Origin of the sequence: Blautia caccae (genome assembly GCF_040095955.1) — a bacterium.
GTDB classification, from domain to species: Bacteria; Bacillota; Clostridia; order Lachnospirales; family Lachnospiraceae; genus Blautia; species Blautia celeris.
The window spans coordinates 57,389-115,059 of the sequence record NZ_JBBMFP010000002.1; the positions used below are offsets into that span (position 1 = coordinate 57,389).

The following is a 57,671-nucleotide window of genomic DNA, read 5'->3' on the forward strand; positions in this document are numbered from 1 at the left end:
GCTCGGCACCTCCTGTGAGGCTGTGCTGGTAGGGCAGAGAACAGGAAAAAAGGTGCAGGAATCACATTTTGATTTCAGTGAAGAGACAGCCAGCAGTGTGGCTGAACTGGAGAATCATTCCATCGGCGCTTCTGAGAGTCTCCTCAGGATGACGGACCAGGATTATGAGACGCTTCTTAAAATTGTGGAGGCGGAAGCCGGCGGAGAGGATATCAAAGGCCGTATTTTGGTGGCAAATGTGATCTTCAACCGGGTGAAAAGCCCTGATTTTCCCAACAGTATTCACGATGTGGTGTGGGAGAATTCGGACGGAAGTCCCCAGTTTTCTCCTACGGTTGACGGCAGAATCGATACGGTCACCGTTTCAGAGGGGACCAGAGAAGCGGTCAACCGGGCGATAGACGGGGAGGATTACTCCCAGGGTGCACTGTTCTTCATGGAAGAGGCTTATGCGGAACAGCACAATATTAAATGGTTTAAAGAGGATTTAAAATTTTTATTCCAATATGGGGTACATGACTTTTTCACGTATCCGTAAAGAAGAAAGGACTTAAAAAAGATGGAGATTTTGTACAAGAGCACAAGAGGAACAGGGGAATGCGTAAAGGCATCCGAGGCAATTTTAAAAGGACTCTCAAAGGACGGCGGACTGTTCGTACCCACAAGTATTCCCAGGCTGGATATTCCCATGGAAAAATTGGCGGAGATGACTTATCAGGAGATTGCTTATGAGGTTATGAGCCGTTTTCTGACCGATTTTACAGAGGAAGAGTTAAAGGCATGTATTGCCAGAGCCTATGATTCCAAATTCGATACAGAGGAGATCGCCCCTCTGGTAAAGGCAGGCGGCGCATATTATCTGGAGCTGTTTCACGGAGCGACCATAGCGTTCAAGGATATGGCACTTTCCATCCTGCCCCATCTTTTGACCACCTCCGCAAAGAAAAATCATGTAAAAAATGAGATCGTTATCCTCACTGCCACATCAGGCGATACAGGCAAAGCAGCTATGGCCGGTTTCGCAGATGTGCCCGGTACAAGGATCATTGTCTTTTATCCCAAGAATGGTGTCAGCCCCATCCAGGAAAAACAGATGGTGACACAGAAGGGAAATAATACATATGTGGTGGGAATCACAGGCAATTTTGATGATGCCCAGACCGCAGTGAAAAAAATGTTCAATGACAAGGCCATGGAGGAGGAGCTTGACAAGGCAGGCTTCCAGTTCTCTTCTGCCAACTCCATCAATATCGGCCGTCTGGTGCCTCAGGTGGTGTATTATGTTTACGCTTACGTGAACCTTTTCAAGAACGGTGAGATAAAAGATGGTGAAAAAATTAACGTAACAGTGCCCACCGGAAACTTCGGAAACATTCTGGCAGCCTATTATGCCAAGAATATGGGCCTGCCAATCGATAAATTGATCTGTGCCTCCAATGAGAACAAAGTTCTCTTTGACTTTTTCTCTACCGGAAGCTATGACAGGAACCGTGACTTCATTCTGACCTCCTCTCCATCCATGGATATCCTTATATCCAGCAACCTGGAAAGGCTTATTTACCGCATTGCAGGGGAAAATGCGGACAAAAACCGGGAGATGATGGAGCAGCTTACCAAGGGCGGAACCTATCAGATCACAGAGGAAATGCGCGGCCAGCTTGCTGATTTCTATGGCAATTTTGCTACAGAGGAGGAGACTGCCCAGGCTATAAAGGCTCTTTATGAGGATACAGGCTACGTGATTGACACCCATACAGCGGTTGCTGCCTGTGTTTACGGAAAATACACAGATGAGACCGGGGACAGCACCAAGACGGTCATCGCCTCCACAGCCAGTCCGTTTAAATTCACAAGAAGCGTCATGAACGCCATTGACAGCAAATATGATGCCATGGGTGATTTCGAGCTGGTGGATGAATTGTCCAAAATTGCAAATGTGAAGGTTCCCAATGCCATTGAGGAAATCCGTACAGCCCCTGTTCTGCACGATACCGTGGTGGACGTTCCTGATATGCCTGCCGCAGTAAAAAATGTGCTCGGAATTTAAAAAATAAAAATTCTATAAAATGTAAAAAAATCGTCAAGAAAATACATTGTTAAAGTATTGACTTTTAAAAACTAACATGAGATAATAAATTGACTTTGAGATAAGATTAAGGAGGAAACCATATGTCAACAAAAGCATATTACCCAATCAACGAGATTGGAGCAGGCAAAACTGGCTTCAGCAAAACTCGTTCCATTATTGAAGCAGCATTCTATGGCAACAATGTTGTTAAGGTTAACACATTAAAAGAGGCATATGAATTAGCGAAGAACTCACCTGGAACAGTCGTTACAGATATGCCTGTTTATAGAGGCGAAGAGTTTGGTCTTGAGAGAGATGCTAAAGTTTTATTATTCAACGATGGTGCTATCACAGGACGTTATGCAGCAGCACGCCGTATTGCCGGAGAACCAGGTGTTGACTGCGCGGCTCTTGACAAAGTGGCTATGGATGCTATTTATGAAGCCCGCTGGAAAACCATGTACCATGCAGAGGTATATGTAGGTCTGGACCCAGAATTCATGGTAAAAGCTCACCTGCTGATTCCGGAAGGCGAAGAGAACATCATGTACTCCTGGATGCTGAACTTCCAGTATATGTCTGATGACTATGTAAAAATGTATAAAAATTCCCAGCCTGTAGGCGGCGGAAAAGAAGCAGATATTTTTATCTTCTCAGATCCTCAGTGGGCACCTGCAAGCCGTCCGGGCGTTGACTTCAGCTGCTTAAGCGATCCGCAGACTCTGTGCTACTTCAACACAGACCAGAACTGTGCTTGTATCCTTGGTATGAGATACTTCGGTGAGCACAAAAAAGGTACTCTGACCATGGCTTGGGCAATTGCCAACAGAAATGGTTATGCAGCATGCCACGGCGGACAGAAAGAGTACACACTGGCTGACGGCTCCAAATACGTTGCTTCTGTATACGGTCTGTCAGGATCAGGTAAATCTACCATCACACATGCAAAACACAATGGCAAATACGAGATCAAGGTTCTGCATGATGATGCATTCATCATCAACACAGATACTTGTGCTTCCGTAGCGTTAGAGCCTACATACTTCGATAAAACTCAGGATTATCCTGCAGGATGCGATGACAACAAGTTTCTTCTGACATCCATGAATAACTCTGCTACATTAGACGAGGATGGAAACATCCAGCTTGTAACAGAAGATATCAGAAATGGTAACGGACGTGCGATCAAATCCAAACTGTGGGCACCGAACCGCGTTGACAAGATCGACGAGCCGGTTAACGCAATCTTCTGGATCATGAAAGACCCGACCATTCCGCCGGTAGTGAAATTAAAAGGTGCTTCTTTAGCATCTGTAATGGGCGCTACTCTGGCTACAAAACGTTCTTCAGCAGAGCGTCTTGCACCGGGCGTTGATCCGAATAAGCTGGTTGTTGTTCCTTACGCTAACCCGTTCAGAACATATCCGTTAGCTGATGACTACGAGAAATTCAAAAAACTGGTTGAAGAGAAAAATGTAGACTGCTACATCATCAACACAGGCGATTTCATGGGCAAGAAAGTACAGCCGAAAGATACTTTAGGTATCCTGGAAGCAATCGTAGAGAAGAAAGCAGACTTCAAACCTTGGGGACCGTTCTCCGATATCGAAATCTTCGATTGGGAAGGATTCGTTCCGGATATGAATGATGCAAGCTACGTTGATCAGCTCAGAGCTCGTATGAATGACCGTGTCAATGAAATCAAAGCTTTTGAGACAAAGAAAGATGGATATGACAAACTTCCTGCTGACGCTTTAGAGGCAATCCAGAAAGTTGTTGAAGAGCTGAAATAATTCAGTCTTGTAATAGAAATCTTGCGGACCGTCAGTGATGGCGGTCCGTTTTCCTGTTTCATACCCGGAGATATTCAAAGGTCCTCGGGCAGCGGAGAAAATATATGATGGATTTGGAATATGCAAAAGAAAGTTTCCGGCAATATCTCAATCATTACGACAGAAGCGACGATAAGATCATGCTGAAGGAGGTCCATACCTTCTGTGTCCTGGATGCAGCGGACTATATCTGCAGGGAAGAGAAGATTTCCAAGGAAGACCACGAACTGGCTCTTCTCATAGCTCTGCTTCACGATATCGGACGGTTTGAACAGTTGAAGACCTTCCACAGCTATGACGACAATTTGTTTGACCATGCCGAGTTCGGCGTAAAGGTCCTCTTTGAGGACGGCATGATCAGGCAGTTTATCCGCGATGACAGGTATGACCCTATCATCAGGACAGCGATTGCCTGTCATTCCCTCTATGAAATACCAAAGGAAGTAGAGGGAAGGGAACTCCTGCACTGCAGGATCATCAGGGATGCGGATAAACTGGATAATTTCAGGGTAAAGGATACGGAGAAGGCTGAGGCCATCTTTGGCATTTCTGCAGAACAGGTAGGGCTTGAACCTGTCTCAGAAAACATCTTGAACGCCATAAGAGAACACCGCTGTATCCGGCGGGGGGAGAGAACCACGCATATGGATATGTGGATATCCTATCTGGCTTTTATCTTTGACTTAAACTTCCCTTCCAGTTTCCTTTACATTAAGAATCAGGACTACATGAACCGGAATATAGACCGCATTCCTTATGGGAATCCCAAGACAAAGGCGGATATGGAAGAAGTGCGTTCTATCTGTAATATTTATATTGAAGAAAAAATTTATTAAGTGTGTGCATTTTTGTTGAAAAAGTTCATATACTAGAGTATAATAAAGATACGAAGTAATCCTGGGGTGTGCGATGCTCCTACAGTTTTTGAACCTACATTTCTTTAAACGGGATTCCTATATTTCTGTTCAGATGTCAGGCCGTCATTGCGCAGCGGAAGGCAGAAGAACAGTTGCGGTTGCCCACCTGGCTTAGGCTAGGAGTCAGAAAGTAGGAAACGGCATCCTGGGATTATTAATATAACAGCAGGTTTGCTGATATATATGAATAGTGGACATTTGCAGCAGGAACGCCGCATTTGATGCGAGAGTCTGAAGAATCAGACTCTTTTTGTTTATAACAATAGGAACATGGACCCTCAGGGGAATGCGCAGTTGGCGCAGCAGGCAGATGACCGCACGCTTCGGCGCAGGAGTCCGGCAGGCAGGACTCATTGATATTAAATCATGAAAAACAGGAGATGAAGACATGGGAGTGACAAAAAAGAGCTTTGGAAAAAGTCCTGAAGGAAAAGATGTATTTCTCTATGAACTGAAAAATGAAAATGGTGTGGCAGCTTCTGTTACAGATTTCGGTGCCATACTGGTCAGCGTGATGGTTCCGGATAAAAATAAAAAGCTGACCGATGTGGTTCTTGGCTATGATACCGTGGAAGGGTATTATGAGAATAAACCTCATTTCGGTTCCCCCATCGGCAGGAACGGAAACCGTATCGGCGGAGCAAAATTCACCATTAACGGAAAAGAATATGTGCTGGCTCAGAATGACAACAAAAATAATTTACATAGCGGCCCGGATTTCTACCGTACCCGCGTATGGGATGTGGAAGAAGTAAAGGAGCAGGAGAACAGCATAACCTTCCGTATCTTCAGCCCGGACGGTGACCAGGGATTCCCCGGAAACTTTACCGGATATGTAACCTATAAGCTCACTGATGACAATGAGCTGGTTATGCATTATACGGGAAGTGCAGACGCGGATACTGTGGTGAACATGACAAACCATTCCTACTTTAACCTGGCAGGACATAATGCCGGAGCGGAGAGCATGCTGAATCATGTGGTTCAGATCCATGCACCGGAATTCACCCCGGTATCTGATTCCGAAGCTATTCCCACAGGGGAGATCCTGAAGGTGGAGGGCACACCCATGGACTTTACTTCTCCAAAGAAGATCGGACAGGATGTGGAGGCTGACTATGAACAGCTCATCTTCGGAGGCGGCTATGACCATAACTATGCACTTTGCAGGGAGAAGGGCGAGGTGAAAGAAGCAGCCGCTGCTCACAGTGATGAGACAGGCATTACCATGAAGGTGTTCACAGATCTTCCCGGCATGCAGTTCTACATCGGTAATTTCATCAACAACGAGAACGGAAAGGGAGGCAGTGTCTATACAAAGCGTGCCGGCTTCTGTATGGAGACGCAGTATTATCCCAATGCCTGCAATGAGGCTAATTTCCAGTCCTCTGTTCTGAAAGCCGGAGAGAAATACGATACTACCACAATTTATCAGTTTGTAACTGAAGCGTAGGCATAAAAAAGAAGACGGGCTGCCGCAGGCAGGCACGCCGGCGCCGGATTTCGGTGCGGACGGCCTTGGGGCAGCCCGTTTTCTGTCCCGTAAGAAGGCGGGGAAAATAAAAGAGACAACAGGAGGCAAAACATGGAGTCCAGATTATTGAGAAACAAATATTTCTTGTATGTAACAGAGTTTTTTTCCGGCATGTCTGTGATGGCTGTGGAACTGGGGGCAAGCAGGCTTATGGCGCCCTATTTCAGTTCTTCCCAGATCGTGTGGACCGTTATCATCGGAGTGATCATGATCGCAATGGCGATTGGAAATGTGTGGGGCGGACGCTCTGCGGACAAACGTCATGATCCGGACAGGCTGTATCGGAGGCTTTTGATCGCTGCCATATGGATCGCGTTGATACCGTTTGCCGGCAGATATCTGATCGCGGGGATATCTCTGCTTTTGGCAGTTTTTATAAAGTCTAATTTTCTGGTCTGGGCAGCGCTTTTACCTGTCTGGCAATCTTCGCGTTTCCCTGTGTACTGCTGGGAACCGTGACACCGTCTCTGGTGAAGTTTTCCGTGAGTAATCTGGATGACAACGGAAAGACAGTGGGAGAGCTGGGCGCTTTGAACACCATCGGCAGTATTATCGGTACTTTTCTCCCTACATTTGTCACCATTCCGGCAGTGGGGACTGCAGCCACATTCCTGATATTTTCAGCGGTTCTGGCAGCTATCGCGGTGGTGTACTTTGTGACAGTCAAAAGAAAAAGAGGACTTTGTATCGGAACCGCTGTCGTGCTTCTCGTTTTGGCAGCGCTGACACCGGGATTCAGTTTCGCTTTCTGGGAGAAGGATGTGACACTGGAGGATGAGTCCATCTATAATTATCTGCAGGTAAAAGACAGTGAAGACCAGACGATTCTGTCCACCAATGTGCTTTTCGGCGTGCAGTCCATCAAGGCGAAGAACCGGGAACTGACAGGCATGTATTATGACTATGCGCTGGCAGCCCCGGTGATGGCAGGCATTCACACAAAAAAAGATAACAACGTGATGATACTGGGGCTTGGGAGCGGTACCTTTGCCGATTACTGTGACCGGTATTTTCCGGGAACCAAAATCCAGGGGGCAGAGATTGATGAGAAGATAGCGGATATCGCAACGGACTATTTCGGGCTGCCTGACAGTGTGGAAGTGGCAGTGGAGGATGGCAGAGCCTATCTGACAGCCTCTGAGGAAGCCTATGATGTGATCATGGTGGACGCCTACCAGGATATCACCATCCCTTTTCAGATGTCCTCTGTTGAATTTTTCAGCCAGGTGGAAAGCCATCTGAAGAAGAACGGGGTGATGGTGGTCAATATGAATATGAAATCCAGCTCCGAGGATTCCATCAATGACTATCTCTGTGATACCATAGCCTCTGTGTTCAAATATGTGTACACCGTGCCTGTGGACGGCGGAACCAATATGGAGGTCTTTGCTTCCAACGAGGCGGGTCTTCCGGAAATGCTTAAGAAAAACACGGAAAAACTTCCAGATGGAGAGCTAAAGGGCATGATGGAAACCGTATCGGCTGAACTTACCGGATATGAGGGAAAAGACAGGATACTGACCGATGACAAGGCACCTGTAGAGCTTCTGGGAATGAAAGTCTTAGATGAGATCATAGGGGAAGAACTGGATTATTACAGGGAACTGTATCTGGGATAAGCCGGAAAATTGCCCAAAGGGTATGAAATCTTTTCTTCCTTCATATATTAATATATGGACTGGAAGCAGAAATTAAAATGGAAAATGCTGATCATACTGCTTGCCGTAATCGGAATCGTGATTGTATGGCAGGCAAACAGAGCGGGAGTGAGAAGACAGGAAAGTTACCGGACGCAGAGCCTGCAGGAAAATATGATAAAAGAAAATGAGCGGGCCAGCGCCGGTCTGACTCTGCCGGCATCCTCCCAGAACCATGCAGAAGCAGAAGAAAACGGACAGGAGAGTGCTGCAGAAACTGCAGACACAGATCCTCAGGCTGATGATACAGAGCAGGATGACAGTCAGCCTGCCGAAACACCAAAGAGTGAATCGGCAGCGGCGGCTGTACAGGAACCCAGGATTTCCGTACTGCTTATGACAGACGGATATAAGGGATATACACATCAGAGTGTAAGTCTGCAGTTTCATGGCAGTTATCATCTTCAGGGAAGCCAGGAAATGGATTATGCAGACGGTGAGACCTTGGAGCTGACCGCGGACAGTCCTCTTTTTAAGGATGGAAAGCTGGAGCTTCGGGCAGACGGAGAGGAAAACAGGGCAACCCTGCTGTCAGTGGAAAGACAGCAGGGTAATCCTGCCTACAGGGGCGATTTTACGGTCTATCAGGAGCAGGGAGGTCTGCGCCTTGTGAATACTCTGCCTTTGGAGGAATATCTGTACGGTGTGGTACCCAGTGAAATGCCGGCGTCCTACGACAAGGAAGCCCTGAAAGCCCAGGCAGTCTGCGCCAGAACGTACGCCTGTGTGCAGATGCAGAAAAGCGCGCTGTCGGATCTGGGGGCCCAGGTGGATGACAGTGTAGCCTATCAGGTCTATCAAAACGGCGGGGAGGCTGCCGAGGCCAATGCTGCTGTGGATGAGACAAAAGGAGAGATCCTGGAAAGCAATGGTCAGCCGATCACCGCCTATTATTTCTCCACATCCAGCGGAAAAACCAGCACGGATGAGGTGTGGGAGGTTTCCGCTCCTGCCTCCTACCTAAAAAGCGTGGACTGCAGTTATGACGCGCAGGAGCCGTGGCATCAGTGGAGCATCTCCTTTTCCCGGGAACGCCTGCTGGAAGCCGTACAGACAAAATACGCGGGGGTAAAGGAAATATATGGGGTTGATGTGGAGAAGACAGGAGACAGCGGTGTTGTCATGAGCCTGGCATTGGACACAGATCAGGGAGTCTACAATATCAGCAATGAGTACGATATACGTGCCCTGCTGTCCCCGGACGGACTGTCCATAACAAGGCAGGACGGCTCTGTGGTGAAGGGCTCCAATCTTCTTCCAAGCGCGTATTTTACACTGGAGGAACAGAGGGATGAAAATAATGTCCTCACAGGTTATGTGATAAAGGGCGGCGGTTACGGTCACGGCGTAGGCTTGAGCCAGAACGGTGCAAAAGGAATGGCAGAAGCGGGAATGGGTTACCGGGAGATACTTGCATACTTTTACCAGGATGTTGAGCTGGCTGACATCAGCAGCATTCTGTGAAACTTGTCATACGAAGGGGCACATGCTATAATGGGAAAATAATGCAGAATTTACATGCGGGTGCAGATAAAATGAAGATACTAAAAAGTGTGGTGCGCACAGTCACCGGATTTATGGAAAATATGAATAAGAACCACGTGTCAGCCTACTCTGCACAGGCTGCTTATTTTATCATACTTTCCTTTATCCCATTTATGCTCCTTCTCATGACTTCTGTGCGGTATACGCCCCTTAACAGACAGGAAGTGATCAATGCGGTAATGCAGATCTGCCCCGAGAGCTTTGAGACCTTTATCCAGGGCATAGTCAATGAAGTGTATGAGAAATCCCTGACTGTTGTCCCTCTCTCCGGTGTCATTGCCCTGTGGTCCGCAGGCAAAGGAATCCAGTCGCTTACCAATGGATTCAACTGTATTTATCAGGTAAAAGAGACCAGGAATTATATTGTGACAAGAATACGGTCTGTATTTTACACCCTTGTCTTTGTCATTGCCATTATACTGACGCTGATCCTTCAGGTCTTCGGCAACAGTCTGCAGAGGGAGCTGAGCAAGCACCTGCCGTTTCTCGACAAGCTGGTGTCCATGATCATCAGCATGCGAGTGACCATCACCCTGCTGGCCCTGTGTGTGGTGTTCCTTTTTCTGTATAAATTTGTGCCAAACAGGAAGGCTACCTTCCGAAGCCAGATGCCCGGGGCGGTGTTTACGGCAGTGAGCTGGTCTGCATTTTCCTTCGGATTTTCCCTTTATTTTGATTATTATGAGGGAACGTCGAACATGTACGGAAGCATGACCACCATCATACTGATCCTTTTGTGGATGTACTTCTGTATGAATATCATGATGATCGGCGCACAGATCAACTGCTATTTTGAGGAAAAATTCAAATGGGTGCATCAGGTGGCAACGGAAACCCTTAAAAGGGAATATCAGCAGTTAATAGGAAGGGATGACGAGGAAGAAGAGGGAGAAACAGAGGATTCTGTAAAGAAATCGGAAGAAAAAGACAGAAAAGCTGACAAACCTTCTTGACAGATTGCAGATTAATGGCTAAAATGGTTTACAGACAATACATGAAAAAGGCTGTGAAGGTGTCAGTAGATGTTTATCTTCTGTCAGAGATGAGGAGTCACCGGCTGCAAGCTCCTCTCAGTTCAGATAACCATTGAGATTCCCACCGGAGCCGCATTTCTGAAGCAGCAGTAGGAAATGCCGTCACTGTGCGTTAAACAGATATGAGTGCCCACTGTAATTTTGACAGATGGGAACAAGGGTGGTACCACGGACTTTACAGGCTTCGTCCCTTTCGGGCGGGGTCTTTTTTTATTGTCAGAAATAAAATCATAAGGAGATAACCATGAAAGAAAAATTACAGCGGATTCAGGAAGAAGCTGCAAAGCGCATCCAGGAGTCGGATTCCCTGGACAAATTAAACGATGTACGTGTTGCTTTCCTTGGAAAAAAAGGAGAGCTGACAGCAGTTTTAAAGGGTATGAAAGAGGTAGCTGCTGAGGACAGGCCAAAGGTCGGACAGTGGGTAAATGAGACACGTGCCCAGATTGAAAAGCATCTGGAAGACACAAAAGTAAAGCTGGAAGCAGCCGTTATGGAAGAAAAACTGAAAACAGAAGTGATCGATGTTACTCTTCCGGCTAAGAAAATGGAAATCGGCCACAGACATCCCAACACCATAGCGCTGGAGGAAGTGGAGCGTATCTTCATCGGCATGGGCTATGAAGTGGTGGAAGGCCCGGAAGTGGAGTATATGGACTACAACTTCACAAAACTGAACATTCCGGAGGGACATCCTGCAAGAGATGAACAGGATACCTTCTTTATTGATGATAAGATCTGCCTGCGTTCCCAGACTTCCCCGGTACAGGCGCGTACCATGGAAAAGGGAAAACTGCCCATCCGTATGATCGCACCGGGACGCGTGTTCCGTTCCGACGAGGTGGATGCAACCCATTCTCCTTCCTTCCACCAGATTGAAGGACTTGTCATTGACAAACACATTACCTTTGCAGACTTAAAAGGAACGCTGGAAGAATTTGCAAAAGAGCTGTTCGGACCGGAGACAAAGACAAAATTCCGTCCCCATCATTTCCCGTTCACAGAGCCGAGCGCAGAGGTGGATGTCTCCTGCTTCAAATGCGGAGGCAAAGGCTGCCGTTTCTGTAAAGGCTCCGGCTGGATCGAGATTCTGGGCTGCGGCATGGTACATCCTCATGTTCTTGAAATGTGCGGCATTGACCCGGAAGAATACACAGGCTTCGCCTTTGGTGTGGGACTGGAGCGTATTGCACTGCTGAAATATGAGATTGATGATATGAGACTTCTGTACGAAAACGACACCAGATTCCTGAAACAGTTCTGATCGAGGAGAAGAAAATGATCAGGAGATCCTGAGGCAGAATAATAATTATAGAGGAGAACAACAATGAATACATCTTTATCATGGATTAAAATGTATGTGCCGGATCTGGACGTTACGGCACAGGAATATACAGATGCAATGACCTTATCCGGAACCAAAGTGGAAGGCTTTGAGAAGCTGGATGCGGATTTGGATAAAATTGTCATCGGACAGATTGAGAAGATCGAACGCCATCCGGACGCGGACAAGCTAATCATCTGCCAGGTCAATGTGGGAACAGAGACGGTTCAGATCGTGACCGGTGCGCCGAATGTAAAAGAGGGTGACAAGGTTCCTGTCGTTCTGGACGGAGGCCGTGTGGCAGGCGGTCACGACGGCAAAAAGACACCGGGCGGTGTTTTGATCAAAAAGGGAAAACTGCGCGGCATTGAGTCCTGCGGCATGATGTGCTCCATTGAGGAGCTGGGTTCCACCAGGGAATTTTATCCGGAAGCTCCGGAATACGGTATTTACATTTTCCCGGAGGACGCTGTGGTCGGTGAGAGTGCTATTCACGCGCTGGGTCTGGATGACGTGGTATTTGAATATGAGATCACTTCAAACCGTGTGGACTGTTACAGTGTGATCGGTATTGCAAGGGAGGCAGCAGCAACTTTCAATAAGAAATTCATTCCTCCGGCTGTGGAAGTAAAAGGAAATCAGGAGGACGCCCATGATTACATCAAGGTGACCGTGGAAGATAAGGATCTGTGCCCGCGTTACTGCGCAAGGGTGGTAAAGAATGTTAAGATCGGCCCTTCACCAAAATGGATGCAGCGCTGCCTGGCGGCAAACGGTATCCGTCCGATCAACAATCTGGTGGATATCACCAACTATGTGATGGAAGAATACGGACAGCCCATGCACGCCTACGATATGGATACGATTGAGGGACAGGAGATCATTGTGCGCCGCGCTTCTAAGGATGAGAAGTTTGTGACACTGGACGGACAGGAACGTGTTCTGGATGATTCCGTGCTGATGATCTGCGACGGCAGAAAGCCGGTGGGAATTGCAGGTATCATGGGAGGAGAGAACTCCATGATCACAGACAGCGTAAGTACGGTATTATTTGAGGCTGCCTGCTTTGACGGTGTAAATATCCGCCTTTCCAGCAAGAAAGTGGGACTCAGGACAGATGCCTCCGGCAAATTCGAGAAGGGCCTTGATCCCAACAATGCGCAGGCAGCCATTGACAGAGCCTGCCAGTTGATTGAAGAGTTTGGCTGCGGTGAAGTTGTGGGCGGAATGGTTGATGTGTATGCAAAAGTGAAAGAGCCGGTCCGTGTTGCATTTGAGCCGGAGAAAATAAACGATCTGCTGGGTACAGAACTTTCCAGAGAGGAAATGCTCTCTTATCTTGCAAAAGTGGAGCTGGCATATGACGAGAAGACAAATGAGATCGTAGCGCCTACTTTCCGCGCGGATATTTTCCGTACCGCGGACATTGCGGAGGAAGTGGCACGTTTCTACGGATACGACAATATTCCTACCACACTTCCTAAGGGAGAAGCTACCACGGGCAAACTGCCGTTTAAGCTGCGTATTGAGCAGGTTGCGAGAGATATGGCAGAGTGCAACGGATTTTCACAGGGATACTGCTATTCCTTTGAAAGCCCCAAGGTATTTGACAAGCTGCTGATCCCGGCAGAGGATGAGCTTCGCAAAGTGATCACCATTTCCAATCCTTTAGGCGAAGATTTCAGCATTATGAGAACCACACCGCTGAACGGTATGCTCCAGTCCCTGGGAACAAACTATAAGAGAAGAAATAAAGATGTGCGTCTCTATGAGCTGGGCAATGTATATCTGCCGAAGGAACTGCCCCTTAAGGATCTGCCGGAGGAGAGAATGATGTTCACTCTCGGCATGTACGGTGCCGGTGACTTCTTTGCCATGAAAGGTGTTGTGGAGGAATTCCTGGATAAGATCGGAATGCATGAGAAAGAGGAATATGACCCGAAATCAGGCAAACCGTTCCTGCATCCCGGACGCCAGGCTGACATCATCTACAAGGGAACCGTGATCGGCTATCTGGGTGAGGTACACCCGGCTGTAGCGGACACCTACGGCATTGGCGAGAGAGCTTATGTTGCAGTGCTGGAGATTCCGGCTATTCTGGAGTTCGCAACTTTTGACAGGAAATACGAAGGAATCGCCAAATTCCCTGCAGTGAGCCGCGATATCAGTATGGTAGTGCCGAAACACGTACTGGCAGGAGAGATTGAACATGTACTTGTACAGCGCGGCGGCAAGATTCTGGAGAGTTACAAACTCTTCGATATCTATGAGGGAAGCCAGATCAAAGACGGATTCAAGTCACTGGCATACTCTGTAACCTTCCGTGCAAAAGATAAGACACTGGAGGAGGCTGAGATCACAGCAGCCATGAAGAAAATCTTAAACGGGCTTGAGGGCCTTGGAATAGAACTGCGTAAATAAGACAAAGCGCGGTTTGCAGAAATTTTAGGAGAGCAGGTAATATGAAGCTTTATATTATCCGTCACGGGGAAACCTCCTGGAATGTCCAGAGAAGGCTTCAGGGGGCCTCTGACACGGATTTGAATGAAAACGGCATTACTCTGGCAAAGCGGACAGGGGAGGCTTTAAAAGAAATTCCCTTTGACCTCTGCTTTACCAGCCCGTTAAAACGGGCTAAAATGACTGCAGAACTGATACTGGCCGGAAGGAATATCCCCATATACGACGATGAACGTCTCCGGGAAATCTCCTTCGGCGAATGGGAAGGGCGGGATTCCGCCCTTTTGCCTGCCCATATGCTGGATAATTTTTTCCACCATACAGAGGTGTATGAGCCTCCGAAGGGTGGGGAGAGTATCAGGGAAATCTGCACAAGGACAAAGGACTTTTTCCAGGAGCTTATATGCAGGGAAAAACTGCAGGATAAAACACTGCTCATTGCGTCCCACGGATGCGCCGTGCGGGCACTTTTACAGAATGTCTATCCGGATGCGGAGATCAGAAATTTTTGGCATGGCTGTGTTCCGCCAAACTGCGGCGTAAATATTGTGGAGGTCGCAGACGGAAGGGCAGAGCTTTTGGAAGAGGATGTTGTATTTGGCTGACAGGGATAAAGGAGAAAAAATGAAGACATCAGATTTTTATTATGATCTGCCGGAGGAACTAATCGCGCAGGACCCTCTTGCCGACCGTTCCGCTTCCAGGCTGCTGCATCTGGACCGGGAAACAGGAGAGATCGAGCATACGGATTTTAAACATATCACCAGGTACCTGAACCCGGGAGACTGCCTTGTCATCAATGACACGAAGGTCATTCCCGCCCGTCTGTACGGAAGCAAGGTGGGAACCGATGCAGGGATTGAGATACTGCTTCTGAAAAGAAAAGGCGACAATGTGTGGGAGACACTGGTAAAGCCCGGAAAAAAGGCAAAACCGGGCACGGTTATCCGTTTCGGTGACGGACTTCTCACAGGGGAAGTCATTGATGTGGTGGAGGAGGGAAACCGTCTGATCAAATTCAGTTATGAAGGGATTTTTGAGGAAATCCTGGATAAGCTGGGTGAGATGCCTCTTCCCCCGTATATCACCCACAAGCTGGAGGATAAAAACAGATACCAGACCGTTTACGCGAAGAAGGAAGGGAGTGCCGCAGCGCCTACCGCAGGCCTTCATTTTACGGAGGAGCTGCTTGAGGAGATACGGCAGATGGGCGTCAATATTGCCCATGTCACACTGCATGTAGGGCTTGGGACTTTCCGCCCGGTAAAAGTAGATGATGTGGAGAAGCATCATATGCATTCGGAATTCTACGTGGTGGAGGAAGACCAGGCAGAACTGATCAATGAAACCAGAAAAAACGGCGGCAGGATCATTTCCGTGGGAACTACAAGTTGCAGAACCCTGGAATCCGCCGCGGATGAGAACGGAAACCTTCAGGCAAAAAGCGGATGGACAGAGATCTTTATCTATCCGGGGTATCAGTTTAAGATCATTGACGGACTGATCACCAATTTCCATCTGCCGGAATCTACACTGCTGATGCTCGTCTCGGCTTTGGCGGGGAAAGAGAATATTATGAAGGCTTATGAGGAAGCGGTGAAGGAGAGGTATCGGTTCTTTTCGTTTGGAGATGCTATGTTTATTGGGTAAGTAAGTTTTTAGGAGAAAATAGGACCCGCAAAAGTGCAGGATTACTGTGCTTTTGCGGGTCCTTATATATTCTGCACAGCGTTGATTTCAATTTGAAATCAGGCTATAATATACTTAAAGCACTTGGAGGAGCAGTCTTTTTATGAAACCCGGCGGCTGTTATTAAAAACGACAGATGATGTCTGAAACGGGCAGCGCAGGGGGGATCATGTCGGGAAGCCTGGGTATCGGAACGGTCGGGCGGAAATCATGAGGTATCCTTTAATGAGGATAATAATTAACAACCATAAACGTCACCTGCATTTCCTGCTGATTGATATACGTGTGGCTGATGGAAGAGTCAAAGACAAAGGCCTCCCCCTCATGCAGCGTATAATCCATAATTTCTGTATGAATCACCAGTTCACCTGAAATGATATAGATATATTCCTGGGCCTTGTCCGTATGTCCGATGGAAGTGTTGGCGCAGCCTCCATCCAGTTCAACATAGAACAGCTCAAAATTTCTCACCGGTGTACTTCTGAAATAGCAGTATACCCGGTAGCCGTCTGTTTCGCCGGTCTGCATAGTGGCCTCTGAACGGCGGACAACCGTGGTTTCCTTTTCGATTCCGTCGATCAGTTTCGTATACGGCACGTTGAGTCCGCCTGCAATTTTCCATATGGTGTTAATGGTTGGATTGCTGTCCCCTTTTTCAATATCTGAAAGCATTGCTTTGCTGATGCCGGACATTTTGGACAACTGTCCCAGTGTCAGGTTGCGTTCTCTTCTGAGTTCTTTCAAATTTACAGCAATTATTTTACCTAATTCCATAAATATTCCTTTCCTGCTTGACAGATATATCGAACGGTCGTAAGATATATATAACGAAATGTTCGGTAAATCTGACGAATGTCAATTATTCTCTTATCCATTATATGAAATAAGAGCAATAAAATCAAGTTGAAAAGGAGCGGCTGTGTTATGAAAAAAAAGGCGTTTCGTGCTGCGCTGCCATACACACTTCCCATCTGTGTTGCATTTCTCTTTCTGGGAATGTCCTATGGATTTCTCATGCGGAGCAAGGGTTTTTCTTTTGTCTATCCAATGTGTATGAGCCTGTTTATCTATGCGGGGTCTATGGAGTTTGTGACAGTGGATCTGCTGCTGTCGGCGTTTCATCCGTTCTCTGCGTTTTTGCTTGCGCTTATGGTGAATGCCCGCTATCTCTTCTACGGGATACCTATGCTGAAAAGGTATAAAAACTGCGGATGGAAGAAAGTGTTTCTGATCTTCGGAATGTGTGATGAAGTGTTTTCCATCAATTGTACGGTCAACCCCCCTGAGGATGTGGACAAAGGCTGGTTTATGCTGTTTGTCACCTGGCTGGGACAGCTTTACTGGGTTTCAGGGGCAACGCTGGGAGCGCTTCTGGGATATGTGATACACTTTGACACAAAAGGGATTGAGTTTATTATGACCGCGCTTTTCTGGGTCATGTTCCTGAATCAGTGGGAGGATAAGAAGGGACATCTGCCGGCGCTTGTGGGGCTTGGCGGTTCTTTTCTCTGCCTGTTTATCTTTGGCAGCCAGAACTTTATGCTGCCGGCTATGGTACTGATCGTATTGTGTTTTACTGCTCTGAGAGGCAGTATGATTCCGGAGGTGGAGCAATGACAGTTATGCAGAGTATTATCACGATCTTAGCGGTTGCATTGGGGACGATGCTGACCAGGTTTCTGCCCTTTGTGGTATTTCCCGACAGCAAAAACCCACCGCAGTTTATTACATATCTGGGGACGGTTTTTCCCTATGCCGTTATCGGTCTTCTGGTTGCCTACAGCCTGAAAGACTTTGTGGGTACAGGCAGCCACGGGATTCCGGAAATCCTGGCCATCCTGTTTATCACCGCAGTACACAGGTGGAAGAAAAATATGCTTCTGAGTATCAGCGCGGGAACTGTATTGTACATGTTTTTCGTGCAGGCGGTGTTTTAACGCACACCCCTCTTAAAAAAGAGAGAGAACCGAAAGATGGTTTCTTTGGTTCGCTCTCTTTTTTGGGTATAGCGGCTACATAAGCTGTATGGAAGGCAGCAGGCGAAAGGCTTCAAAATCAAATCCGCATCTGCAAAGCGCGTCATCCGCAGCGGAAAATTTCCACACAGCCAGTTGTCCAATCGCATCCGCACATGAGAGAAAATCATTTGTCTTCAGCGTGTGGATGATCATTTCTGCGTATTCCACACATTTTCTTTGTGAATCACTCTCTTTTAACCCGGTCATTATGGGATATCCCCAGAGCATCAGTTCAAATAGTTTAAAATAAATTTCTCTTATCCCCGCGCATGGATGGTATTCTGCAATATATTTAACGATATGCAGAAGAGTAAGCTCACTGCGGTCAAAAGTAAGGTCATGCTCCAAAACCTGGAGAAGTGCATTTTTACTCTGCCTGGTAAGTTTTTTCAGAAACGTCTGTGATACATCCCGGCAGGTATACTTAACCAGCTCAAGGGCCTGGATGAAAAAGGCAAGGCTGCGGCGGATGGAAGGGATGCCGCAGTCTATGGGAAGCCAGCTCTCCTCCATGGAAAAAATGCGGGTGCCTTTTCCGTTGATAGACTGCGCGGCGCCTAACTGGCAGAGCAGGCGGATCGTCCGGCGGGCAGTGCTGACAGATACACCGTAAAGTTCTGCCATTTTTTCATAAGAAGGCAGAAAGTGTGTCTCGTGGTAATGACCGAGATAGATCTGGTGCAGGATATGTGACGCCAGACTGTAGCAGATTTCCGGGCGTTCCCGGTATATGTGCCAGATGAAAGGCGTCTGTTCTTCTTTTGGTACCGGGACTGTCTGTTCGGCATAAAATTGAACCAGATGTTTCCTGTTCGTTCTCTGAAAATGCAGGAAACCGCTGTGAACGGCTTGAAAATCCTTTTCTTTACCGGAGCGGATGAGGTTCTTCAGGCTTCTGCGTATTTTATTTAAATCATATAGTTCAGAAGATCTTTTTGCCTTCAGAAAAGGCAGGCCCTGGTAAAGGGAGGACTCCCATAAAAGGTTCATGACCAGGGAATTGTTCAGCTTTTGAAGGGCGAATGAATAGAATCTCATTAAATCATCCGCTGCCAGCCGATCTGCCAATTCCAGAAGGCAGGTAAAATCCTTCTCTTCCATAAGCCGAAAGCTTTCCGTGAGCAGAGAAGAGAAAATCATTTCATTTGCCGGATAAAAGTCAGCAAAACGGTCCATACGTGCGGAGAGAAACCGGACGGCAGAAGCAGGGTCTGCATGCGACGTATTTACTTTTGTGGCTTTTCCTCCGCAGGTTATGATATATCCCTCATCCCGAAGCTGTTTCAGCGCTGTCTTGACGGTTAAGGTTGAGACACGGAAATCCCGGCTGAGTGTCTCAATGGGAGGCAGAGTGTCACCCTCTGTATAATACCCGAATTGTATGCGCATGGAATAGAATTGATAGATCAAATCAGAAAAACTCTGCCCATTGTACAAGTTTCATTCCCCTCTTTTCTTTGGCTTTTTCTCTATTTTACCATCACCACAGACGAAATTCCATAAAATGTTGCGTATTTTATTCCTGTGAACTATAATAAGGTTAACGTGAACAAGGTATATATGAACATGGATGACAGGAAACAGGTGTCACATGTAAAGAGATCTTAAGGTGTGAAGGGATAAGGTATATGTCGGAAAATATGGAAAAAGACTATAAGCAGATAGAACGTCAGACAGCAGCGGATTATGAATACAGTACACTGATGCAGCTATTGGAGGTGAGTGTGAGCAAGCATCTGCTGGATGAACATTTTACGCTCATCTGGGCAAATGATTTTTATTACCAGATGATCGGATGGCCAAAGGAAGAATATGAGAAGGTATTCCACAACAGGCCGGATCTGTATTATGAAACAGACCGGGAAGAGTGGGACCGGATCACAGGAGTAGTCATGGAGACTTTAAGACGGGGAGAAAAGGGATATAAACTGGCAACCAGGATGAGGAGAAAGAGCGGGGAGCATATCTGGGTACAGTTCTCTGTCCGGTTCGCGGATGAGTATGTGGACGGATATCAGGTGGGATACACAGTGATAACCAATATTGATGACATGATCCAGATGCAGAAGGAGCAGTCCGTCACATACGATAACCTTCCCGGTTTTGTGGCGAAATACAGAATCGATCAGGAACTCAACATGATCCTTCTGGAATCTAATTCCCGCTTTGCAGAATATTTCGGCAGTGAAGCGGAACGCGGGGAAAACAGTGTATATCAGAGGAATATAAGGGACAATAAGGAAGCTATCTGGGGGCAGAGAGAAAACATTCTGGCCGGAAAGCCTCTGCATTTTACCATGTATGTAAAAAACAGGGAGGGGCAGAAGCTCTGGCTGCAGGTAAATGCTGCCTGTGTGGGCTGGCAGAAGGGCTGTCCTGTCTATCTGGTCATTTTTATAGATGTGACGGACATTACGGAGCTGAGGGAAATGCAGAAAAAACTGACGGAACAGACCGTGGCCCTTCAAAACGCTTTAGAGGAGGCTGAGAAGGCAAATATGGCAAAGTCTGACTTCCTTTCAAGAATGAGCCACGATATCCGTACGCCTATGAATGCCATTCTTGGCATGACAACCATCGCCGGATCCCATATCCATGACCCGGAGCGGATTCGGGACTGCCTTGGGAAGATCACAGTCTCCTCTAAGCTGCTGTTAAGCCTCATCAACGAAGTGCTCGATATGTCCAAAATCGAGAGCGGACGCATTGTGCTTGCGGAGGAGGAAGTCAATCTGGCTGAGCTGGTGCACGGTGTGGTGACTATGGTGCAGCCGCAGATCCACAGCAAAGACCTTATCTTCAAAACATATGTCAATAACCTTACCCATGAGATCGTGGTCAGTGATATGCAGCGTCTGCAGCAGCTCGTTCTGAATCTTCTGTCCAATGCGGTCAAATACACGCCGCCCCGTGGCAGCGTATATATGGAGATCAGAGAAACGCTTTCGGATAAGAAGAATATGGCTTTCTATGAATTTGTGGTGTCAGACACGGGAATTGGGATGAAGCCTGAATTTTTATATCGAATCTTCGAGCCCTTTGAGCGGGCGGATGATGAAAAAATCCAGTCCATCCAGGGGACCGGTCTGGGGCTGTCCATCTGTAAGAGCATCGCGGAACTCATGGGCGGTACCATCCATGTGGAAAGTACATATGGGAAAGGCAGCAGATTTGCAGTATCTGTCTGTCTGCAGATCCAGGAAGAGCAGACGGATGAGCGTGTGCTGGAAGGACTGTCCGTGCTGATCGTGGACGATGATGAGTTTATCTGCAGAAATACCTGCGAGCGTCTGGCTGAGTTCGGGCTGAAGACAGACTGGGCTTTAAAGGGCAGGGAGGCGCTTGAGAAGATAGAACAGGCAGGGAAGTCAGGAGAAGACTACTTTGCCGTGATCATAGATTATAAAATGCCTGACATGGACGGCATAGAGACTACCCGGAAAATCCGCAGGCAGGCCGGCCGGCAGCTTCCGATCATCATGATCTCTGCCTACGACCTGTCAGAACAGATGGATGAGGCGAAAGAGGCGGGGGCCAATGGCTTCATCACAAAACCCCTGTTCTGTTCCAGGCTGATCTACAAGCTCAAGCAGTTTGCGGACGGGAACTGTCAGGAGGCGGATTCCGGGCCGGTGATCCGCGGTTCCTATAAAGGGAAAAATGTGCTTCTTGCGGAGGATAATGAACTGAACCGGGAGATCGTAGCAGAGATCCTCACAGACGCAGGCGCTTTCGTGGATACCGCAGAAAACGGAAGAGCTGCTGTTGAGAAGGTGCGTCAGTCAGAGGAAGGCTTCTATGACCTGATCTTCATGGATATGCAGATGCCGGTCATGGATGGATGTACGGCGGCTGTGAAGATCCGTGGGCTTCCGCGGCAGGATGTGGGGGCAATGCCGATCATCGCCATGACTGCCAATGCCTTTGCCGATGACCGTCAGAAAACCAGGGAAGCCGGAATGAACGGGCATCTGGCAAAGCCCCTGGATATGGAACAACTGCAGTTGGTACTGGAAAAATGGCTTTCCTGAAAAAAGCGCTTTCCATTATGAAAGAACAAAGATATAATGGAACGTAGATACAGAAAACGGCCAAGGGGATATCTATATGAAGAAAAATGTACTGCTGCGGACTAATTTTCTTGTTTGTATTGTTATTGTCATAGGTTTTGTGGTGACATCAGCTATCAGTTACAAATCCAATCAGGGAATTTTCCGAAAGGATATTGAAAGTGTATCGAGACTGACATCTGAAGGTATCTACCATCAGATAGACACCATTTTTACAAAGCCTATCAATATTTCACTGACCATGGCTAATGACAGCCTGCTGAAGGATTTTCTGGAAGGGGAAGAAGAGCATTTGGGAGACCGGGATTTCATTGACACCATGCGGGATTATCTGAACACTTACAGGGATAAGTATGGATATGACTCTGTGTTCCTGGCTTCCGTGAAAACAAAAAATTACTATTATTATAACGGGCTGGACCGGGTCCTCCAGGAAGGAGATCCGGAAAATGTATGGTTCTACAGTTTCCTGGAACAGGACACCGATTATGGGATACAGATTGATAATGACCAGGTAGAGGGAGCCGGTAATGAGGTTACGGTCTTCATCAACTGCCGCATCACAGACGGGGACGGAGACGTAATGGGAGTGGTAGGCGTGGGCTTCCGCGTGGATTCGCTCCAGGCTCTGCTTCAGGGGTATGAGAATGATTTTGGTGTCAATGCCTATCTGGTGGATGAGGAGGGGAATGTTGAGATTTCCGGTACTTATACCAGGTTTCAGGGGGACAGCAATCTGTTCGAGGGATGTGCCTTTGCCAAGCTTAAGGACACCATTCTGGGCAGCCGTGAAGGAACCCAGAATCTGTGGTATTCATCAAAGAAAAGCAGCGGGTATGTTGTCAGCCGTTTTATTGAAAATCTGGGCTGGTACCTGATCATAGACCATGATACAACGAAGCTTAATGAGAGACTGTCGCTGCAGCTTTTAAGGGAAATGACGATCGTGGTAATAACCATCTTACTTGTCCTTATAACAATCACCTCCGTTATACGCAGGTATAATAAGAAAATCATAGAGCTGACTGTGAAAGCGGAGAAGGTGCACCAGGCAGTGTTTAAGGAGGCTACGGAACAGCTTTACGAGAATATCTATGAGTTTGACATTACCCATAACCAGGCAGCCAGTGAAGCTACCTCCGCATATTTTGAAAGCCTGGGGGCACCGCCGGACATACCCTTTGACAAGGCCCTGGGCATCATTGCCCAAAAGCAGATCAAGGAGGAATACCGGGAGGGATATATCCGTACCTTCCATCCGGACAACGTGCTGGAAGCCTTTGAGAACGGAAGAGACAATCTGCAGTATGACTTCATGATCACCACAGACGGAGAGACGTATTACTGGATGCGCATCACTGCCCACATTTTCCGCTGGCAGGAAGATAACTCTGTGCGGATGCTGGTGTACCGCCAGAATATTGATGAGCAGAAGCGGCATGAGCTGTACATGATGGAACAGATGCAGAAGGATTCCCTGACGGGCCTGTACAACAAAGTGGCTACGCAGGAGCATGTGCGCAGGATGCTGGAACAGGGGCCGGATCAATTGTTTGCCTTTTTTATCCTGGATATTGACTATTTCAAAGAGGTCAATGACCGACTGGGGCATGCGGCGGGAGATAAAGTGCTTGTGGAATTTTCCGGGACTCTTGCAGGACAGTTCGGGAAGGATGCTGTCGTGGGCCGCATCGGAGGAGATGAATTTATTGCGTTTTTGTCCATCACCGGTGCAGAGATGGCAAAAGAGCACGCCGGGGAACTGATACGGGCACTCAGAAACAGGACAGAGGGAGGTGTCAGCATCACTGCCAGCATCGGCGTGGTCCTGGCAGTGGGTAAGGAAACGGATTTTGAGACGCTTTACAAGAAAGCGGACTTTGCGTTATATAAGGCAAAAAGACAGGGCAGAAACAGATATGTGATAGCAGCGGCAGACGATGAGAACAAGTAAAAGGAACAGACAGGGTATGGAAACAAAAAAGAATATATTGATCGTGGAAGATGATCTGAAACTGAATAACGGCATCCGCCTGGCGCTGAAAGGACAGGAGTACCATTGCCTGCAGTGTGATTCTGTCCAGGCGGGAAGAACTGCAGTTGATAAAGAGAAGATAGATTTGATCCTGCTGGATATTAACCTGCCTGACGGTAACGGGCTGGATTGGCTGGTGGAGATCCGGCAAAAAAGCCAGGTGCCGGTCATCCTGATCTCAGCAAATAATATGGAGATGGATATTGTCACAGGCCTGAAGCTGGGCGCCAATGACTATATCACAAAACCATTCAGCCTGATGGTGCTCCGCGCAAGGATAGAAGTCCAGTTGAGGGAGACAGAGACGGAAAACCCGGAGACCTATCAGACAGAGCATTATGCCTTTGACTTCCGAAAGATGGATTTCCGTGTGGACGGCACCTCTGTGGAGCTGAGCCGAACGGAACAGAGGCTTTTAAGAAAACTGGTGGAAAATCCCGGTGTGGTACTGTCCAGGGAGACACTGACAGATGAAATATGGTCCGGTGATTCAGAGTATGTGGAGGAACACGCCCTCACGGTGGTGATCAAACGGCTGCGGGGAAAACTGCGGGAAGCAGAGCATGAAAACGCTTATATCAGGACAGTCTATGGTATCGGCTATGTGTGGGAGCGGCAGGAAAAGGGTAAAAGAGCATGAATACAACTATGATCACAGGAATCTGTGTGTGCATCATCCTCTGTCTTCTGGCAGCGCTTGCTCTCGTCCTTGCAGCGTGCAGGGCACGGGAGAAAAAACTGCTGAAACGTCTGCAGGAAATGTTGGAGGATGCGGCAGCAGGAACCTTTTCGGAGGGAAAGCTGGAGGATACGAAAATGTCAGAGCTGGAGAGCGCTATGTGGCGTTTTCTAAATGACAGCCGGTTATCCTCCGTTTCTCTTGCCGCACAGAAGGAGCGGATACAGTCCCTGATCTCTGACATATCCCATCAGACCGTCACACCTATTGCAAATATAAAAATTTATGGGGAGCTGTTAAAAGAACAGCAGGAAAAGTGGAAAGCCGGAGACCTCTCCGTTCATGAAGATTTTGCAGAGGAGATCGACGCAGTCATAGAGCAGGTGGACAAGCTGGATTTTCTGATCGAGTCCCTGGTGAAATTATCGCGCCTGGAAAACGGTATCCTGGAACTGGAACCACGAAAATGCTGTATCCGGGAGGTTTTGTCTGCCGCAGACAGACAGTTTTCCAAAAAGGCACGGCAAAAAGGAGTCACCTTTACGATTGAGGATTCCACGGAAGAGGCAGTGTTTGACCTGAAGTGGACCATAGAGGCTGTGGGAAATATCATAGACAATGCGGTAAAGTATACGCCAAAGGGCGGCAGTGTATCGGTGCGCGTTCTCCAATATCCCATGTTTCTTCGGCTGGATGTGGCGGATACGGGAATCGGGATCGCGGAGCAGGAACAGGCATCCGTCTTTACACGTTTTTACCGTTCCAGAGCAGTGTCCGGACAGCCGGGCGTGGGGATTGGGCTTTATTTTGCCAGAGAAGTGATCAAAAGAGAAAAGGGATATATCAAAGTTTCCTCAGAACCCGGCAAAGGTTCTACATTTTCTGTATTTTTGCACAGGGGATAATGTGTCAGAACTGATATATTTCTGACACCGGCTGGAAATATTCTTATGGTATAGTCTGTATTGTAATGATACAGGCTATTTTTCGTTGTACGGGAAAACCATCGGAGGGAGAACAATATGGTGATTTTACAGGCAAAAAATTTAAGAAAAGTATACGGCAGCGGGGAGTCGGAGGTGGCAGCACTGGACGGTGTGAACCTGTCAGTTGAAAAAGGAGAATTTCTGGCTATCGTCGGGACCTCCGGCAGCGGAAAATCCACACTTCTGAATCTGCTGGGCGGTCTGGATGTGCCCACAAGCGGAAGCGTGGTCATGGACGGAAAACAACTGGAGCTGCTCAGTGACGATGAGCTGACCATTTTCCGCAGAAGAAAGATAGGATTTGTCTTCCAGCAGTTTAATCTGATTCCCATGCTGAATGTGTGGGAGAATATCATTCTGCCCCTGAAGCTGGATAACAAAAGAGTGGATAAAAGGTATATCCGGGATATCATTGATATTCTGGGGCTGGAGAAAAAGTGTGACAGCCTGCCGGGACAGCTCTCCGGCGGGCAGCAGCAGCGGGTCTCCATTGCAAGAGCCATGGCGATCAAGCCCTCCGTGATCCTGGCAGATGAACCCACCGGAAACCTTGACTCCAGGACCAGCCAGGACGTGCTTGGCATCCTGAAGGTGACAAGCGAACAGTACCGCCAGACCATTGTTATGATCACTCACAATGCAGAGATCGCGCAGATGGCTGACCGTATTGTCCGCATTGAGGACGGAAAAATCGTGATGTGATGGGAGGGATACCAATGGAAGTAAGAGAAGAGACGGACAGCAGAATGTGTCTGCGGCACCGGTTTATGAAGAGTTATAAGAAGAACACGCTGGCATTATTCTTCTGTTTTGTACTGAGCATAATACTTATCACATCCCTTCTGATCCTGGTCCATACGAATCATAAGATGGAAAATATACAGGGGAAAATGCTTTTTACAGATGCAGACTGCAGTATATCTGAGATTGACAGCAGTCAGGTGGAAATGCTGGCGTCCGACCCGGAGCTGGAGTGGTATGCGCTGAGACAGCTGCAGTATCAGGAATATCAGAAGGATTCCCCGGATAATCATCTGGACAGAGGGGATGACCGGTACATCACACTGACAGCAGTTGTGGAAAAAGGGCGTCTGCCGGAGGCGGAAAATGAGATTGTAGCAGAGCGGTGGGCGCTGTTAAATATGGGAATCGAGCCTGTATGCGGGGAAAAAATAGAGATATATGATGAGAAGGCCGGCCGCACGGAGGTATGTGACCTGGTGGGGATACTGTCCGATGTGCCGAGTAATAAAAAATACGGGGTCAAAATGCTCTACGCGCCCATAAAGTCTGAAGGGGAAGACAATTATTCCGTATTTGTCCGCTTCAGGGATGGGATAACTTATGAGAAAAAGGTGGAGGCTGTCAGCAGAGAGCTGGGAATCGAGAAAAAGCAGATAAAGAAATGTCCGGGGCGGGAAGATCTGCCGGGATTATGGCTGACGGATCTGAAGTTTATCAGTGTTCTGCTGGTGATCACCATGATCATTTTTTACGGTATCTTTCAGATTACCATGATGTCCAGGAGAAATCCCTACGGCATTCTCAGGGCCATAGGGATGCAGTCCGGGCAGCTAAGAAGGCTTATTTTATCAGAATTGTATGAGATATTCCTCTTCAGTATTCCGGTGGGGGGAATCCTGGGAACCGCCGCAGCGCTGCTCATTTCCCAATTGTCAGGAGACAGCAGCCAGGAAATTTATCTGAATAATGAAAAGGTATCCTTTGCACCGGTGATTCCTTTCCTGCAGATCGGAATCTGTCTGGCCGCCATAGCGCTGCTCATCGGTATTGTGGGGTATTTTACAGGAAAGAAGATCGTGCGGGAACCGGTGCCGGATCTGATCGCCAATTATGGCAACAAGGAGAAAGACAGTGTCTTTTCCATGAGGCATTTTCATTGGAAAAAGGACGGGGACAGACACGGAAGGACCTATACGCTGTATTCTCTTGGAAATAAATATATATTGAAAGAGAAGAAGACCTCCGTATTTGTAGTGCTGACTATATGTGCCGGTGTGACATTGTTTACGGGCCTGGCCTACCAGAAGAATATAGCACAGCACTACCGGGAAGATACCGCGGAAATGTATTATTTAAACGGGCAGTATGAGATGGGAACACTCAGCATAGGAAGTGCATATGATGGGGTTTCCAGGGAGACTGCCGGGGAAATCGCGTCCCTGGATGGAATACGCAGTGTAAAAACACAGTCAGGGATTCCGGTCCGGGTGGTTGATGATAAAGAGGTGAAACGGAACGACACATATTATGATGAGATGAACGAGGCGGTTCTTGAAAATCGGCATTATCCCCTAGCCGGAAATGACGGTACGGACCAGATCTATAAATCAGTCCTGTATGGGTATAATAAAAACGCGCTGGCAGAGCTTAAGAAGTATGTCATAGACGGAGAATTTGACGAGAACGGGCTGAAAGACAATGAGGTCATCCTTTCCGTTCTGCATATGGATGACACAAAAAAGAAAAATAAGTACCCCGGCAATTATAAGGAGGGGACTCCGCTTATGCAGTACCGGGCAGGGGATGAGATCCGGATAAAATATCGTCAGGATTTTGATACGAATCATATGGCCTATGAACAGCTGACAGATACGGATGGCAGTTATAGCTATAAGACGTATAAGGTGGCAGCAATCGTTTCTTTTGCGTACATGTATGACTGTAATATCACGGTGTATCCGCTTTTGATCACCAGTGATGACCAGGTGGAAAAACTTTGTCCGGACAGTCATATACAGCGCATGTACATGGACGGGGAAGAGAATCTGACAGAGGATGACCGGGAACAACTGGAGAGACGGCTGATCCGGCTTGGCAGCCGGTTTCAGGGAATCTCCACCCGGAGTATGATGTCAGATATCCGTAAAAACGAGATGCTTTTCAGAAAACAGATGGTATATGTGGTGGGCATTGCGGTGATCTCTTTTATCCTGGTACTGATCAATGTGACCAACAACCTAAACTACCGGATGAAAATCAGAACCCAGGAAATCTGTATGCTCCGCGCCATAGGCATGAGTGTGAAAATGATCCGCCGTATGATGATATTCGAAAATATCATGCTTGGGGTTTTCGGTGTGGCTCTGGCGTATCTGGCTTCTGTTCCGGTACTGAGATACCTCTATGGACAGTCGAATATGAGGGCTTTCGGGCACGGGTACCGCTTTGATTATACGGCATTCTTTGGTATTTCCTTCATGGCAGTTCTGCTTTGTATTCTGCTGGCCGGCCGTTTATCAAAGGATTGGAAGACGAAAAAAATCATGGAACAGATGAACAAGGTGGAATAGAAGGAGTCAGGAATGGTTATCTGCAGAATGGGAATGATAACATAGAATATTATTCTCTGGAGGTAGATTATGAATAAAATCAGTACAAACAGCCTTATGTCATTTGAACGGTATCTGACAAAAGAAGAAAAAAGCCGGGCCACGGTTGAAAAGTATCTGCGGGATGTCCGTTCCTTTTTCAGATTTTCAAATACAGGCAGCATCAGCAAAGAACAGATGATTACCTATAAAGAATATCTGACTGACAGGTATGCACCGGCCAGTGTAAATTCCATGCTGATCTCACTTCATAGTTTTCTGCGCTATATTGGACAGCAGGATTGTTGTGTGAAATTATTGAAAATACAGAGACAGATTTTTGCCAAGGAAGAAAAAGAACTGAGCTGTCAGGAATATCAGCGTCTTGTAAAAGCTGCTGGAAATACACGGCTGTCTTTTGTTCTGCGGACCATATGCGGTACCGGAATCCGTGTCAGTGAACTGGAGTATATTACAGTGGAGGCAGTTCGGGAGGGAAAAGCTGTAGTAAGCTGTAAAAATAAAACGCGTGTTATTTTTATCCCTGCCACAGTACAGAAGATACTGTCAAAGTATATTAAAAAATCCTGTCTCAAGACAGGCAGTGTATTTATTGGAAAAAATGGAAAACCTCTAAATCGTAAAAATATCTGGAGAGATATGAAAGGATTGTGTTCAAGGGCAGGTGTAGCCAGATGTAAGGTGTTTCCGCATAATCTCCGCCATCTATTTGCCCGGACTTTTTATCGGGTTGAAAAGGACATCGTGCGGCTGGCTGATCTGCTTGGACACAGCAGTATCAATACCACCCGGATCTACACGATAGAAAACGGCAGGCTCCACAGGGATTGCCTGGAACGCGTACAGATATGTCTCATGACATAATGTCAATTATGTCTCCGATAATAAAACACCTACATAGATTTATACGGTATTTATTATAACACAGGTAAAATAACAGCTCAACAAAATACAACAAAAACCTGAATCATTCGTCTCAAAAATAAAAAAGAGCACAAAAATAAAGCCGCAGGGATCAAAAAAAACACGGCGTTGTTTCTGTGTCCTTTTTTATAAAGTTCGTGGCTGTAGGTTACGAAAAAAGTTTCTGATAGGAACCGCTTGATGACATAATTGACATTATGTATCCAGGTATAAAATGCCATAAATTTTTTGAAAACCGGACTGCAGATTGTGTACAGCCCGGGCAGTCAGGAGAATCATATGGCGTCTGGTAATTATAAGAAACAAACATGGGATGAGTGGTATGGATGCGCAAAGGCTTATTATGAAGAAAAGGGGAATCTGCTTGTGCCTGGCAGATATAAGACAATGGATGGCTACAGTCTGGGACGTTGGATTGAAAGGCAGCGTGCCCGCTATAACGGACTTCATGACAATATGATCCATACCGATGAGGTGATTGCTTTAGAGAAGATTGGCATGGTATGGAAACTGGAGAACAGACTTTCATGGGAGCAATGGATATATATGGCAGAGAATTATTACCTGCAATATGGAAATCTGGAAGTACATACTGCCTTTACTGTGGATGGGTATAGGCTGGGTTACTGGGTGAGAGAGCAGAGAAAAAAGCGCAAGGCCGGAAAGCTCACAAAAAAACAGGTACAGGACCTGGAACACTGCGGCATGGTCTGGAGCTGTTATAAAAGAAATGACTGGTTTTACTGGTATACATTGGCAGCGGAATATTACCGGGTACATGGCAGTCTATTGGTTCCATTAAAGTATACGACAGAAAACGGTGATAAACTTGGCAAATGGATATCTGTTCAGAGAGAACGGCGAGCCGGTGTGAAGGGAAGGAAATCTTTGGATATAGAACAGATTCAGGCATTAGACAGGATCTCTATGGTTTGGAGACTATAGTTTCCGGGCATCTGCTTTGCGGCAGAATGCCCGGTTGCTTTTTCTTTATTCGGAGACTGACTGCAGAGAGGCAAGAATGCTCTCTTTTAGTTCCTCCAGTTTTTCCATGGAATCCCCCTTAAGAGCGGATTTGATGGTAACTGCAGGTTCCAGCAGCTTCATCTGTTTCATTTCTTCCAGCAGTGCTCTCATTTGTTTGGTGCTGGTCGGTGCCCAGGTACCGTTTTCTATCAGTCCGATGGTGCGGTTCTGCAGATTCAGTGCCTTCATATCATGGAGCAGATTCAGTGCTGCCGGATAGATGCCGCCGTTGTAAGTAGGCGACGCGATCACCAGATGGCTGCAGCGGAAGGCCTCCGCGATCAATGTGGAGACATGGGTGTTGGAGATGTCATAAACGGCAAGATTTCTGACACCTGCCTCCGCCAGTCCGGCGGCCAGGATATCGGCGGCATTTTCCGTATCTCCGTACATGGATGCGTAGAATACGGCAACCGCCTTTTCCTCCGGCTGATAGCTGCTCCAGTGTGCGTATTTATCCAGAAGATATTCCAGGTTTTCTCTCCAGACAGGACCGTGGAGCGGGCAGATCATACGGATATCAAGACCTGACAGCTTCTTCAGCGCGGATGTGACCTGAACCCCGTATTTTCCCACAATATTACTGTAATACCTGCGCGCGTCAGGCAGCCAGTCTTTGTCAAAGTCCACCTCATCGCTGAACAGATGGCCGTTCAGGGCACCGAAGCTTCCGAAAGCGTCTGCGGAGAAAAGAATCTTCTCGCTCTCCTCGTAAGTTACCATGACTTCAGGCCAGTGAACCATGGGTGCAAAATAAAAACGAAGTGTGTGTGCGCCGAGAGAGATGGAATCATTTTCCTTCACCGTTATGGTCTTTCCCTCCATATCCATATCGTAAAACTGCTTTGCAAATGCCAGAGTTTTTGCATTTCCCACAATTTTCAGGTCAGGGAAACGCAGCAGCAGCTCTTCAATGTTGGCGCAGTGGTCCGGCTCCATATGGTTGATCACCAGATAATCCAGAGGACGTCCGTCCAGAACATAATAAATATTTTCCAGGAACTGATGGGAGATGGAGGCATCCACAGTGTCAATCAAAGCTGTCTTTTCATCTGTGATCAGGTAGGAGTTGTAAGAAACACCCCGCGGTATGGGAAACAGATTTTCAAAAAGTGCCAGCCTGCGGTCATTGCCGCCAACCCAGCTTATTGTGTCGTTCAGTTTTCGCGTGCAGTGCATAAGTGATTGCTCCTTTCGTAGAGAAACAGCCCGCCGCCATAGGTGTGACGGCGGCAGATAAAATATGTATTTTTTTATATGTTAGAATTTTCTAACCTATAAAAGGATATAACATTTTTATGTAAAAATCAATAGAATCAGAGATACAACTTTATTTGTACATTCATATCTCAGACAGAAGTAAAATGTGGTATACTGAAAATAGAAAATACAGGTTTTACAGACTGAGAGTATGGGAACAGAAAGGAAGGGCAGCAAAATGGAGATAATACAGAGAAACATCCTGATCATTGCAGTTATCATTTTGATCGCAGCTCTTCTATGGGCAGCTTACCAGTATATTAAATTTTACAGAACAGAACATCTGGTATGCCCAAAGTGCGGGTATTGCTGGAAGCCTCCTGTGCTAAAGATGATTTTATCCGTCAATGCAGTGGAGGGAAAGATCATCCGGTGTCCGAAATGCGGCTCCAAAGAATATATGGAGCCTGAAAAAGACGTGAAGTAAAAAGAAGGGAGATTCTCTATGGGAATGATTAGCTATGATTCGTATCTGAAACAAATATTCCTGGGAAATATACTGCTCATCGTCTGCTGTGCATTTTATCTGGCGTGGTGGATGCTGGCGTTTCGGCCGGAAAATGCCGTTAAGGGGATGAGATCAGGATGGCTGCTGATACCCGCAGCGGTGTCCGGTATCCTCTCTGTTGTCGTGATATTAAGAGGGATGGGGGTTGAAAACCGCAGCAGGGAACTGTTCTCAGACAGTATTGTGCTGTGGGGCGGAATCGCGGTTTATTTCCTGCTGACGGCAGTTACTTTATTTTTCTTTAAAAGACCTGTGACTACAGAACTGATACTGATCGTAGGCTGGGTTATGCTCACGCTGGCAGAGATCAATGCCCTGTACGCTTACCAGAGCTTCACATGGGGAATTGCGGCTGTTTTTATAGCGGTGACCGGTATCGCGGCAGTCATCAGCCTGATTTGTTATGTGCGCTATTATCATCTGGACAGCAGGGCCGGCTTTTATGACGGGATGGTGCCTCTTTTGATGGCAGCACTGGTCATGCTGGGGCTGACAGTTGTCATGGCTGTCCGCAGATAGGAGAATTTCCTGATATATCCATTTGCTTTCTGAAAAGAAGTCTGTTATACTGGTATGTAGTTAGTGATGACTAACTATACGTGGTATTTCCCGCATATATTTTTACACAAAGAGATAAAAGCAGCGGGAATGATTTGACACCATGCAGACCATAATAAAACCAGAAAACCACAACATAAAGGAGGCAATATATGTCATTGATCAACAAAGAAATCGGAGATTTTACAGTCCAGGCCTATGTGGACGGAGATTTTAAAACAGTATCCAAGGCGGATGTGCTTGGAAAGTGGAGCGTATTTTTCTTCTATCCTGCGGATTTCACGTTTGTGTGCCCCACAGAGCTGGAAGACCTGGCAAATAAATATGAAGATTTTAAAGGAATCGGATGCGAGATCTACAGTGTGTCCTGTGATTCGCATTTTGTGCATAAGGCATGGCATGACGCGTCCAAGACCATCAAGAAAATCAAGTATCCCATGCTGGCAGACCCCACAGGCGCTCTGACAAGAGATTTTGAAGTAATGATCGAAGCGGACGGTATGGCGGAGAGAGGAAGCTTCATTGTGAACCCGGAAGGCAGGATCGTGGCATATGAAGTGATCGCCGGAAATGTGGGAAGAAACGCAGATGAACTGTTCCGCCGTGTCCAGGCGTCCCAGTTTGTAGCCGAACACGGCGACCAGGTTTGCCCGGCGAAATGGCAGCCCGGAGCAGAAACCCTGAAACCGAGCCTTGACCTGGTCGGACTACTCTGATGAATGCTGTAAAAGCAGAGGAGAATCTATATGATCTGGCGGTTGTGGGCGGCGGTCCTGCCGGCCTTACTGCCGCTCTGTATATGGCACGGGCAAAGTACAGGGTTTTAGTTCTGGAAAAAGCGGAGATCGGAGGCCAGATCACCATAACCGCGGAGATTGTAAATTATCCGGGTGTTGTAAAAACAAGCGGAAAAGAGCTGACAGAGAATATGCGCCGCCAGGCTGAGAATTTCGGCGCAGAGTTCGCCGCTGCTGAAGTGCTTGCCATGGAGCTTACGGGTGATATCAAGATTCTCCGCACCACAAAAGGGGAATACAGAGCCCTCGGTGTGATCCTGGCAACCGGCGCGAATCCGCGCAAGCTGGGATTCAAAGGAGAGCGGGAGTTTCAGGGCAGAGGCGTTGCTTACTGCGCTACCTGTGACGGGGAATTTTTCTCCGGCCTTCATGTCTTTGTGATCGGCGGCGGATTTGCCGCTGTGGAGGAAGGGATTTTCCTGACCAAATATGCGAAAAAAGTTACCATAGTTGTGCGGAAAAATGAATTTTCCTGTGCCAAAATGGTTTCTGACCAGTTGGAAAACTATGGGAATATAGAAGTGCTCTTTGAGACAGAGCTTTTGGAGGTGGGCGGCCAAGATATAGTCACCTACGCCAGATTCAGAAATAACCGGACACAAAAAGAGTGGGTCCATGAAGCGGGGGACGACCCGGGCTTCGGTGTCTTTGTATTTGCCGGGTATGTGCCGAATACAGATTGGATCGGACCGGAAGTAAAAAAGGATGCCCATGGGTATCTGCTCACAGATCATGACCAGAAGACAAATCTGGACGGTGTCTACGCAGCGGGAGACGTGTGCGTTAAGAATCTGCGCCAGGTCGTGACCGCTGTGTCCGATGGGGCAGCCGCCGCTGCCTCCCTGGAAAAAGTGGTATCTGAGCTTCATGCAAAGCTGGGCATCCCGGAATTGGTTTCCGAAAGAAAAGTGCAGCAGCCGGAAAAGGCAGAGCTGTCTGGGAAGGCAGAATCATCTGTAAAGGCAGAGCTGTCTGGGAAGGCAGAATCATCTGTAAAGACAGAGCTGTCTGGGAAAGCAGAAACCGCTGCAAAGACAGAACTGCCTGGAAAAGCAGAAACCGCTGCGAAGACAGAGCTGTCCGGAAAGACAGGATCACCTGCAGCGGCAGAGAATAGCGGCGATGGATTTTTAAGCAGCCAGGTCAGAGAGCAGCTGCAGGGTGTCTTTGCAAAGTTCAGTCAGCCTGTACTTCTAAAAGCCTGGCTGAACGAGGAACCTCTGTCAGGAGAGATCACAGGATTTCTCCGGGAGCTGGAAGGAATGAGCGATAAGCTGACCTGGAAAAAGGCGGAAGCCGGGGAATCGGCAGAAGGCCGAATCCTGCCCTCCATAGAGCTGTGTTATCCGGACGGCAGAAGCAGCGGTATCCAGTTTCACGGTGTGCCGGGGGGCCATGAATTTAATTCCTTTGTCATTGCCCTTTACAATGTTGCCGGACCGGGCCAGGAGATTCAGCAGGAGATCAAAGAGCAGATTGAAAAGCTGGACCGCCCGGTCAATCTAAAGGTGCTGGTCTCCCTCTCCTGTACCATGTGCCCGGATACAGTCATGGCCGCCCAGAAAGCGGCGGCTGTATCCGAATATGTGGAAGCGGAGATGTTCGACCTGGCCCATTTCCCGAAACTCAAAGAAAAGTATAAGGTGATGAGTGTGCCCTGTATGATCCTCAATGATGAGAAGGTTTTCTTTGGAAAAAAAGGAATCGGTGATCTTGCGGCGATTCTCAGTGAGAATGGGAACTGAACCGTATGACAGAGAGCAGAAAATGCCGAGAGGACGTTTTCTGCTCTTGTTTTGGTGCACAAAAGACTATAATATTACAGAAAACCACCTGGTAATGCCTTTTAAATTAAGTTATAATATATTTATTAAGGTACACAGGAGGTTGGTATGCCTAATTTGATCAAACAAGAAAAATTTTCAGCCGGTGTTTTTCTGGACCTGCTGTCCGAGACAACGGATGACTACCTGTATATGTGGGATATTCAGCACGGGGCCTTTTACATATCGGAAAATGCATATGAAGATTTTCAGATTGACCGCAGTATAGAGGAAGATGTGGTCTCTGTATGGGGGAGCGTCATGGTGGCTGAGGATCTGAAGCTCTGGCTTGAGGACCTTAAGCTTATACAGGACGGTGCCAAGGAATATCACGATATGGAGTACAGGGTCTACAAGAAAACAGGACAGATCATATGGGTGTCGTGCAGGGGCAAGGTGAAGACCGATGAACAGAACAGGCCCCTTTTTATGATGGGCAGGATTTCCAATATCGGAAAACAGAACAAATTCGACAATGTGACAGGCCTTATGAACAGAAACCAGTTTGAACATGATATCTGCCAGATCTTAAAGTGCGGAAAGCATATGCAGGGCGTTATTGTGGTGCTGGATATTGATAACTTTAAAAATATCAATGAGAAGTACAGCTATGCTTTTGGTGACAGGGCGCTGAACCTGATCGCCACCCGTATTTCCGAACTTCTGCCTCCGGGCTGTCAGATGTACCGCCTGGACGGGGATGAGTTCGCTTTTCTGATGGAGGGCGGGACGAGGGAGGGCATCCGGGAGATTTACGAGAATATCCAGATGTTTGTGGCAAACCATTTCACAGTGGACGGGCAGACGCTGCTCATATCTATCTCTGCGGGAGCCTGTATGATTCCGGGAGACGGAAGAACCTACCAGAAATTGTTCCGGCACGCGGAAAACGCAGTGGAGATTGCGAAAATGAACGGAAAGAACCAGCTTGTGTTCTTCTCCCGGGAAATGTATGACAGGAAGCGTAAGATCATGGAGCTGCAGGAGAGCCTGCACGCCTGTGTCAATCATGGATGCAATGAATTTGAGCTGTATTACCAGCCTCAGGTTGACACAGAAGACCAGAGGGTTGTGGGGGCGGAAGCCCTGCTGCGCTGGCACTCCCCGAAGCATGGGGAGGTTTCACCTATGGAATTCATCCCTCTTCTGGAGGAGAACCACCTGATCATCCAGGTGGGAAAATGGGTCCTGGAGGAGGGCGCAAAGCAGTGCCGGGAGTGGCAGAAATATGACCCGGATTTCACCATGAGCATCAATGTGTCTTATATCCAGCTCAAAGAAAATGCGCTGCTGGAATATCTGAAAAATGAGCATGTTCCCAAAGTATCCGCAAAGAATCTGATTCTGGAGCTGACAGAGAGCTGCTGGGTGCCCAATCTGCATTTTCTGAATCAGGAGTTTAAGGATATGCATGACATGGGGTACGGAATCGCCATAGATGATTTTGGGACCGGATACTCCTCCCTGAGCCATTTGAAAGAGCTTCCGGCAAATGTTATCAAGATAGACCGCAGCTTTATCAGAGGACTGAATAAGGGCAGCTATGAATACATATTTCTGGAATACATTGTAAAACTGGCACATATCATCCACCTGAAAGTCTGTGTGGAGGGTGTGGAGACGAAGGAAGAATATGATACGGTCATGCAGGCTTCACCTGACTATATACAGGGATATCTGTTCGGAAGGCCTGTATGTGCCCGTGAATTTGAAAGCCTCTATTTTGCCGGGTCTCAGGAGGGGAGGAGGCTTTTGTGAACGAAAGCACACTGCGTTTCAGACAGGCTGCGGAGGACCTGGAAGTTCTCACCAATAACGTGCCGGGAGGTATCTTCCGGTGCCTTTATGATGAGAAGCTTACACTTCTGCAGGTAAGTGACGGATTTGTATCCATGTTCGGATATACCAGGGAGGAGATAAAGGAGTGGTTCCATGACCATTTCTGGGAGATGGTTGACGAGAGAGACCGGGTTCCCACTGCCCTTGAGGTAAAGCGCCAGATGGCTCTGGGAAAGACAAAAAATATAGAGTACCGTGTACGGCACAAAAACGGTAATATCATATGGGTACTGGACAAGGGACAGCTCATCGAGGATCCATGCGGCGGATGTCCTTCCTTTTACTGTATCATCATTGATATCACCCAGGAGAGGGAGGCCCAGGAGGAGCTGCGCCTGACTCTGGAGCGCTATGATATTATCATGAACCAGACGAATGACATTATCTTTGAGTGGGATATTGTGAAGGACCAGTTAAAATATTCCAGGGACATGGAAAAGCTTTTTAACTGGAATATTCCCAGGAATGGGGTCATGGCGCTGTTCAGGGAAAAGACACGGAGCATTCTCTGTGAGGAAGATTTTGATAAGCTGAAGAGGATTTATTTAAGTATTCTGAAGGGAGAATCCTATGTGGAGGAGGAACTGCGTATCCTGAACAGGGAACACCGGTACCAATGGTGGAAACTGCGTCTCACGGTGCAGTTTGACCAGAACAGAAGCCCCATCCGCGTAATCGGGATCATCCTGGATATCGACCAGGAGAAACAACAGTCCCAGTCCCTTCTAAACCGGGCGGAGCGGGATGCGCTGACCGGCCTGTATAACAAAATGACGGTCCAGTCCCAGATCAGGAGATATCTGGACACGATGCCTTCGGATGAGCTGTGTGCTGTGATGATTCTGGATATCGACAATTTTAAGGAGATCAATGACGGTATGGGTCATCTGTTCGGGGATGCCATACTCAGCGATGCAGCCAGAAGAATGAAGCATGTATTCCGTCATACGGATATTCTGGGGCGTATCGGCGGGGATGAATTCATTGTATTCCTGAAAGATATGCATGATCTCACCAATGTGGAAAAAGGTGCCTGGAAGATGATCCGGGAGATGTATGAGATCCAGGCCGGTCATGACGGGAAGGCGGCAGTCTCCTGCAGCATCGGTATCTCTCTGGCGCCCCGGGACGGCAGGGATTTCACCACTCTGTTCCAGAAAGCTGACCGGGCATTATATCAGGCGAAAAATGAGGGAAAGAACAGGTACTTCATATATGATGAGAATACAGCAGGAGAGTATCCAAGAAATGCAAGACCGCGCTCCGTCGTCAGCGAAACCATCGATTCCAACACCAGCGGTACCACGCAGAACACTCGTCTGGCTGAATACGTATTCCACATTCTCTACGACTCCGGCGAAATCAAAAATGCCGTGTCCTCCATATTGGAAATTGTGGGACAGCAGTATGATGTGAGCCGTGTCTATATATTTGAAAATACGGAAAATGACAGATGCTGTGCCAACACCTATGAGTGGTGCAATGAGGGAGTCGAACCACAGAAGGATAAACTGAGCTGCGTGTCCTATGAGGATAAACTGAGCGGGAATTATCTGGATAATTTTAATGAGGAGGGGATATTCTATTGTCCCGATATCCGTACACTGCCAAAATACTATTATGATATCCTGGCGTCACAGGGGATAAAATCTCTGCTTCAGTGTGCCATCCGTGACAATGGTGTAATCAAAGGATATGTGGGATTTGACGAATGCCGGCAGAATCGTTACTGGACCAGGGAGCAGATAGACGCCCTAGTGTTCATCTCTGAGATCCTGAGTATTTTTTTGATGAAGGACCGGGTAAAAGATGCGCTGAAGCAGGAATCGGAGGGACTTTTAAACCTCCTGAACAACCAGAGTGCCTGGATCTATGTCATAGACCCGGGGACACACAGACTGCTGTTCATCAACAAAAGGACAAAGGAATTTTGTGAGAATGCAGATATCGGCCTGCCGTGCTATGAGGTTTTCATGCGCCGGGACAGACCCTGTCCATCCTGTCCCATGCGGGAACTCAGTAAAACCTGTGTCAATAAGAAGCTGGAGATTTACAACCCCCGGTTTCAGATCTGGACTGCTGCGGAGGCCTGCCTGGTTGCCTGGAAGGGGGAGGAGGCCGTAATGGTGAGCTGCCATGACATCACTGCTTACAAAAATGCGGAACAGGATTAAGATTGCACAATACGCACTCTTGTGCTAAAATGAAATACATGTGAACAGAGTTACACCGTATAGGAAGCAAAGGAGTGCAGAATAAAATGAAGAGAAGAATGCAGGCACGGTTCCCGGCAGCAGCTTTGGCCGGAGTTTTTCTGCTTGGCGGATGCGGCGAAAAGAACATGCTTACAAATTATGAGGATCTGCCCGAAAATATGACGTCCATAACCTTTTTCGGGAACAAATATGAGCCTGAAAACGTTACGGTGATTGAAGAGATCATATCTGGGTTCATGGATGAGAATCCGGATATCCGTGTGTCATATGAGAGTCTGAAGGGAAGTGAATATTTTGAGGCTCTGAAAAAGAGAATGGATGCCGGCAAAGGGGATGATGTGTTTATGGTGAACCATGATGCCGTGCTGGAGCTGAAGAAGGAAGGGAAACTGGCGGATCTGTCCGCTCTGGATGCTGTGTCCGGCTATACGGATATCATGCGGAGCCAGATGGAAGATGAAGAGGGTATTTTCTGGCTGCCCACCACGGTTTCTGCCTTTGGGCTGTACTGTAATCTGACTCTTTTAAAGGACCATGAGCAGGAAGTCCCTGAAAATCTTGAGGAGTGGGAACAGGTCTGTGATGCATTTGTCAAAGAGGGTATCACACCTGTGATCGCCAACAATGACATCTCTTTAAAGACACTGGCCATCGGAGAAGGATTTTATTCTGCATACCGGGACGGCAGCCAGGCGGAGGTGTTTGGTGAACTCAATCAGGGAAAGGCCATGCTCAGCGAATATCTTTCATCCGGTTTTTCCCTGGCAGAGACGTTTCTCAAAAAAGGGTATATTGACGGGGCAAGTGCTCTGGAGACAAACAAGACATCAGACGATCTGACGGAGTTTGTCAGAGGAGAAGCCCCGTTTATGCTGACCGGAGCCTGGGCTGCCACAAGGGTGAAGAACAGAAAGCCGGAATTTGACTTTGAAGTGCATCCCTATCCGGTGCTTGAGGATGGTTCCCTTCTGGTCATCAATGCGGATACCAGGCTGAGTGTGAACGCGGACAGTGAGCATATGGAGGCCGCATTAAAATTCGTGGATTATTTTACAAGGCCGGACAATATCCAGAAATTCGCGGACCAGCAATCCTCCTTCAGTCCTCTGAAAGAGGGAAGCCCCTCATCTGTCCAGGAAATCCAGCCCCTGATCCCCTGTTACCAGTCGGGAAGGACGGTATTGGGAACAGACGGTATGCTGGAACTTCCCATATGGGAGTGGACGAAAGAGGTTTCAGTCAAACTGCTTTCAGGGGAGACGCTTTCTGAGACCATGGAGTGGCTGGATGAACAGAACAGAGAGGAAAGGGGATTGCAGTGAAGCAGAAGAATGAAACTTCCGGCATCAGAAAAAAGACAGCACTGGCTGCATTCGTTGTGGGCGCGGCCCTTTTGCTCCTTACCTTTCTCTTTGTGCAGGGGGTCAAAAAGCAGCTCTGGGAACAGTCCATCAACACGATCATGGAGAGTACACAGCAGGGATGCGGCACACTGAAAGTTCAGCTGGAGAAAAATTATGAGTCCATGGACACCATAGCCGGTTACCTGAAAGAATACAAAAGGGAGCAGACAAAAGAACTGGCTGAAGTTATAGGGAATTACAGTGAGATAGAAGACGGGGTACAACTGTATCTGTCTGACGGCACCTGCCTCCCTGAAGGGTCGGGGAAGGATGAGAGCGTGGAGACAGAGCTTAAGGACACGGATATGGCTTCCGGAATTCTGGACCCTCATATCAGCAGTGTTACCGGTGTCAATGTCTTTGAACTGTTTGTCCGGGTAAGCCTTCAGGATGGCACCACGGGATATCTTGTAAAGCAGTATGAGGTGGAGAGTATCATAGACAGCTTCAGTCTGTCCTTCTACAACAACGCCGGTTTTTCTTATATTGTCAATACACAGGGGGATGTGCTCATACGATCTCCTCACCCGAACAGCAACAAGACCGTGCAGAATCTGTTTGACATGCTCCCCGTGTCCAAAAATGAGGAGGACAGTATTGCCAAGTTCAGGCAGTCTCTGGGGGAACGCCGCACCGGATGGGCGGTATTTTACTATCAGGGGGAGGACACGGTTTTCAGCTATACACCTCTGAAACTGAATACAGACTGGTATCTGATCTCCATTATACCAAAGCATGTGGTGGACGCCCAGACCAATGTTATCCTGATGCGCTCCATGGTGCTGATCATAAGCATACTGGCCGGGATTTTCCTTTTGGTGGCATTTTATCTGCGGCATCTGAACAAGGCAAACAAAAGGCTGAGAAGCCAGGCCAATTACATCGGACATCTGTACAATGCCATTCCCGAGGGTGTTGCGCTTATGACCGTGGAGAAGCCCTATCACCTGATGTCCCTTAACCGGGAAGGGCTGCGGCTTTTGGCTTACCCTGACAATGCGCCCAATAATGCACCGAAAGGTATCAGCCTTCGGGAGATCATCCATCCGGATGAGTATGAGCAGGTCATCATGCCCGCAGAAGAATCTGAGGGCAGAGACAACAAGCATATCTTTGAAAACAGAGTGCTGAAAAAGGACGGCAGCTACTTCTGGGCCGGTGGAATCGTGGAGAGAACCCTGGATGAAAATGAAAATCCCATTCTGATCGCAACGTTTCACGATGTAACGGATGAAAAGCTGAGGGCAGAGGCGGAGGAGAGGGAAAAACTTCAGGAACGCCTGACTCTTGTGGGTGCAATCTCCAATGCCTATCCTGTGATCATCCGGATCAATCTTACCCGGGACACGCTTGGTTTTGTGTATATAGACCCGGCGCTGAAGCTAAATATCGGAAAACAGAAAACATACAGTGAGCTTTTTGAAGATATGCTGCCCACCATACATGAGGAGAGTCTGAACGATTATATCAAGCGGTTTGCCCTTAAGAACTTAAGAGGGATACTGGAGGAGAAAAAGGAGATATTCTTAGAAGCCAGGCAGAGGCTTACGGATGAGGTCTACCACTGGACATCCACACAGATCATCCATGTGGATAATCCCTATTCGGAGGATAAGCTGGCAATCCTCATCTCCCGCCGGATCGACGAGCAGCGTCATGAGGAGGAACAGCAGCGCCAGGCACTGCAGAGCGCCCTTGACAATGCCATGGCTGCCAGCAGGGCAAAAAGTCAGTTTCTGTCCAATATGAGCCATGATATCCGGACACCTATGAACGCCATTGTTGGTATGGCCGCCATCGCTGCAGCCCATCTAAATGACAGGGACCGGGTTGCGGAGTGTCTGAAAAAAATAGGATTGTCCAGCAAGCATCTGCTCAGTCTGATCAATGACGTGCTGGATATGTCAAAGATAGAGAGCGGAAAGCTTTCTCTGAGATATGAGCCTTTTGACTTTGCTGAGCTTTTATCAGAACTGACAGAGCTTTTAAAACCCCAGGCGGATGCCGGCCGGCTGACCATGGAAGTAAGCCTTACGAAGCTGAAAAATGAGAAGGTCATAGGGGATCCCCTGCGGGTCCAGCAGGTATGTATCAATATTCTCTCCAATGCCATAAAATATACGCCTGCAGGGGGAAGTATCCATGTAACCGTGACACAGAAGGCCGGGGCCCGCAAGGGGTATCTGAATTATGTGTTCTGCTGTTCCGATACAGGAATCGGCATGAAGGAGGAGTTCATAGAACGACTTTTCCAGCCTTTTGAGCGTGCCCAGGATTCCACAAGCAGCAAGGTTACGGGAACCGGGCTTGGAATGGCGATCACAAAGAACGTGGTGGATCTCATGAATGGCAGCATCCGGGTTGAGAGTACACCGGGGAAAGGCTCCGTATTTACGGTGACACTTCCCTTAAAACTCCAGGAGGACGGGGAGGAGGAAGTACCCCGGGAATGGATTGGCGTGCGCTGCCTTATGGTGGATGACGACAGGATGATCTGTGAAAACGCGGCGGAACTTCTGGATGACATGGGACTTCGTGCTGAATTTGTCACGGACGGGCACACTGCGGTGCACTATGTGCTGCAGGCGGAGAAGTCGGCAGATCCCTATGGCCTGGTGATCGTGGATTGGAAGATGCCGGATATGGACGGCGTTGAGGTTACCCGCCGTATCCGGAAAGTCATAGGGGCAGACACACCGGTGATCGTGCTCACCGCCTATGACTGGTCTGAGATAGAGCGCGAGGCCAGAGAGGCCGGTGTCACGGCATTCCTGGCAAAACCCTTTTACCATGCAAAGCTGTGCGGCCTTCTCGGAGAACTGAGCGGGGAAAAACCGCAGCAGGAGATCAGGCGTCCCGCGCTTTCCGTGGATTACGCAGATAAGAGGATTCTGCTTGTGGAGGACAATGAGATCAACAGGGAGATTGCCCGCGAACTGATCGGGGAATCAGGAGCTGTCATAGAGGAGGCGTGTGACGGTGAGGAAGCGGTGCAGATGGTGGCTGATTCCAAGGAAGGGTATTATGACATGATACTGATGGATATCCAGATGCCGCGGATGGACGGCTATGAGGCCACAAAGGCCATACGCAGGATGAACCGTGCGGATGCCATAAAGATACCCATCATAGCCATGACAGCCAATGCCTTTGCCGAAGACGCACAGGCTGCTGCCCAGGCAGGTATGAATGCCCATTTTGCAAAGCCCATAGATATTGAGGCACTGGATAAGCTGCTGTATCAGTATCTGGGGGAGGAAGACTGAAAACCGGATGTACAGTCTGTAGGGGTGCATGCCTGTATACGCACGGTATGAAAAAAGGAGAGCCTGCTGTCCGTGGTACGGAAGAAGGGATTCTCCTTTTTTCATTGCAGCTCAAAGTTACGGTCTTTCCGGCATTTTAAAATCCGCAAGGGCGGTGTTCAGAAAACGATTGAAGGGCTGCATCTGTGTAAACACCCGGGCTGCCAGTTCTGTAAACTTCTCTCCGGAGCACAGAAGCGCGTCGCTGATTGGATATTCCAGATACCAGCTTTTGTATTTCAGGTATTGGGCCTGGGGATGTGTCTTGTCGTAACCGGCCGGTACATTTTTCAGTGAAGTGCCGAGGACGGTGAAGGATTCTGCAAAGGCGGGAGCCGTGATCACAGCCTCCCACTGGTCAGGGTGTTCTGCTATGTAATCTCTTACCATGGCAGTGGCGTCCTTGAACATGTCAGCGAACAGTCCGCCGCCTAAAAAAGACCTTCCGCCGGGTTTTATCATAAGGTAATATCCCACCGGAACCGGCAGTTTGCCCATAGGGCCTATATGGGCCCGGAAGGCAGTATTGTAAGGGGATTTGTCATGGCTGAAACGGGTATCCCTGGTAAGCCTGAACGTCAGGTCCTTCGGTTCAAGGTGCAGAATGCTGCTGTCAGTCTCGCCAAGCCGGAAAATGAGTTCCCGGATCAGTGCCTCGAACCCGGCACTTGCGGTTTTGTATTCCTCCTTGTGGGCGTGGTACCATTCACGGCTGTTATTTTGTTCCAGATGTGTGAGATAATCAAGAATACAGGTGATGTCCATCTATGCTTCCTCCCTTTCACTGTTATTGACTATGGATATCTGTGTGGATCTGAGAAAATCCCGGATGAAGCGCTTTGCATGGTCCGGCGATCTGTAAGCCTTCCAGAAGCGGAACCTGTCCGCCAGGCCGTCGATGTCCTCCATGGCATTTTTTACATCCACAAGTGTCTCCTGCGGGATTTCCTCGGAGGAGGTATATTCGGTCCTGGAGGGATTGAGGCGGTGGTTTTGAATGGCATAGCTGACCCTGTCTTTGCAGCGGCATGTTCCATGTCCGTATTCTCCGCAGTATTCTTCCAGAAAATCAGCCATTTTCCGGCGTACCCGTCTGAGCCTCTGCCGGTAAGCCTCAGGGGTGATGCCCAGAATCTCCCCCGCAATACGGCTGTCCGCTTTGAACATGGTGCCCAGGATAAAGATACAGCGGCTTTCCGTGTCAAGGCACTGCAGCATGACATTGGTACAGGACATTTTCAGTTCCTCAGCCAGCACGGCTTTTTCCATGTCCTGGGTCAGGTCGGGGATATCCCGGGCGCTGCCGTTTTCAATATCATAGCCGTAGAACTCAAAGCTTAAAGGGTGGCGGGCAAACATGCTATTTTTATAGTTTTTCAAATGATTGGACGCAATAGAAAAGACCCATGTGGTGAAGGAACTCTCTTTCCGGAAGGAGGAGAGATGGGTGATGACCTTCAGCAGTATTTCCTGGGCGGCATCCTCGGCGTCGGGAAAGCTTCCCAGCATCCTGAGGGAAAGGTTGAATACCAGGTCCTGTACGCTTAACAGAATGGTTTCCAGGGATTTCTCATCACCGGCGGTTGCTTTCTCGATCAGCAGTGGCAGTTCTTCGTTATTTTTTATGTTCATATTTTTTACCTCCTATATAGTTAGACAGGGGACGGAAGGTTTTGTGACAGGGAAAGTGAAAAAAATTATACTTCATGATCATTTACCATGATAGGGGATGCCATGAAAAAAAGCAATAAGAGGCTGTGCAGGCGCAGCGCTTGAAATGCAGAGTTTACAATGATTTGAATAAGTGTTAAGATAAAGCCAACAGGCAAAAGAGACAAACAGCAGGAGGACTGCTGTAATGAGAGGATTGGATAAATGGGAAAGAAAATAGATGCAGCTCAGACAGTAAAAGAATTCTGTAATGCCTGGTTTGCGCTGGGGGAGCCTTTAAGGGCGGCGGAATTTTTGGACAGTGACGTGCGCTTTGTGGGAGCCGGTGACAGAGAATATGCTCACGGAAAACAGGAAATGCTGGATTATATCCGCAGAGATACCGGGAAAGCAGAGCATGCTTTTTATCCGGCAGTTACTGTCATATATGAGCAGCCCTTGAGTGATGTGCTCTTAAGCCTTTTCTGTAGGCTGGAGCTGAAAAGTGAAGTATATGCCTGGCAGATGGGAGGATATTTTACACTGGAACGTAAGGAGGAACAGTGGAAGATTCGGAATATCTGCCTCTCAGATACAGGAGGAAGCCATGAGGAACTTCTGCACATCTATAATAATATTCCGGGTGCGGTGTTCCGCTGCAGGTTTGACGAATTCTTTTCCGTCATTGAAGCGAATGACGGTCTTTTTGAGTTCCTGGGCTATACCAGGCAGGAATTTGCCGCTATGGGCAACAGGATGTCTTCTGTTATTTATCCCGATGATCTGGAAATTATGGCCGGAAAGCTGAGAGAACAGTTGAAGTACGGCAGTACCATACATAATGAAAACCGTCTGATCTGTAAGGACGGTTCTGTCAAATGGATTTCCATTAAGGCCCAGCTCATCACTGAAAAGTCAGGGGAGCAGTATTTTTACTGTGTATTTGTGGACATCACAGAGGAAAAGCAGAACCAGGAAAGGTCCAGGGAATTGTTTGAAAAGGAGATGGCTTATTTTGCAGAGCTGTCATCCTCCGAGAAAAATTTCCGCGGCCGGATGAATGTGACAAAAAACTGTGTGGAGAGTTATGTGTCGGCCCTGGATGATGCCATCACCCATGTGGGAGCCACCTTTGAGGAGACCGTGCAGAATATGGCCCAGTCTGCCGTGGACTGGCAGTACGGCGAAAAGATCAGCAGTGCCCTTGACAGAGAGAAAGTGCTGGCTGACTACAGTGCGGGAAAGGTGGATTACAAATTTGAATTTCTGAGGAGAAGAAAAGACGGAAGCGTGTTCTGGAGCAATACCAGCTTCCGCTCCTACCTGAATCCCCAGTCCGGTGATATCATTGTCTTTTTTTATACGTTTGACGTGACAGAGCAGAAGATGCAGGAACAGCTTCTGAAAAAGATAACAGATCTCGGTTTTGAACTCATCGCGGACATTGATCTGCGCCGTGACCGGTATCATCTGATCTCCTTTGATGAACGGGCATACGGAATACTTCCCAGGAACGGGTATTTTCAGGCGGAAGTAAAGGAAATGGCAGAGCAGGTGATGGAGGAGGAAGTCAGCAGATATTATCTGGAGCATTTGGAATACAGCTATATGGAGGAGCAGCTTGAGGAGAACGAATCCTACTCCTTTATTGTGGAGATGAAAAATGAAGCCGGGGAACAGCGGGTCAAGCGCTGTGAGGTCTTCTATATAGACAGGGAACTGGGGCGGGCGTGTCTGGCCAGAACAGATGTGACAGACGTGGTGCGCCAGGAGCAGCGGCAGAAGGAGGAGATGGCGGCAGCCCTGGTTGCCGCGGAGCAGGCAAATGCGGCCAAGTCGGATTTTCTCTCCCGTATGAGCCACGAGATCCGCACACCCATGAATGCCATCATCGGCATGAGCACCATTGCGGCCCAGTCCATAGGGGATGATGAGCAGGTGGCAGACTGCATTGCCAAGATCGGCATATCGTCCCGGTTCCTTCTGTCCCTGATCAATGATATTCTGGATATGAGCCGAATCGAGAGCGGCAAGATGCTGCTGAAAAATGAGAAGATACCCACAGAGGAATTTCTAAACGGGATCAACTCCATCTGCCATGCCCAGGCAGCCGCCAAGGGCGTGGATTACGAGTGTATTGTGGACCCGGTGCTGGACGACTATTACATGGGAGATGCCATGAAGCTGCAGCAGGTGCTCATCAATATCCTTTCCAATGCCATTAAATTTACCGGAGAGGGCGGAAAAGTGACCTTTTCGGCGGCCCAGATGCGCAGGACGAAAAACGATGCGGTCCTCCGCTTTGTCATCAATGACACCGGAGTGGGGATGAATGAGGAATTTATTCCCCATATATTTGAACCATTTTCCCAGGAGAGTACAGGGACGACTGCCCTTTACGGAGGGACAGGGCTTGGGCTTGCCATATCCAAAAACATTGTGGATATGATGGACGGGCGTATCATAATCCGTTCTATCAAAGGAATCGGCTCTGAATTTACAGTGGATGTGAAACTCGGAATCACAGAGGAGGAGAAACTGCATCACAACCAGAGGAAGCAGAACTACAATTTCTCCCACCTCAAAACTCTGGTTGTGGATGACGACGTGGCAGTCTGTGAGAGCGCCATGGTCACCCTGAAGGAAATGGGAATATCTGCGGAGTGGGCGGACAGCGGCTTAAAGGCAGTGAACCGGGTAAAGAACCTGTGGAATGAGGGAAAATATTTTGACATGATACTCATAGACTGGAAAATGCCGGAGATGGACGGGATTGAGACAGCCCGGCGTATCCGCAGCATTGTAGGGCCTGAGGTGACAATCATCATTATGACGGCATATGACTGGAGTTCCATTGAACATGAGGCAAAGATGGCCGGTGTGAATCTGCTCATCAGCAAGCCCATGTTCAAATCCTCCCTGATCTCTGCGTTCTCCAGGGCACTGGGGAAAAAGGAGGAGGAGAAGGAAGAGAAAAAAGAAGCGGACATGGACTATGATTTCACAGGGAAGCGTGTACTTCTGGCAGAGGACCATCCTCTGAACACAGAGATTGCGGTTATGCTGCTGGAGGGGAAGGGCTTTACTGTGGACACTGCGGAGAATGGCCTGCGTGCTCTGGAGTTGTTCAGCAAATCCGAAAAAGGGTATTATGATGCCATTTTGATGGATATCCGGATGCCCCTCATGGACGGCCTGACGACAGCTACCAATATCCGCCATCTCAGCAATACGGATGCCAGGACCATTCCGATCATTGCCATGACAGCCAATGCCTTTGACGATGATATTGAGAAGAGCAAGGCTGCCGGCATGAATGCCCATCTGGCAAAACCCATAGACCCGGCAAGGCTTTTTCAGACCTTGTATGACTTTATCTTCAGAAAGGAAGAATAGGGGGCACATATTTTTGGAAATCTGCCCGGCCAGTTTGCAGGCAGAAGGGGTTTATGGTAAAATAATCCATTGAGGTGAAGAATTATGTTGCTTGAAAGTGGAATTTACAGACTGGTTTATGAATATTATGAAGCCAGGATCCTTTTTGGATATTATAGATACGGGGAGAGCCTGCCGTCCATCAACAGAATCTGTGATGTTTTCCAGATGGCTCCCGCGACGGTGAGAAACGCGCTCACTTTGCTTGAAAAGAAGGGATTGATCCGGGTAGATGCCAGAAAAACGGCGAAAGTCATTTACAGGACCACCCCGGAGGAGCTTAGGAAAAATGCGGTGAAGTATTTCGCTCCAAGGGAGGCAGGTATCCAGGAGCTGTGTGAATCAGGGAAACTCCTGTTAGAGCCTCTCTGGCAGGAGGGTGTCCGTAAATGCGGCGAAAAGGAGTGGCAGTGGTTTATGGATGCGCTTTCATCCCCCTTAAGCGGCGCGGTGTCCATGCCGGTGAAATTTTATTATCTGGTGCTTCACGGCATGGGCAATGGGATGGCCCTGAATTTCTACTGGGAGATCATTGGCTATGTACGATTCCCCTATCTGGTGAACCGGGAAGAAAAAGAAGCGGCGCGCTATACCGGTACGGAGAATAACAGGGAACAGGTGGTGACCTGGCTGCATGAACAGTACGCTGCGTTTTATTTTGACGCGGTGAAGGATATCAAGGCGTTTCTGCGGCAGCATGAAAAGGCGGTATTTCCGGAAGGGGCAGAGCAGGTCCCCTTTTATTGCAGTATCTACAGACAGCGGCCGCAGCTCTGCTATACCATGGTGTCTCTGGTGATCAGGGATATCAACCGGGGTGTGTATACTGCGGGGGATTATCTGCCGTCTCTGCCTAAGATGGCGGAGATATACGACGTATCTGTCAGCACGGTGCGCCGTACTTTAAGCCTTCTGAACAGTCTGGGACTGACAAAATCCTATCAGGGAAAAGGAACACAGATCTGCAAAATCGTACGGTCCATGGACTTTTCCAGACCGGAGATCAGGGAAAGTATGCGTCTGTATCTGGAAAGCCTGCAGATACTGGCTCTCACCATACGCCGAATCTCTTATTATACGCTGCAGCATACCAGCGAGGAGGACAGACGCTGGCTGGAGGAGGCGTTTGTCAAGATGCAGAGGAAGGGAAAGAGCTTTTATTCCTTTGAAACATGCCTGTTTTTCATTGAGGAAAAGTGTCCTCTCTCCATTGTGCGGGAGTGTTACGGGAAAATGAGAGAGATGCTTGCCTGGGGATATCCCTTCACCATGCTGAGGCTGCAGGAGCGTTCCCTGCATGAGGAATATGAAGAACGGATCCAGAGGGCTGCCGAAGAACTGGTCAGAAAGGATTATGAAGCGTTTTCCCTGGAATGGGAATCCCTTTTAAAGCATGAGGAGGAAATTATGCGTTTCAGGCTGGAAAGACACCTGACGGCAGAAAAAGAGGAATGATCCGGAATGGAAAGCAGAGGGCAGATGAAAGTTTTCATCTGCCCTCTGCTTTTGTATACAAAGATTCGGGAGCTTATGGTTCCGGCTGACAGATCAAAGTCTTAAGCAAAGTGCGGATATTCTGAAAGGAATCTTTTTTTACTTTTACGGAGATGGTGGCTTCTTTGATCAGTCTTGCCCTGGCAAGCAGTTCTTTTACTGCCGTATCCGTTGTCTGGTCAAGGCCGGCATTTTGATTGGCTTTGATAAAAGCCTCCGTATCACTGAGTTCTACGGGAGATTCAGCCACGGCGCCTGCAAACAGCCGTGTATCCCTTGTCTCCGGATGAAAGGCGCCCGCAAAATGGACAGTAGGAAAATCAACAGAGCCTCTTATGCTTATCTTTTCAAAGCTGCTTCGGTATCCCTTCCGGGGGAAGGGGAGAAAGAAACCTTCAAGAAGAAAATCCGGCCTTTCCGTGGTTCCGTTTCTGACGGTATGGTCATGAATGAAAGTCTCTATGGGAACCTGCTGTTTTTCCCCATTTTTAATCATCCGGGCCTGAGCCTCATAGAGGAGCAGAACAGGAGCCAGGTCCGAGTAATAAAGGGCGCGGCACACAGGCGAGTTGGGAATCTGGTGGCACAGGGTTCCCCCTGTCTTAAAGCATTTTTCTATGCTGCTTCTCCAGCAGGCAGACTGGTTAAAATAAAGACAGCGCCTGTCCTGAAGGATATTTCCCCCTATGGTTCCCATATTTCTTATCTGCGGGGATGCCGTGACGCTGAGAGCCCGGGCAAGAGCGGGATAGGTACCGCAGAGGGCAGCGTTTTCCAAAAGCCCGCTTATGGTGACGGCAGCACCCAGAAACCAGCCCTCGGATGTCTTCTGCACGGCACAGAGGTCCGGAATGTGGGTGATATCCATATAGCTTCCGGAGGGCTTTAAGTCATTTTTTACAAGCGGCATAAGATCGGTTCCGCCGGCAAGGATGACAGGGGATTCTGAAGAGAGGCAGGACAGCGCATCTTTCAATGTCTTCGGTTTATAATACATGGTCATCGCTCCTTACTTTTTGTTTGGTTTTATGAAAAAAAATTCAGACAGTGGTATTTTATTGATCTCTCTGCCGGATGCCTGGGATACGGCATCTGCGATGGCAGGTGCTACGGGTACGGTGGTCAGCTCGCCTACACTTTTGGCGCCGAGAGGGCCGGTGGGTTCAAAATTTTCTATATATTCTCCGTGGATTTCAGGCATATCGCATATGAGGGGGACCCGGTATGTCAATAGGTCTGAAGAGATCACCTTGCCTGCATGGCGGCTGTGTTCCAAAGCCTCTGTCAGAGCGTAGCCCACACCCTGTGCCACACCGCCCTCAATCTGGCCGATGACTGTGAGGGGATTAATGGGGGTGCCCACATCCACCACCTCGATCACGTGCCGCAGGATAATGCTGTTGGTCTTCTTTTCGTATTCCGCTTTTACCATACAGACAGCAAAGGGATTGGGACTTTCTTTTGCTTTATAGCTGGAGTTTCCGATGATCACGGCTCCTTTTATACCGAATACTACCTGATGGGCAGCCTCCTCTAAGGTCAGACACAGATTTTCGGAAGGAATATGGAATTTTTTATCCTCCCCGAACGTAATATCTGCGCTGTCATAACAGTCTGATAAAGCATCCGTCAGTTTTTGGATCACGTCCTGACAGGCCAGCACTACAGCATTTCCGCTTACATACGTCTGGGAACTGCCGAAGGTTCCTGTATCGTAAGAGGTAATGCCTGTATCAGCCGCTGTGATCTTAACATGGGAAAGGGGAATGCCCAGACACTCCGCGGCAATCTGGGAAAGCATGGTTTCACTGCCCTGTCCGATATCGGCAGAACCGGTTATCAGGCGGATGCCGCCGTCATCGCTTACCAGTATGACGGCAGAGCTCATACCCTCCTTGGAGGAGGGGCCGGAGCCATGGCAGGCAAAGGATACGCCCCATGCCTGCCGGATATCCTCATTATCTGCCAGACCTTCTTTTTCGTCGATCTCCCGCCGGATCTCCTGGCAGCGGCGGGCACATTTTTCAATGCCGCAGCTTGTGACAGCGGAGGCAGCGGCGGGGAACTTCTCACCGGTCTTGACGTGGTTGCGCAGCCGGAAATCCACAGGATCCAGGTGCAGCTTTCTGGCGATCCGGCTCATCATCAGCTCCCGCCCGAAGGTGAGCTGTGAATTGCCATACCCCCTAAAGGCGCCTGCAGTGGGGCCGTTGGTAGCTACAGTGTACCCGTTAAAGAGGTAGTTGGGAATCCTGTACTGGAATTTTCTGCTGGCTGCAGCCACAATAGTGGGAGTGTGGGTGGTGTAAGGGCCTGCGTTCAGATAAAACTCTGTCTGGAAAGCAGTCAAAATCCCTTGTTTTGTCACACCGAATTTTAAATGTGTCTGCATCTCGTGGCGGACAACAGAGGCGTACATCTCTTCCTCCCTGGTGTTAATGAGTTTTACCGGCCTTCGTATCTTTTTTGACAGCAGGGCAGCGGCTGGCTGGTTATGGAGCTGCTGCCTGGCGCCGAAGCCTCCGCCCATAACAGGCTTCACAATACGGATGTCATTTTCTTCCATCTGAAACAGTTCTGCCAGGATCCTGCGTTCCTGGTAAGGGGTCTGGGAGTTGCTCCAGATATTTAATGTCCTGCCGTCGGAAAAATCACAGATACAGGAGGTAGGTTCCATAGCCACATGCTGTGTGGCCGGAGTGTGGAAGTCATCCTCAAAAATATAGTCAGCCTCTTCAAAGCCTTTTTGGGTATCGCCCATACAGGCTTCTCTTACGGCCAGGATATTGTTTTTGGAGATATGAGGCTGGATGGGGGCAGCATCCTTCCTTAAAGCGTCCTTTATGGTATGTACGGAAGGCAGAATGGTGTAGCTGATCTGCACAGCTTTCGCTGCTTTTAAAAGCGCTTGGGGCGTACGGGCTGCAATCGCCAGGATACGGTCTCCTACACAGAGGGGATGCGTGGTGAGTACCTTCTCATCCTTCATAAGCAGCGGGGACGGAGGAGTTCCGGAGCAGTTATAAAAGGTATCGGGAACCTCCCACGGAAGAAGGGCCCCTATGTATCCTTCGGTTTTTTCCGCTTCCGTCAGATCAATGTGTGTTACCTGTGCGTGGGCGTGAGGGCTTCGGATGATCATGCCGTAAACCATTTTGGGCAGGGAAAGATCATCGGTATAAAGAGCTTTTCCGGTAACTTTTGCGGCAGATTCGTGTCTTGGGATTTTGTGTGCTGCGATTTTATATGGATTCATGGGATACCTCCTCTAATTTCCGGGCTGCATTTTTTACGGCTGCCTCAATTTTGGTATAGCCGGTGCATCTGCATATATTTCCGGAGAGCGCACTCCGAATCTGGGAAGTATCAGGGTTTGGAACCTGATCCAAAAGCGCTTTTGTGGACATGATCATGCCCGGTGTGCAGAATCCGCACTGTACAGCACCTTCCTCTATGTAAGCCTGCTGAATGGGATGAAGTTTTTCCGGTGATTCCAGGCCCTCAATGGTTTCAATTACCCCATTGTCTGCCTGCAGCGCCAGTATACAGCAGGAATTTACAGCCTTGTGGTTTAAAAGCACGGTACAGGCTCCGCACTGTTCGCAGCCGCATCCCTGTTTGGTGCCCGTAAGCCCTGCTTTTTCACGGATGACATCGAGAAGCGTGTCTTCCTCCGTGACGGAAAAAACCATGGTTTCCCGGTTGATGGTGAGAGTAATAGTAAAATAATTCATAGAACGGATACCTCCTGCTTTTTTATTTCTATTATGGAATATATTTGTTGAAGTTTTGTTAAAAAAGTGTTGTTGACTAATCGCCTCTGTCTGCCTATGATAAATAAAAGAAGTGTGCAAAACAAAAAGGGAGAGGATGGCATGGAGAAAGTAGAAGTTTTTCTTTTAGGACCCCCCAGAGTTTATATAAATAAGAAAAGATATTTGTTTCCTTATGGAAGAGCTGAGGGCATGTTTTATTATCTGGTCACCAAAGGGTATGAAAATAAGCAGATTTTGGAAGACATCTTTTGGGGAGACAAATATGACGAAGAAAAGGCCAACAGAAACTACAGAAATGCCCTTTATCATATCAGAAAAGCCTTTGGGAAGGATTTTCTGATCACAGACGGAAGGCAGCAGCTTAAGATCAACCCGGAGGCGGATCTGTGGATCGATCTGGAAGAGATGAAAGGGAATCTTGAAATCCTTTCCGGTAAGGAAAATTTCTGGTATTTGGATCATTTTGAAGTAAAAGAGAGCAGCCAGTTTGAAAGTTTTATACGTCAGAAAAGAGTTGAGACTGCAGAGAAAATTTATTCCCTGGCAGAAGAGGAATTGGGCGGAGAGAAATGCAGATTGGATTTGTGTGAGGAGATATGCAAAAATCTCATTTCCATGGATGAGTTCTGCGAAAAATACTATCAGCTTCTCATGAGATTATACGAAAAAGAAGGCCAGGAAAACCGTGCGGAAATGGTTTACCGGGAGCTTAAGTATATATTGGAACAGGAGCTGGATGAGGTGCCCGGAGAGGAGATAACAAGGCTGTGGCAGAAAATCAGCAGCGCAAAAGAGAGGAAAAGTGTACCCGAGGGAGAAAAGCCGAGGTTATACAAGCAGGAAATCCAGTCAGAAATATGTGAAACCCTGCTTAAATGGATATCCATGTTCTGTGACAGGGCGGAATACAGAAAATTAAAATATTTTTCCAATATTGAGGAAGACCTGTTTGTGGAGGGAATCGAATCTCTTGTCCGCCGGGGTATCATTCAGGAGGAGGAGGAGTCCGGCAGAATTTATTATTCCTTTCCGCTTGAGGAGGAGAGGAAAAGGGTATATGAAAGCCTCAGCCTGACAAAGAGAAAGAGTCTCCACAGACTCATGGCGAAGAGGTTTGAAAAGCAGTTTTTTCTGGGGAAAAATGAGGATATTCTGCCTAAGATCAGCTACCACTATTTTAAGAGCCAGGACAGAGAAAAATCAGATTTTTACCTGAAAGAATATCTGAGCAGATATCTGACGATCGCCCACCAGTATTTTCCGGTGCTGCACAATTATGATGTGATGTATAATACGGAAACCTACCTCAATAATAAAAAGCAGATTGCATTCATCTATGAACAGATGGAAAAATATGTGGAAGCATATAAAGAGTCTGTCAACCCGGAGAGCTTTGAAAAGGACCGGCTGGAGCTTTATCTGACCATGTTGGTGCAGTCTTACGTGAAGATACCGGACTACGAAAGATCCTGGGAATACATCAGGCTGCTGGAGGAGCTGCAGGGCATAACAGAAGAGATTCTGAAGCAGAAGGCATTTATCTGTATGGATACTTACCAGGCAGACGAACTGCTTTGTCTGAGTCGTGAGGGTGTGAATCGGGCGGCTGATACATCTGCGGAACAGGGATTCTGGAAGCGGCTTTTGGGAATTGGCTATATCCTTAAAGGGGAAATGGAAAAAGGCCGTCAGGAGCTGCTTCAGGCAGCAGAGATATTCCTGAGTAAAGAGTGGGCAGAGGAATGGGGGGCCAATGCTGCGGTGGCATACAGCTGGCTTGGGGAGATCGGCAGGCTTACAAAGGATTATGACAGTGCCATGGAATACTATAGAAAATCTCTGGATATCAACGCCAATGTCCATAATATCAGCGGCAAGACCCTGCTCTACCTTCATATGGGGAAAGGACTGTTTGATACAGGAAATGACAAGATGGCGGAGCGGTATATAAAAGCCGCTGTGCAGAGCTTTGAACATCTCCACGTAATGTTTAAAAGAAGCAGTGCCTATTCCTATGAAGCGGTTCTGTTATTCAGAAAGGGAGACTTTGAGGGCGGGGCAGTGTACCTGGAAAAAGCCGGGCAGTCTGCTGTATACAGCAGGGACCCCTTTGAACGATGTCTCTACATCAGGATCATCAGTCTGATCACCAAGAGCAGCGCCTGTCCCTGCAGGTGCAGGAAGAGGCTGGAAGAAAACAGACAGGCATTTAGTGAAAAAGAAGAACAGGCAAAAATCCCATCCCTATGGGAAAGAAAATATCTTGACCAATTCTGCATTTTTTAAACAAAATTTAGATGAAAATATCTTATATTTTCAGAAAAACAGCACGGCAGTGCTGGCAGAATGGGAGAGAACACGATGGAGAAAATTATTTTGGATGGAAACAGCCTTACCTTGGACCAGATTTATGAGG

General features: G+C 48.1%; 43 protein-coding genes, 1 other RNA gene and 1 other annotated feature (2 of these 45 running past the window's edge). Of the genes, 36 read left to right on the plus strand and 8 right to left on the minus strand.

All coding sequences use genetic code 11. The features are described from left to right. The 14 genes from WMO65_RS02175 to queA form a co-directional block, all read left to right on the plus strand. A protein-coding gene (locus WMO65_RS02175; RefSeq protein WP_081960216.1) for a cell wall hydrolase crosses the window boundary here: on the plus strand, positions 1–538 show its 3' portion. Its footprint begins 293 nt before the window's first position; the window shows 538 of its 831 coding nt (coding positions 294–831); the start codon falls outside the window, past its left edge; the stop codon is at positions 536–538. Between the two features lie 21 nt (positions 539–559). Further along, the gene (gene thrC / locus WMO65_RS02180; RefSeq protein WP_033140391.1) at positions 560–2,047 is read left to right on the plus strand and encodes a threonine synthase; all 1,488 of its coding nucleotides are present in this window, start codon (positions 560–562) and stop codon (positions 2,045–2,047) included. Positions 2,048–2,169: 122 nt separating this feature from the next. Further along, entirely contained in the window at positions 2,170–3,861 is a 1,692-nt protein-coding gene (locus WMO65_RS02185; protein ID WP_033140390.1) for a phosphoenolpyruvate carboxykinase (ATP), read from the plus strand. A 104-nt stretch (positions 3,862–3,965) separates the two neighbouring features. Continuing rightward, positions 3,966–4,736, plus strand: a complete 771-nt coding sequence (locus tag WMO65_RS02190) for an HD domain-containing protein (RefSeq protein WP_148391503.1) — start codon at positions 3,966–3,968, stop codon at positions 4,734–4,736. A 55-nt stretch (positions 4,737–4,791) separates the two neighbouring features. Further along, a non-coding RNA gene (gene ssrS, locus WMO65_RS02195) (6S RNA) lies at positions 4,792–4,973 on the plus strand. 232 nt (positions 4,974–5,205) lie between these two features. Next, on the plus strand, positions 5,206–6,270 hold the full coding sequence (locus tag WMO65_RS02200; RefSeq protein ID WP_148391502.1) for an aldose epimerase family protein: 1,065 nt from the start codon (positions 5,206–5,208) through the stop codon (positions 6,268–6,270). A 132-nt stretch (positions 6,271–6,402) separates the two neighbouring features. Beyond that, entirely contained in the window at positions 6,403–6,810 is a 408-nt protein-coding gene (locus WMO65_RS02205) for a fused MFS/spermidine synthase (protein WP_306799858.1), read from the plus strand. After that, entirely contained in the window at positions 6,807–7,970 is a 1,164-nt protein-coding gene (locus tag WMO65_RS02210; protein ID WP_330641477.1) for a fused MFS/spermidine synthase, read from the plus strand. The genes WMO65_RS02205 and WMO65_RS02210 overlap by 4 nt, the downstream gene beginning before the upstream one ends. Positions 7,971–8,054: 84 nt before the next feature. Continuing rightward, the gene (locus WMO65_RS02215; protein WP_148391501.1) at positions 8,055–9,512 is read left to right on the plus strand and encodes a SpoIID/LytB domain-containing protein; all 1,458 of its coding nucleotides are present in this window, start codon (positions 8,055–8,057) and stop codon (positions 9,510–9,512) included. A gap of 71 nt (positions 9,513–9,583) precedes the next feature. Continuing rightward, complete coding sequence (locus tag WMO65_RS02220; RefSeq protein ID WP_148391500.1) at positions 9,584–10,546, plus strand: YihY/virulence factor BrkB family protein; 963 nt, start codon at positions 9,584–9,586, stop codon at positions 10,544–10,546. Between the two features lie 44 nt (positions 10,547–10,590). After that, positions 10,591–10,822: a binding site (T-box leader), on the plus strand. 49 nt (positions 10,823–10,871) lie between these two features. Further along, positions 10,872–11,891: a phenylalanine--tRNA ligase subunit alpha gene (gene pheS, locus WMO65_RS02225; protein WP_148391499.1), complete on the plus strand. Its 1,020-nt coding sequence runs from the start codon at positions 10,872–10,874 to the stop codon at positions 11,889–11,891. A 63-nt stretch (positions 11,892–11,954) separates the two neighbouring features. Continuing rightward, positions 11,955–14,372, plus strand: coding sequence for a phenylalanine--tRNA ligase subunit beta (gene pheT / locus WMO65_RS02230; RefSeq protein ID WP_103731614.1), 2,418 nt, complete (start codon positions 11,955–11,957; stop codon positions 14,370–14,372). 41 nt (positions 14,373–14,413) lie between these two features. Further along, complete coding sequence (locus WMO65_RS02235; protein ID WP_033140385.1) at positions 14,414–15,016, plus strand: histidine phosphatase family protein; 603 nt, start codon at positions 14,414–14,416, stop codon at positions 15,014–15,016. A gap of 19 nt (positions 15,017–15,035) precedes the next feature. Beyond that, positions 15,036–16,061, plus strand: coding sequence for a tRNA preQ1(34) S-adenosylmethionine ribosyltransferase-isomerase QueA (queA, locus tag WMO65_RS02240; RefSeq protein ID WP_148391498.1), 1,026 nt, complete (start codon positions 15,036–15,038; stop codon positions 16,059–16,061). Positions 16,062–16,322: 261 nt separating this feature from the next. Here the strand turns inward: queA and WMO65_RS02245 are convergent, their stop codons facing one another. Continuing rightward, the gene (locus tag WMO65_RS02245; RefSeq protein ID WP_054351190.1) at positions 16,323–16,874 is read right to left on the minus strand and encodes a helix-turn-helix domain-containing protein; all 552 of its coding nucleotides are present in this window, start codon (positions 16,872–16,874) and stop codon (positions 16,323–16,325) included. A 150-nt stretch (positions 16,875–17,024) separates the two neighbouring features. On the opposite strand from WMO65_RS02245, the gene WMO65_RS02250 reads away from it, so the two are divergent. Both WMO65_RS02250 and WMO65_RS02255 read left to right on the plus strand, forming a co-directional pair. Continuing rightward, positions 17,025–17,717 (plus strand): AzlC family ABC transporter permease, encoded by a 693-nt coding sequence (locus WMO65_RS02250; protein WP_033140372.1) that lies wholly within the window; start codon positions 17,025–17,027, stop codon positions 17,715–17,717. Further along, a complete protein-coding gene (locus WMO65_RS02255) occupies positions 17,714–18,037 on the plus strand; it encodes a branched-chain amino acid transporter permease (RefSeq protein WP_054351191.1) in 324 nt (107 codons plus the stop codon). Before WMO65_RS02250 ends, WMO65_RS02255 begins: the two co-directional genes overlap by 4 nt. A gap of 75 nt (positions 18,038–18,112) precedes the next feature. On the opposite strand, the gene WMO65_RS02260 is transcribed toward WMO65_RS02255, so the two are convergent. After that, a complete protein-coding gene (locus tag WMO65_RS02260; RefSeq protein WP_148391497.1) occupies positions 18,113–19,555 on the minus strand; it encodes a GntR family transcriptional regulator in 1,443 nt (480 codons plus the stop codon). Between the two features lie 191 nt (positions 19,556–19,746). Between WMO65_RS02260 and WMO65_RS02265 the strand changes: the two genes are divergently transcribed. The 8 genes from WMO65_RS02265 (at position 19,747) to WMO65_RS02300 (ending at position 31,110) form a co-directional block, all read left to right on the plus strand. Continuing rightward, complete coding sequence (locus tag WMO65_RS02265; protein WP_148391496.1) at positions 19,747–22,149, plus strand: response regulator; 2,403 nt, start codon at positions 19,747–19,749, stop codon at positions 22,147–22,149. A gap of 76 nt (positions 22,150–22,225) precedes the next feature. After that, positions 22,226–24,142: a sensor domain-containing diguanylate cyclase gene (locus tag WMO65_RS02270; RefSeq protein WP_103732390.1), complete on the plus strand. Its 1,917-nt coding sequence runs from the start codon at positions 22,226–22,228 to the stop codon at positions 24,140–24,142. 16 nt (positions 24,143–24,158) lie between these two features. Continuing rightward, entirely contained in the window at positions 24,159–24,863 is a 705-nt protein-coding gene (locus WMO65_RS02275) for a response regulator transcription factor (protein WP_054351239.1), read from the plus strand. Continuing rightward, entirely contained in the window at positions 24,860–25,807 is a 948-nt protein-coding gene (locus WMO65_RS02280; RefSeq protein WP_148391495.1) for a sensor histidine kinase, read from the plus strand. The genes WMO65_RS02275 and WMO65_RS02280 overlap by 4 nt, the downstream gene beginning before the upstream one ends. A gap of 117 nt (positions 25,808–25,924) precedes the next feature. After that, positions 25,925–26,590: an ABC transporter ATP-binding protein gene (locus tag WMO65_RS02285; protein ID WP_033140367.1), complete on the plus strand. Its 666-nt coding sequence runs from the start codon at positions 25,925–25,927 to the stop codon at positions 26,588–26,590. 14 nt (positions 26,591–26,604) lie between these two features. Next, a complete protein-coding gene (locus tag WMO65_RS02290) occupies positions 26,605–29,202 on the plus strand; it encodes an ABC transporter permease (RefSeq protein ID WP_349063596.1) in 2,598 nt (865 codons plus the stop codon). 69 nt (positions 29,203–29,271) lie between these two features. Then, positions 29,272–30,105, plus strand: coding sequence for a tyrosine-type recombinase/integrase (locus WMO65_RS02295; protein ID WP_148391493.1), 834 nt, complete (start codon positions 29,272–29,274; stop codon positions 30,103–30,105). Between the two features lie 339 nt (positions 30,106–30,444). After that, positions 30,445–31,110, plus strand: a complete 666-nt coding sequence (locus tag WMO65_RS02300) for a helicase associated domain-containing protein (RefSeq protein WP_148391492.1) — start codon at positions 30,445–30,447, stop codon at positions 31,108–31,110. A 45-nt stretch (positions 31,111–31,155) separates the two neighbouring features. Here the strand turns inward: WMO65_RS02300 and WMO65_RS02305 are convergent, their stop codons facing one another. After that, on the minus strand, positions 31,156–32,370 hold the full coding sequence (locus WMO65_RS02305; protein ID WP_033140363.1) for an FprA family A-type flavoprotein: 1,215 nt from the start codon (positions 32,368–32,370) through the stop codon (positions 31,156–31,158). Between the two features lie 259 nt (positions 32,371–32,629). Between WMO65_RS02305 and WMO65_RS02310 the strand changes: the two genes are divergently transcribed. From WMO65_RS02310 to WMO65_RS02345, 8 genes are all read left to right on the plus strand, one after another. Then, complete coding sequence (locus WMO65_RS02310) at positions 32,630–32,878, plus strand: hypothetical protein (protein ID WP_148391491.1); 249 nt, start codon at positions 32,630–32,632, stop codon at positions 32,876–32,878. 18 nt (positions 32,879–32,896) lie between these two features. Then, positions 32,897–33,478, plus strand: coding sequence for a hypothetical protein (locus tag WMO65_RS02315; RefSeq protein ID WP_148391490.1), 582 nt, complete (start codon positions 32,897–32,899; stop codon positions 33,476–33,478). Positions 33,479–33,669: 191 nt separating this feature from the next. Beyond that, entirely contained in the window at positions 33,670–34,233 is a 564-nt protein-coding gene (ahpC, locus tag WMO65_RS02320; RefSeq protein ID WP_148391489.1) for an alkyl hydroperoxide reductase subunit C, read from the plus strand. Beyond that, positions 34,233–36,059: an FAD-dependent oxidoreductase gene (locus WMO65_RS02325; protein WP_148391488.1), complete on the plus strand. Its 1,827-nt coding sequence runs from the start codon at positions 34,233–34,235 to the stop codon at positions 36,057–36,059. Before ahpC ends, WMO65_RS02325 begins: the two co-directional genes overlap by 1 nt. A 147-nt stretch (positions 36,060–36,206) precedes the next feature. Further along, entirely contained in the window at positions 36,207–37,895 is a 1,689-nt protein-coding gene (locus WMO65_RS02330; protein ID WP_033140358.1) for a bifunctional diguanylate cyclase/phosphodiesterase, read from the plus strand. Further along, a complete protein-coding gene (locus tag WMO65_RS02335) occupies positions 37,892–40,150 on the plus strand; it encodes a diguanylate cyclase domain-containing protein (RefSeq protein ID WP_148391487.1) in 2,259 nt (752 codons plus the stop codon). The genes WMO65_RS02330 and WMO65_RS02335 overlap by 4 nt, the downstream gene beginning before the upstream one ends. Before the next feature lie 86 nt (positions 40,151–40,236). Then, a complete protein-coding gene (locus tag WMO65_RS02340; protein WP_148391486.1) occupies positions 40,237–41,514 on the plus strand; it encodes an ABC transporter substrate-binding protein in 1,278 nt (425 codons plus the stop codon). After that, on the plus strand, positions 41,511–44,861 hold the full coding sequence (locus WMO65_RS02345; RefSeq protein ID WP_148391485.1) for a response regulator: 3,351 nt from the start codon (positions 41,511–41,513) through the stop codon (positions 44,859–44,861). The genes WMO65_RS02340 and WMO65_RS02345 overlap by 4 nt, the downstream gene beginning before the upstream one ends. A 117-nt stretch (positions 44,862–44,978) precedes the next feature. Here WMO65_RS02345 and WMO65_RS02350 read toward each other — a convergent pair whose 3' ends face one another. Both WMO65_RS02350 and WMO65_RS02355 read right to left on the minus strand, forming a co-directional pair. Next, positions 44,979–45,665 (minus strand): DUF2461 domain-containing protein, encoded by a 687-nt coding sequence (locus WMO65_RS02350; protein ID WP_148391484.1) that lies wholly within the window; start codon positions 45,663–45,665, stop codon positions 44,979–44,981. Beyond that, a complete protein-coding gene (locus WMO65_RS02355) occupies positions 45,666–46,532 on the minus strand; it encodes an RNA polymerase sigma factor (protein WP_148391483.1) in 867 nt (288 codons plus the stop codon). Positions 46,533–46,775: 243 nt separating this feature from the next. Between WMO65_RS02355 and WMO65_RS02360 the strand changes: the two genes are divergently transcribed. Further along, a complete protein-coding gene (locus tag WMO65_RS02360) occupies positions 46,776–49,946 on the plus strand; it encodes a response regulator (protein WP_148391482.1) in 3,171 nt (1,056 codons plus the stop codon). Between the two features lie 84 nt (positions 49,947–50,030). After that, positions 50,031–51,440: a GntR family transcriptional regulator gene (locus WMO65_RS02365; RefSeq protein WP_103733209.1), complete on the plus strand. Its 1,410-nt coding sequence runs from the start codon at positions 50,031–50,033 to the stop codon at positions 51,438–51,440. Between the two features lie 73 nt (positions 51,441–51,513). Here the strand turns inward: WMO65_RS02365 and WMO65_RS02370 are convergent, their stop codons facing one another. From WMO65_RS02370 to WMO65_RS02380, 3 genes are read right to left on the minus strand one after another with little or no spacing between them, the layout of a single operon-like run. Next, positions 51,514–52,476, minus strand: a complete 963-nt coding sequence (locus tag WMO65_RS02370; protein ID WP_187370516.1) for an FAD binding domain-containing protein — start codon at positions 52,474–52,476, stop codon at positions 51,514–51,516. Between the two features lie 12 nt (positions 52,477–52,488). Further along, a complete protein-coding gene (locus WMO65_RS02375) occupies positions 52,489–54,735 on the minus strand; it encodes a xanthine dehydrogenase family protein molybdopterin-binding subunit (protein ID WP_148391480.1) in 2,247 nt (748 codons plus the stop codon). Further along, positions 54,722–55,213: a (2Fe-2S)-binding protein gene (locus WMO65_RS02380; RefSeq protein WP_103732039.1), complete on the minus strand. Its 492-nt coding sequence runs from the start codon at positions 55,211–55,213 to the stop codon at positions 54,722–54,724. The genes WMO65_RS02375 and WMO65_RS02380 overlap by 14 nt, the downstream gene beginning before the upstream one ends. A gap of 141 nt (positions 55,214–55,354) precedes the next feature. Here WMO65_RS02380 and WMO65_RS02385 point away from each other — a divergent pair, with 141 nt between their 5' ends. Together WMO65_RS02385 and WMO65_RS02390 are read left to right on the plus strand one after the other, a co-directional pair. Continuing rightward, positions 55,355–57,541, plus strand: a complete 2,187-nt coding sequence (locus tag WMO65_RS02385; protein ID WP_187370515.1) for a BTAD domain-containing putative transcriptional regulator — start codon at positions 55,355–55,357, stop codon at positions 57,539–57,541. 75 nt (positions 57,542–57,616) lie between these two features. After that, on the plus strand, positions 57,617–57,671 hold the beginning of the coding sequence (locus WMO65_RS02390) for an HAL/PAL/TAL family ammonia-lyase (protein WP_103732037.1). 1,457 nt of this gene lie beyond the right edge of the window; the window shows 55 of its 1,512 coding nt (coding positions 1–55); it begins with the start codon at positions 57,617–57,619; the stop codon falls past the right edge of the window.

Excerpts from the sequence above, each read along its gene's own strand:
- WMO65_RS02370 (WP_187370516.1), bottom strand. The coding sequence starts at position 52,476 with ATGTATTATAAACCGAAGACATTGAAAGATGCGCTGTCCTGCCTCTCT.
- WMO65_RS02275 (WP_054351239.1), top strand. The coding sequence starts at position 24,159 with ATGGAAACAAAAAAGAATATATTGATCGTGGAAGATGATCTGAAACTG.
- WMO65_RS02365 (WP_103733209.1), top strand. The coding sequence starts at position 50,031 with ATGTTGCTTGAAAGTGGAATTTACAGACTGGTTTATGAATATTATGAA.
- queA (WP_148391498.1), top strand. The coding sequence starts at position 15,036 with ATGAAGACATCAGATTTTTATTATGATCTGCCGGAGGAACTAATCGCG.
- WMO65_RS02385 (WP_187370515.1), top strand. The coding sequence starts at position 55,355 with ATGGAGAAAGTAGAAGTTTTTCTTTTAGGACCCCCCAGAGTTTATATA.
- WMO65_RS02190 (WP_148391503.1), top strand. The coding sequence starts at position 3,966 with ATGATGGATTTGGAATATGCAAAAGAAAGTTTCCGGCAATATCTCAAT.
- WMO65_RS02280 (WP_148391495.1), top strand. The coding sequence starts at position 24,860 with ATGAATACAACTATGATCACAGGAATCTGTGTGTGCATCATCCTCTGT.
- WMO65_RS02340 (WP_148391486.1), top strand. The coding sequence starts at position 40,237 with ATGAAGAGAAGAATGCAGGCACGGTTCCCGGCAGCAGCTTTGGCCGGA.
- WMO65_RS02315 (WP_148391490.1), top strand. The coding sequence starts at position 32,897 with ATGGGAATGATTAGCTATGATTCGTATCTGAAACAAATATTCCTGGGA.
- WMO65_RS02360 (WP_148391482.1), top strand. The coding sequence starts at position 46,776 with ATGGGAAAGAAAATAGATGCAGCTCAGACAGTAAAAGAATTCTGTAAT.
- WMO65_RS02205 (WP_306799858.1), top strand. The coding sequence starts at position 6,403 with ATGGAGTCCAGATTATTGAGAAACAAATATTTCTTGTATGTAACAGAG.
- WMO65_RS02350 (WP_148391484.1), bottom strand. The coding sequence starts at position 45,665 with ATGGACATCACCTGTATTCTTGATTATCTCACACATCTGGAACAAAAT.
- ahpC (WP_148391489.1), top strand. The coding sequence starts at position 33,670 with ATGTCATTGATCAACAAAGAAATCGGAGATTTTACAGTCCAGGCCTAT.
- WMO65_RS02325 (WP_148391488.1), top strand. The coding sequence starts at position 34,233 with ATGAATGCTGTAAAAGCAGAGGAGAATCTATATGATCTGGCGGTTGTG.
- WMO65_RS02270 (WP_103732390.1), top strand. The coding sequence starts at position 22,226 with ATGAAGAAAAATGTACTGCTGCGGACTAATTTTCTTGTTTGTATTGTT.
- WMO65_RS02310 (WP_148391491.1), top strand. The coding sequence starts at position 32,630 with ATGGAGATAATACAGAGAAACATCCTGATCATTGCAGTTATCATTTTG.
- WMO65_RS02245 (WP_054351190.1), bottom strand. The coding sequence starts at position 16,874 with ATGGAATTAGGTAAAATAATTGCTGTAAATTTGAAAGAACTCAGAAGA.
- pheS (WP_148391499.1), top strand. The coding sequence starts at position 10,872 with ATGAAAGAAAAATTACAGCGGATTCAGGAAGAAGCTGCAAAGCGCATC.
- WMO65_RS02375 (WP_148391480.1), bottom strand. The coding sequence starts at position 54,735 with ATGAATCCATATAAAATCGCAGCACACAAAATCCCAAGACACGAATCT.
- WMO65_RS02330 (WP_033140358.1), top strand. The coding sequence starts at position 36,207 with ATGCCTAATTTGATCAAACAAGAAAAATTTTCAGCCGGTGTTTTTCTG.
- WMO65_RS02300 (WP_148391492.1), top strand. The coding sequence starts at position 30,445 with ATGGCGTCTGGTAATTATAAGAAACAAACATGGGATGAGTGGTATGGA.
- WMO65_RS02290 (WP_349063596.1), top strand. The coding sequence starts at position 26,605 with ATGGAAGTAAGAGAAGAGACGGACAGCAGAATGTGTCTGCGGCACCGG.
- WMO65_RS02305 (WP_033140363.1), bottom strand. The coding sequence starts at position 32,370 with ATGCACTGCACGCGAAAACTGAACGACACAATAAGCTGGGTTGGCGGC.
- thrC (WP_033140391.1), top strand. The coding sequence starts at position 560 with ATGGAGATTTTGTACAAGAGCACAAGAGGAACAGGGGAATGCGTAAAG.
- pheT (WP_103731614.1), top strand. The coding sequence starts at position 11,955 with ATGAATACATCTTTATCATGGATTAAAATGTATGTGCCGGATCTGGAC.
- WMO65_RS02215 (WP_148391501.1), top strand. The coding sequence starts at position 8,055 with ATGCTGATCATACTGCTTGCCGTAATCGGAATCGTGATTGTATGGCAG.
- WMO65_RS02235 (WP_033140385.1), top strand. The coding sequence starts at position 14,414 with ATGAAGCTTTATATTATCCGTCACGGGGAAACCTCCTGGAATGTCCAG.
- WMO65_RS02255 (WP_054351191.1), top strand. The coding sequence starts at position 17,714 with ATGACAGTTATGCAGAGTATTATCACGATCTTAGCGGTTGCATTGGGG.
- WMO65_RS02220 (WP_148391500.1), top strand. The coding sequence starts at position 9,584 with ATGAAGATACTAAAAAGTGTGGTGCGCACAGTCACCGGATTTATGGAA.
- WMO65_RS02295 (WP_148391493.1), top strand. The coding sequence starts at position 29,272 with ATGAATAAAATCAGTACAAACAGCCTTATGTCATTTGAACGGTATCTG.
- WMO65_RS02250 (WP_033140372.1), top strand. The coding sequence starts at position 17,025 with ATGAAAAAAAAGGCGTTTCGTGCTGCGCTGCCATACACACTTCCCATC.
- WMO65_RS02285 (WP_033140367.1), top strand. The coding sequence starts at position 25,925 with ATGGTGATTTTACAGGCAAAAAATTTAAGAAAAGTATACGGCAGCGGG.
- WMO65_RS02355 (WP_148391483.1), bottom strand. The coding sequence starts at position 46,532 with ATGAACATAAAAAATAACGAAGAACTGCCACTGCTGATCGAGAAAGCA.
- WMO65_RS02200 (WP_148391502.1), top strand. The coding sequence starts at position 5,206 with ATGGGAGTGACAAAAAAGAGCTTTGGAAAAAGTCCTGAAGGAAAAGAT.
- WMO65_RS02185 (WP_033140390.1), top strand. The coding sequence starts at position 2,170 with ATGTCAACAAAAGCATATTACCCAATCAACGAGATTGGAGCAGGCAAA.
- WMO65_RS02380 (WP_103732039.1), bottom strand. The coding sequence starts at position 55,213 with ATGAATTATTTTACTATTACTCTCACCATCAACCGGGAAACCATGGTT.
- WMO65_RS02265 (WP_148391496.1), top strand. The coding sequence starts at position 19,747 with ATGTCGGAAAATATGGAAAAAGACTATAAGCAGATAGAACGTCAGACA.